At 49.5% G+C, this 57,671-nt stretch carries 44 protein-coding genes, 1 pseudogene and 1 riboswitch (1 of these 46 only partly in view); of the genes and pseudogenes, 11 read left to right on the top strand and 34 right to left on the bottom strand.

The features are described from left to right. Positions 1–356 precede the first annotated feature (356 nt). The 10 genes and pseudogenes from J2Z70_RS22700 to hemA all read right to left on the bottom strand — a co-directional run. Positions 357–1,082 (bottom strand): annotated as a pseudogene (locus tag J2Z70_RS22700) (RluA family pseudouridine synthase); the annotation flags it as partial. 125 nt (positions 1,083–1,207) lie between these two features. After that, positions 1,208–2,509 (bottom strand): glutamate-1-semialdehyde 2,1-aminomutase, encoded by a 1,302-nt coding sequence (hemL, locus tag J2Z70_RS22695; RefSeq protein WP_209876975.1) that lies wholly within the window; start codon positions 2,507–2,509, stop codon positions 1,208–1,210. An 18-nt stretch (positions 2,510–2,527) separates the two neighbouring features. Continuing rightward, positions 2,528–3,526 carry a porphobilinogen synthase gene (hemB, locus tag J2Z70_RS22690; protein WP_036725935.1) on the bottom strand — a complete coding sequence of 333 codons (999 nt, stop codon included), beginning with the start codon at positions 3,524–3,526 and terminating at the stop codon, positions 2,528–2,530. Positions 3,527–3,668: 142 nt separating this feature from the next. Further along, positions 3,669–5,216, bottom strand: a complete 1,548-nt coding sequence (gene cobA, locus J2Z70_RS22685) for a uroporphyrinogen-III C-methyltransferase (RefSeq protein WP_209876972.1) — start codon at positions 5,214–5,216, stop codon at positions 3,669–3,671. A gap of 90 nt (positions 5,217–5,306) precedes the next feature. After that, positions 5,307–6,251, bottom strand: coding sequence for a hydroxymethylbilane synthase (gene hemC / locus J2Z70_RS22680; RefSeq protein ID WP_036725936.1), 945 nt, complete (start codon positions 6,249–6,251; stop codon positions 5,307–5,309). A 262-nt stretch (positions 6,252–6,513) separates the two neighbouring features. Then, a complete protein-coding gene (locus tag J2Z70_RS22675) occupies positions 6,514–7,065 on the bottom strand; it encodes a hypothetical protein (protein ID WP_209876970.1) in 552 nt (183 codons plus the stop codon). Between the two features lie 28 nt (positions 7,066–7,093). Next, positions 7,094–7,819 carry a precorrin-2 dehydrogenase/sirohydrochlorin ferrochelatase family protein gene (locus J2Z70_RS22670; RefSeq protein WP_245368452.1) on the bottom strand — a complete coding sequence of 242 codons (726 nt, stop codon included), beginning with the start codon at positions 7,817–7,819 and terminating at the stop codon, positions 7,094–7,096. Positions 7,820–7,824: 5 nt separating this feature from the next. Further along, positions 7,825–7,956, bottom strand: coding sequence for a hypothetical protein (locus J2Z70_RS33725; RefSeq protein ID WP_281068255.1), 132 nt, complete (start codon positions 7,954–7,956; stop codon positions 7,825–7,827). Position 7,957: 1 nt separating this feature from the next. Continuing rightward, positions 7,958–8,785 (bottom strand): cytochrome c biogenesis protein CcsA, encoded by an 828-nt coding sequence (gene ccsA / locus J2Z70_RS22665; RefSeq protein WP_209877043.1) that lies wholly within the window; start codon positions 8,783–8,785, stop codon positions 7,958–7,960. A 5-nt stretch (positions 8,786–8,790) separates the two neighbouring features. Then, the gene (gene hemA / locus J2Z70_RS22660) at positions 8,791–10,182 is read right to left on the bottom strand and encodes a glutamyl-tRNA reductase (protein ID WP_209876968.1); all 1,392 of its coding nucleotides are present in this window, start codon (positions 10,180–10,182) and stop codon (positions 8,791–8,793) included. A gap of 331 nt (positions 10,183–10,513) precedes the next feature. Then, positions 10,514–10,616, top strand: a riboswitch (purine riboswitch). Positions 10,617–10,740: 124 nt separating this feature from the next. Here hemA and J2Z70_RS22655 point away from each other — a divergent pair. Genes J2Z70_RS22655 through hpt form a run of 3 tightly spaced genes read left to right on the top strand, consistent with a single transcriptional unit; the run spans position 10,741 to position 13,406 of the window. Next, a complete protein-coding gene (locus J2Z70_RS22655) occupies positions 10,741–11,301 on the top strand; it encodes a phosphoribosyltransferase (RefSeq protein WP_209876966.1) in 561 nt (186 codons plus the stop codon). Between the two features lie 32 nt (positions 11,302–11,333). Further along, positions 11,334–12,848, top strand: a complete 1,515-nt coding sequence (locus tag J2Z70_RS22650; RefSeq protein ID WP_209876964.1) for an IMP dehydrogenase — start codon at positions 11,334–11,336, stop codon at positions 12,846–12,848. A gap of 30 nt (positions 12,849–12,878) precedes the next feature. Then, on the top strand, positions 12,879–13,406 hold the full coding sequence (hpt, locus tag J2Z70_RS22645; protein WP_209876961.1) for a hypoxanthine phosphoribosyltransferase: 528 nt from the start codon (positions 12,879–12,881) through the stop codon (positions 13,404–13,406). An 81-nt stretch (positions 13,407–13,487) separates the two neighbouring features. Here the strand turns inward: hpt and J2Z70_RS22640 are convergent, their stop codons facing one another. From J2Z70_RS22640 to J2Z70_RS22620, 5 genes are all read right to left on the bottom strand, one after another. Then, positions 13,488–13,754, bottom strand: a complete 267-nt coding sequence (locus J2Z70_RS22640) for a hypothetical protein (protein WP_209876959.1) — start codon at positions 13,752–13,754, stop codon at positions 13,488–13,490. Positions 13,755–13,880: 126 nt separating this feature from the next. Next, positions 13,881–14,216 carry a DUF3139 domain-containing protein gene (locus J2Z70_RS22635; protein ID WP_209876957.1) on the bottom strand — a complete coding sequence of 112 codons (336 nt, stop codon included), beginning with the start codon at positions 14,214–14,216 and terminating at the stop codon, positions 13,881–13,883. Positions 14,217–14,405: 189 nt separating this feature from the next. After that, positions 14,406–15,185, bottom strand: coding sequence for an SDR family NAD(P)-dependent oxidoreductase (locus J2Z70_RS22630; RefSeq protein ID WP_209876955.1), 780 nt, complete (start codon positions 15,183–15,185; stop codon positions 14,406–14,408). A gap of 116 nt (positions 15,186–15,301) precedes the next feature. After that, the gene (locus tag J2Z70_RS22625; protein ID WP_076079414.1) at positions 15,302–15,619 is read right to left on the bottom strand and encodes a hypothetical protein; all 318 of its coding nucleotides are present in this window, start codon (positions 15,617–15,619) and stop codon (positions 15,302–15,304) included. Between the two features lie 603 nt (positions 15,620–16,222). Further along, a complete protein-coding gene (locus J2Z70_RS22620; RefSeq protein ID WP_209876953.1) occupies positions 16,223–17,413 on the bottom strand; it encodes a beta propeller repeat protein in 1,191 nt (396 codons plus the stop codon). Positions 17,414–17,619: 206 nt separating this feature from the next. Here J2Z70_RS22620 and J2Z70_RS22615 point away from each other — a divergent pair, with 206 nt between their 5' ends. Next, entirely contained in the window at positions 17,620–17,799 is a 180-nt protein-coding gene (locus J2Z70_RS22615; RefSeq protein WP_036697495.1) for a hypothetical protein, read from the top strand. Positions 17,800–17,871: 72 nt separating this feature from the next. On the opposite strand, the gene J2Z70_RS22610 is transcribed toward J2Z70_RS22615, so the two are convergent. The 5 genes from J2Z70_RS22610 to J2Z70_RS22590 form a co-directional block, all read right to left on the bottom strand. Further along, on the bottom strand, positions 17,872–18,750 hold the full coding sequence (locus J2Z70_RS22610; RefSeq protein WP_342593046.1) for a sugar phosphate isomerase/epimerase family protein: 879 nt from the start codon (positions 18,748–18,750) through the stop codon (positions 17,872–17,874). 56 nt (positions 18,751–18,806) lie between these two features. Next, positions 18,807–19,829, bottom strand: a complete 1,023-nt coding sequence (locus J2Z70_RS22605; RefSeq protein ID WP_209876948.1) for a LacI family DNA-binding transcriptional regulator — start codon at positions 19,827–19,829, stop codon at positions 18,807–18,809. 66 nt (positions 19,830–19,895) lie between these two features. Next, complete coding sequence (locus J2Z70_RS22600) at positions 19,896–21,467, bottom strand: DUF3502 domain-containing protein (protein ID WP_209876946.1); 1,572 nt, start codon at positions 21,465–21,467, stop codon at positions 19,896–19,898. A 79-nt stretch (positions 21,468–21,546) separates the two neighbouring features. Then, the gene (locus tag J2Z70_RS22595) at positions 21,547–22,443 is read right to left on the bottom strand and encodes a carbohydrate ABC transporter permease (RefSeq protein WP_209876944.1); all 897 of its coding nucleotides are present in this window, start codon (positions 22,441–22,443) and stop codon (positions 21,547–21,549) included. 27 nt (positions 22,444–22,470) lie between these two features. Next, positions 22,471–23,406, bottom strand: coding sequence for an ABC transporter permease (locus tag J2Z70_RS22590; RefSeq protein WP_036725975.1), 936 nt, complete (start codon positions 23,404–23,406; stop codon positions 22,471–22,473). 426 nt (positions 23,407–23,832) lie between these two features. Between J2Z70_RS22590 and J2Z70_RS22585 the strand changes: the two genes are divergently transcribed. Both J2Z70_RS22585 and bglX read left to right on the top strand, forming a co-directional pair. After that, positions 23,833–27,165, top strand: coding sequence for a GH36-type glycosyl hydrolase domain-containing protein (locus J2Z70_RS22585; protein ID WP_209876942.1), 3,333 nt, complete (start codon positions 23,833–23,835; stop codon positions 27,163–27,165). A 29-nt stretch (positions 27,166–27,194) separates the two neighbouring features. Beyond that, entirely contained in the window at positions 27,195–29,360 is a 2,166-nt protein-coding gene (gene bglX / locus J2Z70_RS22580; RefSeq protein WP_209876940.1) for a beta-glucosidase BglX, read from the top strand. A gap of 89 nt (positions 29,361–29,449) precedes the next feature. Here the strand turns inward: bglX and J2Z70_RS22575 are convergent, their stop codons facing one another. Beyond that, the gene (locus J2Z70_RS22575; RefSeq protein ID WP_209876938.1) at positions 29,450–30,220 is read right to left on the bottom strand and encodes a DeoR/GlpR family DNA-binding transcription regulator; all 771 of its coding nucleotides are present in this window, start codon (positions 30,218–30,220) and stop codon (positions 29,450–29,452) included. A gap of 27 nt (positions 30,221–30,247) precedes the next feature. Then, positions 30,248–30,457, bottom strand: a complete 210-nt coding sequence (locus tag J2Z70_RS22570) for a hypothetical protein (protein ID WP_209876936.1) — start codon at positions 30,455–30,457, stop codon at positions 30,248–30,250. Between the two features lie 221 nt (positions 30,458–30,678). On the opposite strand from J2Z70_RS22570, the gene J2Z70_RS22565 reads away from it, so the two are divergent. The 4 genes from J2Z70_RS22565 to J2Z70_RS22550 all read left to right on the top strand — a co-directional run bounded on the left by J2Z70_RS22565 (position 30,679) and on the right by J2Z70_RS22550 (position 37,928). Next, positions 30,679–31,770 (top strand): IS110 family RNA-guided transposase, encoded by a 1,092-nt coding sequence (locus J2Z70_RS22565; protein WP_209876934.1) that lies wholly within the window; start codon positions 30,679–30,681, stop codon positions 31,768–31,770. 1,066 nt (positions 31,771–32,836) lie between these two features. Further along, on the top strand, positions 32,837–33,805 hold the full coding sequence (locus J2Z70_RS22560) for a metallophosphoesterase family protein (RefSeq protein WP_209876932.1): 969 nt from the start codon (positions 32,837–32,839) through the stop codon (positions 33,803–33,805). Between the two features lie 25 nt (positions 33,806–33,830). Then, positions 33,831–34,703 (top strand): DMT family transporter, encoded by an 873-nt coding sequence (locus J2Z70_RS22555; protein WP_209876930.1) that lies wholly within the window; start codon positions 33,831–33,833, stop codon positions 34,701–34,703. Between the two features lie 54 nt (positions 34,704–34,757). Continuing rightward, positions 34,758–37,928, top strand: a complete 3,171-nt coding sequence (locus J2Z70_RS22550; RefSeq protein ID WP_245368451.1) for a hybrid sensor histidine kinase/response regulator — start codon at positions 34,758–34,760, stop codon at positions 37,926–37,928. A gap of 95 nt (positions 37,929–38,023) precedes the next feature. On the opposite strand, the gene J2Z70_RS22545 is transcribed toward J2Z70_RS22550, so the two are convergent. The 5 genes from J2Z70_RS22545 to J2Z70_RS22525 form a co-directional block, all read right to left on the bottom strand. After that, entirely contained in the window at positions 38,024–43,294 is a 5,271-nt protein-coding gene (locus tag J2Z70_RS22545; protein ID WP_209876928.1) for an S-layer homology domain-containing protein, read from the bottom strand. Between the two features lie 262 nt (positions 43,295–43,556). Beyond that, a complete protein-coding gene (locus J2Z70_RS22540) occupies positions 43,557–45,341 on the bottom strand; it encodes an aminopeptidase P family protein (RefSeq protein ID WP_209876926.1) in 1,785 nt (594 codons plus the stop codon). Positions 45,342–45,418: 77 nt separating this feature from the next. Next, positions 45,419–45,571 (bottom strand): hypothetical protein, encoded by a 153-nt coding sequence (locus J2Z70_RS22535; protein ID WP_155991469.1) that lies wholly within the window; start codon positions 45,569–45,571, stop codon positions 45,419–45,421. 354 nt (positions 45,572–45,925) lie between these two features. Then, a complete protein-coding gene (locus J2Z70_RS22530) occupies positions 45,926–47,329 on the bottom strand; it encodes a helix-turn-helix domain-containing protein (RefSeq protein ID WP_209877032.1) in 1,404 nt (467 codons plus the stop codon). 165 nt (positions 47,330–47,494) lie between these two features. After that, entirely contained in the window at positions 47,495–48,421 is a 927-nt protein-coding gene (locus J2Z70_RS22525) for a helix-turn-helix transcriptional regulator (protein WP_209876924.1), read from the bottom strand. Between the two features lie 174 nt (positions 48,422–48,595). Between J2Z70_RS22525 and J2Z70_RS22520 the strand changes: the two genes are divergently transcribed. Further along, entirely contained in the window at positions 48,596–49,291 is a 696-nt protein-coding gene (locus tag J2Z70_RS22520) for a nuclear transport factor 2 family protein (RefSeq protein WP_209876922.1), read from the top strand. A gap of 222 nt (positions 49,292–49,513) precedes the next feature. On the opposite strand, the gene J2Z70_RS22515 is transcribed toward J2Z70_RS22520, so the two are convergent. From J2Z70_RS22515 to J2Z70_RS22485, 7 genes are all read right to left on the bottom strand, one after another. After that, complete coding sequence (locus J2Z70_RS22515) at positions 49,514–50,077, bottom strand: YdcF family protein (RefSeq protein WP_209876920.1); 564 nt, start codon at positions 50,075–50,077, stop codon at positions 49,514–49,516. Positions 50,078–50,334: 257 nt separating this feature from the next. Continuing rightward, a complete protein-coding gene (locus J2Z70_RS22510) occupies positions 50,335–51,816 on the bottom strand; it encodes a lipopolysaccharide biosynthesis protein (protein WP_209876919.1) in 1,482 nt (493 codons plus the stop codon). 38 nt (positions 51,817–51,854) lie between these two features. Then, on the bottom strand, positions 51,855–53,366 hold the full coding sequence (locus tag J2Z70_RS22505) for a ParB N-terminal domain-containing protein (protein ID WP_209876917.1): 1,512 nt from the start codon (positions 53,364–53,366) through the stop codon (positions 51,855–51,857). A gap of 113 nt (positions 53,367–53,479) precedes the next feature. Then, on the bottom strand, positions 53,480–54,436 hold the full coding sequence (locus J2Z70_RS22500; RefSeq protein ID WP_209876916.1) for a glycosyltransferase: 957 nt from the start codon (positions 54,434–54,436) through the stop codon (positions 53,480–53,482). A gap of 3 nt (positions 54,437–54,439) precedes the next feature. Beyond that, on the bottom strand, positions 54,440–55,336 hold the full coding sequence (locus J2Z70_RS22495; RefSeq protein ID WP_209876915.1) for a glycosyltransferase family 2 protein: 897 nt from the start codon (positions 55,334–55,336) through the stop codon (positions 54,440–54,442). A 1,168-nt stretch (positions 55,337–56,504) separates the two neighbouring features. Beyond that, positions 56,505–57,236, bottom strand: coding sequence for a glycosyltransferase family 32 protein (locus J2Z70_RS22490; protein ID WP_209876914.1), 732 nt, complete (start codon positions 57,234–57,236; stop codon positions 56,505–56,507). Continuing rightward, positions 57,229–57,671 carry the 3' portion of a glycosyltransferase gene (locus tag J2Z70_RS22485; protein ID WP_209876913.1) on the bottom strand. It continues 397 nt past the right edge of the window, so the window shows 443 of its 840 coding nt (coding positions 398–840); the start codon falls outside the window, past its right edge — the gene reads right to left on this strand; it ends in the stop codon at positions 57,229–57,231. Before J2Z70_RS22485 ends, J2Z70_RS22490 begins: the two co-directional genes overlap by 8 nt.

The raw sequence follows: 57,671 nt of genomic DNA, 5'->3' as shown, positions 1-57,671 counted from the left end.
GCCGATTAGGTAATGGCCTACTCCTGATCTACGCCGCCGATTTGCTCGCGCAGGCGGCGCAGATCCTCCGGCCAGGGATCAGATACCTCGATCTTACTTCGGGTCCAGGGGTGGGCGAAAATCAGCTTCTCGCCATGCAGTGCCTGGCGGTCGGAACTCTCCTGCTTCGCCTTGACTCCCGGCTTCAAAGGAGGAGCTGGCGGCTGCTTGCCTTGGACTTGCAAGCCAGGGGAAAGGCCTGCCTTCTCCTGCTCTTCGAACCAGGCCGTAATGGCAGATTTCACCTGACCAGGCTCCGAACGAAGGGGCTGCTTCTCCTTAAGACTGTGGCCGGAAGGAATACCCGCAGTATGCCAGGCCGATCCTCCATAGAGGTCGTCCCCGAAGAGCGGATGCCCCGCATGGCTGAGGTGGACACGAATCTGATGCGTCCGGCCCGTCTCCAGCTGCAGCTTCACTACGGTTCCGCCGGGCAGGGCTTCGCGTCCCACAATCCGTGTTACCGCCTCCTGCCCTCCCGGGGATACCCGCCTGCGCGCCGCATGATGGCGGTCACGGCCGATCGGGGCATCGATCACCGTAAGCTCCGGCGGCACTATGCCTTCAACAATCGCGGCATACAGGCGGGATACGTTCTTCTCACGCATATCCTCATCCAGCACAAGCTGGGCGTATTCGTTCTTCGCATACAGCACAGGTCCGGTAGTATCCTTGTCCAGCCGGTGGATATGGCGGACGGCAATCCCTCCGCCGGAGGCCGCATAATGCGCGGCTACGAGATGATCCAGCGTCACTTCCGTGCTGCTTCCGTCCGGATGAACCGCCAGACCCGCAGGCTTGTGGACCACAAGGCAGAAGTCGTCCTCGAACAGCACCTCAGCCGTAGCCTCCTGCCATACCGGCTCTATTCCGGCTTCCCGGTGAGGGAATAGGGCCAGCCGCAGCCGGTCGCCCCGCCACTGGATGCCGTTCTCGCGGCGCAGCCGGGCGTGCAGCTTCCCTGGCATCCCGGCTACGCTCAGCAGCCAGGCATCGATGGCGGCCTGCTTGTCGGCAGCCGCTGTAATGACCCGGCCAGGCATGGCTTCCAGCCATTCGCCGCGCCGGGTCCACTTGCCGCCGCCCGCGAAGGAGCCGCTGGCGCCATCACTTCCGTCTTGGGTCTCGCCGCCGCCATGCTGGCCGGACAGCTCCTCCGGTCCAGCCGTCATAGCGATTTCAGAGCCTGATAATGGCCCGCAATCGTATCGTCAATATCCTGCTCGCTGTGCGCAGCAGATACGAACATTCCCTCGAACTGGGACGGCGGAACGCTGATGCCCTGATCCAGCATTTTACCGAAATAACGCTTGAACAACTCCAGGTTACTGGTCTTGGCCGTCTCGAAGTTAATGACCGGCTCCTCCGTGAAGAACGGACATACCATCGAGCCCACGCGGTTAATCGTCAGCGGAACTCCCGTCTCCTGCGCATTGCGCTTAAGTCCGGCTTCCAGTCTCGCGCCAAGCGACTCCAGACGGGTGTAGACCTCAGGGGTCAGCAGCGCAAGCGTGCTGTAGCCCGCCGCCATCGCCAGCGGATTCCCGCTGAGTGTGCCCGCCTGATAGATCGGGCCGGACGGGGCGATCTGCTCCATAATCTCTCTTTTGCCGCCGTAAGCCCCTACAGGCAGACCGCCACCGATCACCTTGCCGAAGCAGGTCAGATCCGGGTCCATCCCGAACAGCCCCTGCGCACATCCCCGGTCCACACGGAAGCCGGTCATCACCTCGTCAAAAATCAGCAAAGCCCCGTACCCTGTAGTCACCTTGCGGAGACCTTCCAGGAATCCCGGAAGCGGAGGCACAACGCCCATATTTCCGGCGATCGGCTCAACGATGATAGCGGCAATCTCGTTGCCGTAGCGCTCAAACGCGATTTTGACCCCGTCCAGGTCATTATAAGGTACCGTGATCGTATTCATGGCCACACCTTCCGGCACGCCCGGACTATCCGGCAGCCCCAAGGTCGCCACCCCGGAACCGGCCTTAATCAGCAGGCTGTCGGCATGGCCGTGATAGGAGCCTTCGAATTTGAGGATTTTGCTGCGTCCGGTATAGCCGCGGGCCAGTCTGATCGCGCTCATGGTCGCTTCCGTTCCCGAATTCACCATGCGGACAATGTCCACCGAGGCTACGCGTTCTACCACGGTTTTGGCCATAGCGGTCTCAAGCAGGGTCGGCGCGCCGAAGCTTGTCCCTCTGGCCGCAGTCTCCTGCAGCGCCTTCACCACCTCAGGATGGGCATGTCCCATAATCAGCGGTCCCCACGAGCAGACGTAGTCAATGAAGCTGTTGCCGTCAATATCGTAGATCCGTGAGCCTTCGCCCCTCTCGACATAGACCGGGGTCAATCCTACGGATTTGAATGCCCGGACCGGGCTGTTCACCCCGCCGGGAATATATTGTTTTGCCTCTTCAAAAGCCATGCGGGAAGCCTCTTCCCGGCGGTTCAATGGCATATTGCCCATGCTTGTTCCCTCCTGATCCTAGCCGCGCAGCCAGCGGGCTGCGTCCTTGGCGAAATAGGTAATAATTATATCTGCTCCGGCGCGCTTCATGCCGGTCAACATCTCCAGCACAACCGCCTGCTCATCGATCCAACCCTGCTGCGCAGCCGCCTTGACCATCGAGTACTCACCGCTGACGTTGTAGGCTACAAGCGGCAGATCGAATTGGTCGCGGATGGTGCGGATTACATCCAGATAAGCCAGCGCAGGCTTCACCATCAGCATGTCCGCACCTTCCAGTACATCGGAATCCGCTTCGCGAACGGCTTCCCGCAGGTTGGCCGGGTCCATCTGATACGTCTTGCGGTTGCCGAACTGGGGAGCGGAATCCGCTGCTTCGCGGAACGGACCGTAGAAGGCGGAGGCGTATTTTACCGAATAGGACATAATCGGCACCTGCTCGAAGCCATTCGCATCGAGTCCGGCACGGATCGCCTGCACGAATCCGTCCATCATGTTGGACGGCGCGATAATATCCGCCCCTGCCCGGGCCTGCGAGACCGCCGTGCGGGTCAGCAGCTCAAGCGAAGCATCGTTGATTACATCCCCGTGCACCACACCGTCCACCGTATGGGTATGCACCATGCCGCAGTGGCCATGGTCGGTGAATTCACACAGGCAGGTATCGGCGACGACCAGCAGGTCGGGATACCATTTTTTGATCAGACGCGTGGCTTCCTGCACAATACCATCGTCTGCGAAGCCGGACGAGCCAACCGCATCCTTCGTCTCGGGAATACCGAACAGCAGGACCGCCGGAATGCCGAGGGAAGCAATCTCATCCACCTCCGCCTTCAGCGTATCCAGCGAGAAATGATAGACGCCGGGCATGGAGCTGATTTCATTCTTTACACCTGTTCCATAGGTTACAAAAATCGGCTGGATGAAATCCAGCACATTCAGAACGGTCTCGCGCACCATGCCGCGAATACCGGCCGACCCGCGCAAACGGCGGTGTCTGGTTATTGGAAAGCTCATTTGTTGTATCCTCCTGTTCAGTAAGTATATAATCACATCTATTCGTCTTAAGCAGTATTGAGATGTTAAAGTTATCGCTGCCAGTAGGCCAGACCCGATTGCAATGCTCAAAGACAATGCTGACAGATCCGGCAGGAACAGGCTATCTCAGCCTCGTCGATTCATTCCAGCGGCATAGCTCCTGCACCAGTCCTTCGATGGTGGCTTCTTCCGGGAGCAGTCCCGGAGTGAGGCCCGCTTCGACTGCGGTCTGCTCGGTAACCGGGCCGATGCAGGCAATCTTGACACCCGCCAGCAGAGTAAGCGGATCTTCCAGGCCCATCCGCTTGAGTATGCCGAGGAAATTGCGCACCGTGGACGAGCTGGTGAAGGTTACCGCATGGATGCGCTTCTCCTCCAGCAGCTTCACCAGCTCAATATCATCCTCCCCGGTGACAATCGTCTCATACGTATCCACCTCGGTCACTTCCAGCCCCAGCTCCCTCAGCTTCGCCGGCAGCCACTCACGCGCCAGGTCGCCGCGCGGCAGCAGCACCTTCTGCCCGGACTTAAGCTCGGGGCCGAAGGCTTCGATCAGCCCTTCCGCCTGAAAGCGTCCGGGCAGCTCCTCGGCGATCAGCCCGCGCTCTGCGAGCGCCGCAGCCGTCCCCGGTCCCACAGCGCACAGCCGCGCTTCGTGCAGGCTGCGGATATCCAGCTTCTGCTGCGTCAGATGACGCATGAAGAAGTCTACGCCGTTCGGACTGGTGAAGAACACCCAGTCGTACGCCGCAAGCCCGCCAAGAGCCGCAGCGATCTCCGCCTGCTTGCCCGCATCCCGCTGCATCACCGTCTCAATGACCGGGAACTCATACGGCTCGCCGCCCAGCTCCTCGATCCGGTCTACCAGCTCACTTGCCTGTGCGCGCGCCCGCGTCACTACAATCCGCTTGCCGAACAGCGGCAGCGCCTCCACCCACATCAGGTGCTCCCGCTGGAGCACAACATCACCGACCACAATAACCGCCGGCGGCTGAAAATCCGCTGCCGTAACCTTCGCCTCAATATCGGCCAGCGTGCCGGTCAGCGTCTCCTGATCCGCACGGGTCCCCCAGCGCACCAGCGCCACCGGGGTTTCCGGCGGACGGCCATGCTTCATCAGCTGGGCGCTGATGTAGCCGATTTTGGCGACACCCATCAGGAATACCAGCGTGCCTGTCGCATTCGTTACTTTATCCCATTGAATGGAATGATCCAGCTTATCCGGGCTCTCATGGCCGGTAATAATCGACAGGGAAGACGATGCCTCCCGGTGGGTCACCGGAATACCGGCATACGCCGGGACGCTGATGGCCGAGGTAATGCCCGGCACAATCTCATAGTAGATGCCATTCCTGCGCAGCAGCTCCGCTTCTTCACCCACCCGGCCAAAAATCACGGGGTCCCCGCCCTTCAGACGCACCACCGTTTTGCCCTCCAATGCGAGATCTACCAGCAGCTGATTAATATCCTCCTGCTTCATCGTATGGCGGTCCGAAAGCTTGCCTACGTATATTTTCTCACCGCCGGGCTTCATCCATTTCAGCAGCCTTGGACTGGCCAGCCTGTCATAGACCAGCACATCGGCCTTCCGGATACACTCCAGCCCCTTGACTGTAATCAGCTTCGCATCCCCCGGACCTGCACCTACCAGATATACCTTCCCCGCCATCTCCGTCATCCCCTTATCCCTCTACACATGCGATTCTGGCTTGCATAAGCTTCTCCCCAACGCACACTATTCCCTGTCTACCCTTACCCCTTATTCCCTTACATCCGCCAAAATCTTCTCCGCACCTCTGGCCACCAGCTTACGCGCGACCTCCGAACCCAGCTCCACCGGATCATTGCCGGTGCAGGTCTCCTTCAGAATGACTGTGCCGTCCGGTGTTCCGACCATTCCGGTTAACGTTATGGACGGACCCGCAGCTTCGCCTTCCGGCTCAAGGATCGCGTAAGCGCCGATCGGCACCTGACAGCCGCCGTTCAGGGCGCCCAGGAAGGTCCGCTCCGCTGTCACCGTGAGTGCCGTGCGCTCATCATTATACAGCGCCAGCAGCTTGCGCAGTTCCTCATCGTCCTCACGGCACTCAATACCGAGTGCTCCTTGGCCTACAGCGGGCAGGCAGACCTCAGGCGGCAAATATGCCGTAATCCGGTCCTGCCAGCCCATCCGCGACAGCCCCGCTGCTGCCAGCAGAATTGCGTCATATTCGCCGCTCTCCAGCTTCTTCAGCCGCGAATCAATATTGCCGCGTACCGGCTCAATAAGCAGATCCGGCCGGAGTGCAGCCAGTTGGCTGGAGCGCCGCAGACTGCTTGTGCCAACGCGCGCGCCTTGCGGCAGACCCTCCAGGCCCACTCCGCTATTAGAGATCAGAACGTCGCGCGGATCTTCACGCTTCGGCACCGCACCATTCATCAAGCCTTCCGGCAATTCGGAGGGCATATCCTTCATGCTATGTACTGCCATATCAATATCCTTTGCCAGCATCGCCTGTTCAATTTCCTTGACGAACAGACCTTTGCCGCCCACTTTGGACAGGGTCACATCGAGAATCCGGTCACCCTTGGTCACAATCTTATGCACCTCAAAAGTAAAATCAAACCCATGCTCTCCGCTAAGCCGCTCCAGATCGGCAATCACATGCCCCGTCTGCGTTAAAGCCAGCGCACTTTGTCTGCTGCCCACGATAATCTTCCGCATGCCCACTCCCCCTGTTCAAGTCACCTCTACCCGCCATACTCCCATGCTTGCTGAATTCAGTCGATTTCCGCTAAAAATGAGGGGCAGTTCTGCCCTTCATTTGGCCGCTCCAGCCACTTTGGCTGAAATGAAGGGCACTTTTGCCCTTCATTTGGCCGTTCCAGCCACTTTGGCTGAAATGAGGGGCACTTTTGCCCTTCATTTGGCTGTTCCAGCCACTTTGGCTGAAATGAAGGGCACTTTTGCCCTTCTTTTGGTCGCTTCAGCCACTTTGGCTGAAATGAGGGGCACTTTTGCCCTTCATTTGGCCGTTCCAACTAATTTGGCTGAAATGAGGGGCACTTTTGCCCTTCATTTGGCCGTTCCAGTTACTTTGGCTGAAATGAGGGGCACTTTTGCCCTTCATTTGGCCGTTCCAGTTACTTTGGCTGAAATGAGGGGCACTTTTGCCCTTCATTTGGTCGCTCCAGCCACTTTGGCTGAAATGAGGGGCACTTTTGCCCTTCATTTGGCCGTTCCAGTTACTTTGGCTGAAATGAAGGGCACTTTTGCCCTTCATTTGGCCGTTCCAACTAATTTGGCTGAAATGAAGGGCACTTTTGCCCTTCATTTGGCCGTTCCAACTAATTTGGCTGAAATGAGGGGCACTTTTGCCCTTCATTTGGCCGTTCCAGTTACTTTGGCTGAAATGAGGGGCACTTTTGCCCTTCATTTGGCCGTTCCAGTTACTTTGGCTGAAATGAGGGGCACTTTTGCCCTTCATTTGGTCGCTCCAGCCACTTTGGCTGAAATGAGGGGCACTTTTGCCCTTCATTTATCGGTCTATGCTGCGTTGATCACCGCTAGATCTCCCGGTTACGCGCCACCCATGACTCGATCTCGTCCCGGGTCCATGGTATAAAGGTGCCCTGCCGAAGCTCATTCAACACATCCAGCTTCCCCAGCCGCCGCAAGAGCCGCGACCGGTTCTCTGCCGCTGGCTCCAACTGCTTAATCGCTGTCCGCAGCTCATGCAGGAAATCCAGATACGGCTCGTATTCCTCGCCGAGCAGCCCCGCAATCTGCTGCGTAATCTCCGCAGCCGCAGACGGTCCCGCCCCGGAGGTCGAGACCGCAACCGTCAAGCGCCCGCGGCGGAGCACGCCGGGCGTAATGAACGTGCCCGCCTCCGCATGGCTGGCAACATTAACGGGCAGCCCCAGCTGCCGGGCTTCCGCGGCAACGGCCTCATTCACCGCCCTGTTATCGCTGGCGGCATAGACCAGAACCGCTCCCTGGAGATCCCCGGGAGCATAGGGGCGGCTGATCCATTGCAGCCGCCCCTCATCAGCCATCGCAGCCAGCGTCCCGCTGAGCGAGGGGCTGATCACCACCAGCTCCGCGCCTGCTTCCAGCAGCGGACCCGCCTTACGTGCAGCCACCGCCCCGCCTCCAACGATCACCACGCGCCGGCCTTCCACATCCAGCATAATCGGCAGATACTTTTTCATCCCGCTCACTCCAGCTCTCCCCAGCGCTTCCAACTCGCTCTCATCCATCGTCCATCCCACTGGCAAGCTACTCTCCATCCCATTTACTCCAGCTCTCCCCAGCACTCCAACTCGCTCTCATCCATCGTCCATCCCACTGGCCAGCTACTCTCCATCCCGCTCACTCCAGCTCTCCCCAGCGCTTCCAACTCGCGCTCATCCATCGTCCATCCCACTTCATTCCCCGCCCCAGCCATGGAACTCCGACCAGGAATTCAGCAGGAAATTAAGAATAATGAAGCCGTACCCGGCAATCGCCCAGCGGGCCATGACTGTACCGCTTCGGCGGCCGGAGAACTTCAGCACAAGGTAGACGATGTAGACGCCCAGGCCCGTAAGTGTAGTCAGGACCTTCGTATCCTGAAAAAGCGGTATCCGTCCTTCCGCGACAATCGACAGTCCCGCCAGAATCAGCGAAGCCAGCAGCAGCGGAACTCCGGCCAGGATCGCCGTGTAGGAATATTTGTCCATCGTCTCCAGGCTGGGCAGCCTGCGGACGCGGTCATCCCACTTCTTATTCTTCAGCTTCGTATGCAGGAATAGATACATTATCGCAAATACCGTCCCCAGTGTCAGTGCGGCAAAGCTCAGATTCGCCAAAATGACATGCATCGCCAGCCACCCGTGCACCGCACTCCAGCTCTGCAGCGTATGATCCTCTGCCGTCAGCCATACCCGGTTCAGCAGAAATACGCTGAAGCCCGCCATGCTGAGCAGCAGCACCGTGAACTCACCGCCGCGTGTATACGTCACGGCAAACGAGGTAACCACCATGCTGAAGGAGAACCAGAACAGGAAATCATAAGGCGTGAAAATTGGCAATCCGCCCTCCTGGGAGAAGCGGATCGCAAGGCCGGTCAGCTGAAGCAGGCCTACGACAGCAAGAAGCCCTGTGCCCAGCCGCTTTCCGCCCGGATTGCGCCGAAGGCAATCCGAGAAAACAAACAGCAGGCTCAGGGCATATAGCAGCAGAGCGGCATCATATATTCCGTTCAGCAGTAGCATGTTGCTCACCCGCCCAGCAGACCGGCTGGGGTAAGCACCGCTCCCGGCCCCCGGATCTCTCCGCCGGAGGACCGTTCAGCAGAGCTGCGCTGATGGGGTTCAACACTTCCACCGGCCGGAGCTGCATCCAGCTGCTCCTGCAGAGCGAAGATTTGAGTGAAATACTCCAGTGCTTCATTGCCCTGCTTGCCGCCGGACATCTCCTTGATCACATTGATCGGATCATGCATCATCTGGTTGACAATGCTCTTGGTCAGCCGGCGGATCACCTTGCGCTGATGCTCATCCAGCTCAGGCAGCTTGTTGAACAGACTATCCATCGTTTCTTCATATATTCCGTTAGACTTGTCCTGCAGTGCACGGATCACTGGTCTGACGCCCAGCGTCTTCAGCCATTGCTGGAAATCCGCCATTTCGCCTTCAATCATAACCTCGATCTTGGCGGCTTCACTGCGGCGCATCTCCAGATTGCTCTCCACAATGCCTTCCAGATCATCGATATCATAGAGGAATACATCCGGCACACTGGCAGCAGCAGGGTCAATATCGCGCGGCACAGCAATGTCGATCATGAACAGCGGCCGTGAAGGGCGGCGCTTCATGCCCTCGGCTACCTGGGCAGCCGTCAGCACATAGCCGTCTGCACCCGTAGAGCTGATCACAATATCCACTTCATCCAGAGACTTCAGCGCCTCTTCAATCGTGCTGGGCTTACCCGAGAATTTCTCGGCGAGCTCGATAGCACGGGACAAGGTACGGTTGGCGACAATCACTTCCGCCGCGCCGCTGCTGTACAGATGCTTCACCGTCAGCTCGCTCATTTTGCCGGCGCCGAGAATGAGCACTCTTTTGCCGGTGAACATGCCGAAGATCCGCTTCCCCAGCTCCACTGCCGCATAGCTGACCGACACCGCGCTCTCGCCAATCGAGGTCTCACTATGCGCACGCTTGCCGAGCGTCACCGCCTGCTTGAACAGCCGGTTGAACCAGGTTCCGGTCACCCCTTCCGCCTGAGCCGTCAGGAAGGCACTGCGCACCTGACCCAGAATCTGCGTCTCGCCAATCACCATTGAATCCAGACCGCAGGTGACACGCATCAGATGGGCAATCGCCTGCTCGTCTTCATATATATACATATGTTGCGTAAATACATCGCTTCTTACTCCGAACCACTGCTCCATGAAGCTGCGGATGAAATATCCGCACATATGAAGGCGGTCCACGACCACATAAATTTCCGTCCGGTTACAGGTGGCGACAACGACCCCTTCCAGAACGCTCTTCGTCTGCAGCAGCTGATGAAGCGCAGCAGGCAGATCCTTCTCGGCAAAAGCGAACTGTTCCCTCACCTCTACGGGAGCCGTACGGTAATTCAGGCCAACGACGACAATATGCATCGCTTGTTCACCATCCTAATCTATATTCATTGGTGTAGGCTCTGTTACTGCTTAGCAGCAAATATTAGTATCAATTTCACAAGATCTCAAATCGCTGTGTTAAGTATATCACATCAAAATACGGCTTTTAACAAAACCTTTGAACTATTTATGAATTGCAGATAATAATTATTATAAACAAGTGCGAAAGTTATGGAATATAACATATTGATGAAATATTGACACACTTTATTGCGGATGATAGCATATAACAAATGATCTGAGTTAAGTTTTATAACATATGTAGCAAAAATAATCTGATTATCCGTATCCAAGTTAGCATCACGTCAGTTATATCTCTTCAAACCTCTCTTGTATAAGCCCGTTAATCCGGAATGGGCGTATCTACAGGCAACCGTAAATTGCCCCAGGCTACAAGAGGCCAGACCCCCTGCTGGATTAATCAGTGTGAGCTCACGGGCGAAACCGTGCTTTTCTCCGCTGATGTATCCTGCTTTGGACTGCGCCTCCTTTAGCCTGGGGTTTTTGACATCCATTATAATAGAAGGAGTGAGGGCAATGAGTCCATCCTACGCAAGCTTAAGTGAATCGATCCGTGAGGCCAAGAATGTGAGGATCTACAAGAACAAGGACACCGCCTATGACTTCAAGCTCTACCCCTTCGGAGAACGCGGTACGTACATTGCCCCCGAGCTGATCCGTGAAATCACTCACAATCTGGCGGATGCTGTAACGGAGCAGTTTCCCGATTTTGATTACATTGTCTCCCCTGAACCCGGCGGTCATACCTGGGGGATGCTGGCTGCCTATAAGCTGATGAAGCCGATGAATATTCTGCGGCTCAGCACGGAGCTGTATGAGAATTATGAGGTTAGTGTCAGACGCGAGACGGCGTATAATGAGAATTATATCTATTTTGACGGCTTCTCTGCCGGTGACCGCGTGCTGCTGCTGGATGATGTGATTAGTTCAGGTGCTACGATCCGCTGCATTGCTGCTCAGTTGTCCGTGATGGGCATAGAGCTCGTCGGTGTGCAGGCGATTCTGGCCAAAGGGGAGCATTACAAGCAGCTGGAAGCGGACATTGGAGTACCCGTCAGATTTTTGTCCCAGGTATGAGTTGTCAAAAAATAGCAGGGGAGTGACAAGCCATGGCTTTTTATTACGAGCAGCCTTCAAGAACCTTCAGTGAGTTCCTGCTGGTACCCAGCCTGACCACCAAAGATTGCATTCCCGCAAATGTGGATCTTAGCACACCGGTAACCAAATTCCGGCGAGGAGAGACCCCGGCACTGACCATGAACCTCCCCGTGACTTCGGCCGTAATGCAGGCGGTATCCGACCATAACATGGCGATTGCCCTGGCCAAAAGCGGCGGCATCTCCTTCATCTATGGCTCGCAGTCTATCGAGCAGCAGGTCGAGATGGTCCGCCGGGTCAAAAAATTCAAGGCCGGCTTCGTCCTCAGCGACTCCAATCTGCGGCCGGAGGATACCCTGCAGGATGTGCTGGCGCTCAAAGCACGCAGCGGCCACTCTACCATTGCCATTACGGACAACGGGGAACCGACTGGCAAGCTGATGGGGATTGTTACCAGCCGCGATTACCGCGAGAACCGGCTGCCTCCGGAATGCCCGATTACGGAGTTCATGACTCCGCTCGCTTCGCTGATCTTCGCGCGGGAAGGTATTACCCTGACCGAAGCGAACGACATGATCTGGGACCATAAGCTGAACTGCCTTCCGATTGTGAATGCCAGCGGCCATCTCGTCCATCTCGTCTTCCGCAAGGATTATGACAGCCACCAGGAGTATCCGCTGGAGCTGCATGACGGCAACAAGCAGCTGATTGTCGGCGCGGGTATCAACTCCAGGGATTACAAGGACCGTGTACCGGCGCTGGTCGAAGCCGGGGCAGATATCCTGTGCATCGATTCCTCTGACGGGTATTCGGAGTGGCAGGCGGAGACCATCCATTATATTAAGGAGACTTTCGGGGAGAGCGTGAAGGTCGGCGCGGGCAATGTTGTTGACAAGGAAGGCTTCCTGTACCTCGTAGAGGCAGGAGCAGATTTCATCAAAGTCGGCATCGGCGGCGGCTCCATCTGCATCACCCGGGAGCAAAAGGGCATCGGCCGGGGCCAGGCCTCCTCTGTCATCGAAGTGGCGGCGGCCCGCCAGGAATATTACGAGCAGACCGGCATCTATGTCCCCATCTGCTCGGACGGCGGGATTGTCCATGATTATCATATTGTGCTGGCGCTGGCGATGGGCGCTGACTTCGTAATGCTTGGGCGCTATTTTGCCAGATTCGATGAGAGCCCCGGACGTAAGCTGCTGGTCGGCGGGAACTTCGTGAAGGAATATTGGGGCGAAGGCTCCAGCCGGGCCCGCAACTGGCAGCGTTATGACTTCGGCAATGCCGATAAGGAGAGCAAGCTGGAGTTCGAGGAAGGCGTGGATTCTTTCATTCCCTATGCGGGACGGCTGAAGGATAACCTCGATCTCAGCATCAGCAAAATCAAGTCCACCATGTGCAATTGCGGCTCGCTGACCATCCCGGAACTACAGCAGAAGGCCAAGATTACCCTGGTCTCCTCGACAACGATCTTTGAAGGAGGCGCACATGATGTTATGCTTAAGGAAAAGGACAGATCATCCTCGTGATCACATCCTAATCCATAAGGAGCGTCAACCATGACCCAAATTACCAAAGTTCTGGTCAGCAAGGACCAACTTCAGCAGCGAGTACAGGAATTGGGCGCTGAAATATCGCGTGACTATGAAGGCAAGGAGCTGGTGCTTATCGGCATTCTTAAGGGCGGGGCCGTCTTCATGTCTGATCTGATGCGTGAGATCACCTTCCCGGTCGGCGTCGACTATATGTCGGTGTCCAGCTACGGGGCAAGCTCCACCTCCTCCGGCGTCATTACGATCAAGAAGGATATCGACATGGATATCCGCGGCAAGCATATCCTGCTGGTCGAGGATCTGATCGACACCGGCCTGACGCTTCAGCATCTGAAGGAGCTGTTCGCCCTGCGCGAGGCGGCAAGCGTGCGGATCTGCACTATCCTCAGCAAGCCTTCCCGCCGTCTCGTCGATGTTCCCATTGACTACAGCGGGATTGACATCCCGGACGAATTCGTCGTCGGCTATGGCCTGGATTACGCCGAGCAGTACCGCAATCTGCCGGAGGTCTGGATCATCAAGACTGGCGAATAGACTCTTGCGCACAATGACAACACCCGCAGCAGGAGATCATCTCTCCATTTCTGCGGGTGTTGTCTTGTTTCTTATTTATAGCTAGAAGCTGCGGCTGTCCTGAATATGAATATAATTAACGCCTTGCGCAGTCAGTTTAGAACCGCTCGTATTCGCGACGCGGACTGCCTTCTTGCCTTTCCCGCTAACAGAGAAGCTGATATTGCTCGCCAGCTTGTTCTCTGCAATCTGCTCCAGCGCGCTGTGGTAGCCTCCGATGGTCACGCCCTCCAGGTTCTCCAGCACCGGTTCCTTGCCCTCTTCAATCGTCTTGAGAATCTGATAAATTAACGACTTGCTTCCGTCCATCCCGTTCGCCTCCTGCTTATTGTTAGCGTTTACAATACCAGCTGTGCGTATACAAATATTTTCCAACTGTATATATATTCTCTAATTCGACAGTGTATGCTGATTACCTCTTCCCGCCAAGCTCATTCAGTAAAAAGTTTCATCCATATGATTTCCGTACAGGCTGGAAGCGCCAACAAGTCTAAATGCCCCCTCCGCCTTGGCATATGTGTAATTCACACCACCAGGTTCATCTGTAAAACGTACTTCTGCCTCATACTCGCCTGACTTGAAGCTGTAGATTCCACGAATTTCTTGAATATTTGTTGCCGGGTAGGACCTGGTATCTATCAAGTATTCTCTCACTTCACTTGCGATCTGGCTTCTTTTATAAGGTAACCCCGTTAGCGACAAATAGATTCCACCTGCAACTATAGCGAGCACTACGCCAGCAATGATTGTAGTCCGGTTCATAAGCCTCATGCGGATAACCTCCATTCAAAAAATAGGGTTTTAGCTCAGAGTGGGGATAACATATTTTTACATGTGCCAGTTCATTTTACCATACTGGGTGAATGCCAGCATATTGCATTCGATTTTTCGCATACATTCTTCTCTCCGGCCTGAACGCAAAAAAGCACCCCTCGAGGTGCTTCCTGCCACTGTCCATCCTTATGCATTCTGCCGGTATACCGGCGCGCCCAGCGGCGAGCTGCCTGCACCGCCGTCCACGGCGATATCTGCACCTTGGATATACGAAGAATCATCGGAGGCCAGGAACAAGGCGACCTTAGCGATCTCTTCGGGTACACCCGCGCGGCCCAGAGGAATCGACAGTGCCATGCCTGCCTCGACCTGCTTCCAGTTATCCATCGCCGACTCTCCCCAGATCGGAGTGCGCGTTACGCCAGGCGCGATGTTGTTGACGCGGATGCCCAGCGGAGACAGCTCGGAGGCCAGCACCTTCGTCATGCTGCTGACTGCTCCTTTGCTGGCGGCATAGGCGGAATTGCCGGGTCTTCCGGCCTTGGCTAACACGGAGCCGGTCAGAATGACGGAGGCTCCGGCCTTCAGATGAGGCAGTGCAGCCTGGACGGTGAAGAAGGTACCGGTCACATTGATCCGGAGCACTTCCTCGAAGGTGGCAAGCTCTGTGCTGCCCAGCGGTGTATAGCCCGCGATTCCTGCATTCGCATAGACCACATCCAGTCTGCCGAAGGCCTCTATTGCTGCATTCACAGCCTTCACCGCACTCTGCGGATCAGTCGCATCCGCCTGGACAGCAACTGCATGCTCCGCACCCAGCTCTTCTACCGCCGCATGCAGGGATACCGGATTACGGCCGGTTATGACCACTCTTGCGCCCTCTGCCACAAATAGCCTGGCACTAGCCAGCCCAATCCCGCTATTCCCCCCAGTAATCAATGCAACCTTCCCGTCAAGCTTCCCCATCGTTACCACTCCTCATCTGTTTTATTTGAGACCGTTCGTTCTACTATAGTCAAAAAAATAATCTGCCTCGTACCAGCATTTTAGCATATTCGAGAACGATCAGTAAAGTATTATTTTTACCGGACGTTCTCAAATAGCATCAGCCTTGCAAAAAGCAGAAAATATCCCCCAATCCACAGCAGTGCCCCTATCATGATGAAGATTCCTATGTACCCCGCCCAGCCTGGCGGCTTCCTTGTGTACTTCAACAGAAGAAGCGACGCAACAACCAAAACCGCAGAGGGGATGCCTAATATCTGCAGCAGCATTATATTTACGACATCCAGGATAAACCCTTGGCTGAACCCCGGGCTCGTCTGTAACAGAAAAAGGGCCAATCCTACGATATTCACCACTACAGCACTGATCCAGAGTATTCTAACGGGTCTAACCATACTTCACCCCCTATGCTATCCCATTACCCGCTAATCACAAGTATTACACCAAAGCAAACGTTATTCTCCACAATACCTGTCCTTCTGCTGCACCACAATAGAAACGATTTTCGCATACATTCAGGCCGGGTGCCTGCTTACGAGCACATCGTATGCTGTTTTTCGCATACATTCAGGCCGGGCCTGCTTGCGAGCACCGAATGTAATCGAAAAACCGATTACAACGGGACGGCGAGCGGCGCGGGGGCCGAATGTAATCGAAAAACCGATTACAATGGGACAGCGAGCGGCGCGGGGGCCGAATGTAATCGAAAAACCGATTACAATGGGACGGCGAGCGGCGCGGGGGCCGAATGTAATCGAAAAACCGATTACAATGGGACGGCGAGCGGCGCGTAGACCGAATGTAATCGAAAAACCGATTACAATGGGACGGCGAGCGGCGCGTGGGCCGATTGCTCCTATTACAACAATCAAGACGGGTCCGCCCCCATAGGGAGAAGACCCGTCTTTGTCACTCATCTTTGTCCTTCATCTTTGTCATTCATCTTTATCATTCATCTTTGTCATTCATCTTCGCCATTCGTCATTATCTTACGCAACCTACCGCCCTGCCGTCTCAAAAGAAAACCGCGCTGTCCACGTAGCACCTGCATCCTTCGTCACGTAGAGGGTGGAGCTATTCATATCCTTCACAGCCATCCAGCCCTGATTGGCATCGGTGAACGAGATCGTTCCTTCGAAGCCGGGAACGGTCTGCTGATTCTTCCAGCTCTGTCCGTTGTTTTTGGTGAGCCCGATGCCCACTTGCTCCGCTGCCGGCTGGTACCCAGCCAGGAAGGCTGCCGATTTGCCGATCAGCACCATATTGCCGGGGGTGCCCGAAGCGGGGCCCTTCTTCGCTACAGCTACGCCGCTGCCGGGAGCCGGACCGCCGCCTGCGGTCTCCTGGGCAATCACCCGGGTCCAGCTGCCGCCGGAGTTAGAGCTGCCGTAGAGGGAATAGGAGGTCTGCGACATGCCGACGCCGCCGTACAGCAGCGCATACACCTGACTGCCCTTGGCGTAGATCTGTCCGTAATTCGCCTCAGGGGTGGAGGCGCTAAGTACCTGCTTCCAGGCTGCTCCGCCGTTAGTTGTCTTCATTACCCGATAGCTGCTCCCGGGAACAACTACCACAGCCCAGCCGTTATTCCTGCTGGTGAATTCTGCTCCGCGTGTGTTGGAAGGCGTCTTGATCAGACTCCAGCTCTCCCCGCCATCCTTCGTATAATATGTAGATGCGCGGTTGTAGCCAAAGCCCTGGTTGCTGTCCAAGAACTCTATCCGTTCAAAGGTTACTGCCTGGTTCGACAGCCTTGTCCAGGTAGAGCCGCCGTCTGCCGTTCTTAACAGATATTTAGCCTGTCCGTCCTTAACAGCGGCAAGCGCCCAGCCGTGAACATTATCCGGGAAATCAATCTGCTGGAAGCTCCACTGTCCTTCATAGATCTTTTGGAAATGGCAACCGCCGTCCGAGGTTCCAATCAGGAACCCGTTCCCGGCTGCCCGCCCCGTATCTGAGCTTAGGAACTCTACATCCGAGAAGGCCAGCGGCTGTGTTTCCGCTCCCTGGTGTGCCTTCTGCAGATCCTTAAGAAGACCATGGTCTCCGGTGCTGCATCCCTGCGGCGGAGTTGGGGCCGGTGCTGCTGCCTGAACCGGGGAAGCCGCCGCTCCCCAGCCTGACAGGGTAAGCAGACCTGCGGTAAGAAGAGTTACGGTTATCTGCTGTAATCTGGTCGTTCTATTCATCGGTAACACCTCCTAGAATATATATACCCTCTGAGCAGAGCATTACTCTGACAGTACATGAACATGTTACTCCATCTGAGGCCAACTATGTAGGTGTGAAATGGTACAAAACTGTAACCAATTTCGCTGTTAAAATCTCCTATTCGTGTTTAATAATAAGTAAAGAGATTTACAAGCATACTGCATTCAAGGAGGAAGTGAAGAGTATGATTAAACAGGATATTCAGCATGCACTTCTCTCCAATCTATGCCAGCGCGTGCATTTGATCAGCGGAGAAACGTACACCGGAGTATGCCAAATCGATCATTCCGCAGATGCACTGCATATTGAAACGAATAAAGGGACCTTCACCGTCCCCTATTGGACGATCAAGCGATTTATATAATCCCAATTAATCACCAAAAAGACCTCACGGCCACATCCGCAGATGTGAACCATGAGGTCTTTCTTTTTATACTCATACAACCGGATTTGGGATCATACTGCCGCCCCGGCAATGCTTCAAGTAATTCAACGCATGGACCTGGCCGGTCATCTCCAGCTCGTCCCGGTAGACCGGATCATGCCAGCCTTCAATATCAATCGTGCCCTGATAGCCGCCCTGCCGGAGAATGGTAATAATATCCGTCCAGTTCGAATCCCCGAAGCCCGGTGTCCGGTCCCATACATAAGGCTTCGGACCATGAATTCCGTACTCCTTGATGATATCCCAGGCGATAGTGACATCCTTGCCGTGCACATGGAAGATCTTATCCACCCATTTGCGCAGCTGCGGGATCGGATCGATCAGCGCGGTGAGCTGGTGGGCAGGCTCCCATTCCAGCCCGAGATTGTCTGCCGTAACGGCGTTGAACATTTTCTCCCAAGCTGTAGGGTTATGCGCGATATTCCAGTCGCCCTTCTGCCAGCTCCCGCCCATCGCACAGTTCTCAAAAGCAATCCGCAGACCCTTGTCTGCCGCCCGCTTCGACAATTCGCCGAATACCTCAGCGAATCTCGGAAGCGACTCGTCAATCGACGAGCCGGGCAGCCGTCCGGTGAAGCCGCCGATAATGTCCGTCCCGAACAAGTGAGCGTGCTCAATCAGCTGCTCCCAGCCCGCAAGGGTATCCCCGCTCTCGGGGTTGCCGCCAAGCGGATTACCATAGATGCCGACAGCAGAAATGACGAAGTGATGCTCCGCCGCCAGCTCCCGAATCCGGGCCGCCGCCTCCACCAGATCGGTATCGCCAATCGTCTGCCAGAAATTCAGTTGAAAGGATTCGAAGCCATGCTCCACAATCTGCGGAATGACCTGGACGGCTTCGCCGCCACGGACCAAAGTGCCTATTCTCAAAGATTCTTGCATCCTTAATATCAACTCCAGTTAGTTTTATAGTCAGCGCCCTGCTGTTACCTGCCCTTGATCATCTTGCAAGAACCCCGTTTGAGCAATACCGCATCATAGACAATATGCTGATGGGCTGAATGTTTGGTGATCAGGTCGAACAGAACCCCCACACTCGACAACGCCATTTCAGTGCCCGGCTGGCTGATCGTATCCAGCGCAGGATGATAATATTCGGCCATCTCAATGCCGTCAAAACCAATGATGGAAATATCATCGGGGATAGATAAGCCTGCGGTAAGCACAGCCTTGGCCGCACCGATCGCAATCGTATCGGAGGCCGCAAAGATAGCGGTTACGGTTCTGTCGCGGTTCAGCAGTCTGCGTGCAGCGTTGAAGCCCGAGCTTGGGCTGTATTCACAATCCTCTACGAATCCCGGATTATAAGGTATGTTATGTTCTTCCAGCGCCATCTTGTAGCCAAGAAGGCGGCGGCTGCCTGTGGTGTCTTCCAGTAAAGGGGATTTGGCGAGAAAGCCGATGTTTCGATGTCCAAGTGAAAGTAAATAAGAGGTTGCCTTATAGGCTTCCTTGGATTCATCGATCGTTACGCTTGAGAAGATAGACGGGTCCACTTCCTGTGAGGTGGTGATGGTCGTGAGTACGAATGGAACCGTTAACTGCTTGAATTTCTCTTCGGAGTGATTATAGGTACCTCCCATGAAAATGATACCGCTAAGATTCTTCTCCTTCACCAGCTGAATGGCGGCGTTGATCTCATCGGTGCCGTCCTCTACTTGATGGATGAGAAACGGATAGCCGCGCAGATTGACCTGACGTTCAATTTCCTTGATCATAATGGAGAAGAACGGGTTAGTAATCCCTTTTACCATAAGTGCAATATTCTTGGATTGGGTTGTCTTTAGATTTCGGGCATTGGAATTGGGAATATAGTTATATTCCTTGACGACACTCAGTACCTTCTCCCGGGTGGCATCGCTCACCAGACCCTTGTTATTGATCACTCTGGACACTGTTGAGATGCCGACACCGGATATCCTGGCGATATCCTTAATGTTTACGTCCACTCTACTCCCCCATTTACAGGTAAGGGAGCTATATAGATATAGCTCCCCTGTAACCTATACATTCTTTTAGTTAACAGGTGTAAATTCTGCCAATTGTTTCTCTACTTCGGCAATGACCTTGTCAACTCCTGCTTTTTTCAGCTGATCGCGGTATTCTGCTACAGCCGTTTTTGCATCTTTGTTTGTTTTACCGAGCATGAGCTGAATACCAAGCTGTGCATTCACATTCGAGATCGAAGCAATCTCAGTAGTTACATTAGCCGGGTCGAAGCTGAAGCCGTTGTACGGATCATCAATCGCTTCTTTATCCCATGCCGTGAACAGGTCTTTACGGATCGGGTTCTCGGTATCCGTCGGAATCACAAACTTATCGTTTCTGAGCGACCAAGCGGAGAAGCCGCCGCCGTCTGTTTTCTCATTGAAGCCTGGAGGCTGTTTCTTCACGCCGTCTTCAATGATATATTGCTTGCCTTCAATACCGTACTGCATCAGATCGTAGTAGCTCTTATCTGTCATGAACTTCTCAATGACCATCAGAGAGCGCTCTGGATTATTGGAATTGGCACTGATAACCGTTGAGTTATCTACACCCATTTTACGTTTGATTTTCTTGTTAGCTTCAGCAAAAGTATAGAAAGCTGTAGGAGCGTCAGGCAGCGCCTTGATATCTCCGCCATACTGGCCGATCCAGTCTTGGGCATGAGTCAGATAACCGGCAGAGTTCGCGGCTCTGAAGTTGTCTTTGCTGCCAAGGGAAGCGGACAGAACGTCTTTGCCCCAGTAGCCCTTGTCGCCCCACTCACGCATTTTCACAGCCCAATCCTCGAATTCCTGGGTGAAGGCCGGATGGAATACAGTCTTGTAATCCTCTGGGCTCTTAGTGACCAGGTTCAATTCATTGAGAGAGATACCAGGTGCGTTCAGCCACATGCCTGTAGTATCAACGAGCATTCTGTACATGTTCTGTGCATCCTCAGCCTTACCGTTGATTGGAGGGAAGGATTCGTTCTTCACCACGTTATCCATGTACTTCTCCATATCGGCAATCGTCTTGATGTCGGTCATGCCATATTTCTTCAGCAGATCGGTACGGTAAGCATAACCGGCAGGCGTATATTCACTGAACAGACTCGGTACGCCGTAGATTTTGCCATCCACCTTGGTGTTCTGCCAGGAGGATTCTGGAATCTCAGCCTTCAGCTTAGGCGCTACCTTGTCCAGCATGTCGGTAATGTCGGTCAGCGCACCTTCAGTAGCCAATGTATAGTAGGACACAGCAGCACCCGGAGAAGCATGCGACAGATCGAACGATTCGCCGGAAGCGAACAGCAGCGGATACTTGGTTGCTACGTCTCCCCAGTCAATATATTTGATTTCAAGCGTAGTATTCAGATCGGCCTTAAGCTTTTTGTTAATCTCCGCTAGAATCTCCTTATTTTTAACCCCTTCACTGCCCCAGAGGTAGTACACCAGCTTCGCTTCCTTAGAAGTGTCTACGCCTCCGGAATTAGTGGAAGAGGATGGAGTATTCGACGAGCCTGTATTTCCATTTGCATTATTGCTTGACGAACAAGCAGATAGCACTCCAGTAAGCATGAGGACAGCAGCTAGAGAAGAAGCAATCTTTTTACCTTTCATTCGGTAAGCCTCCCTTTTCTTTTCTATATTATTGATCTTGCATCTATAACAAACACCCTTCAATTGAAGCAGGCGTCCATTAACCCTTAACAGCACCGATGGTAAGACCGGTTACGAAGTAACGCTGAATGAATGGATACAGGAGAATGATCGGGCCTGTGGCCAGCACGGCTGTAGCCATTTTGATCGATTGGGTCGGCAGATCGGCCGTATTAATGACCGCCCCTGAGTTGATGAGACTGCCCATATTCGCCTGATTGATCATGCGCTGCAGGAAGTACTGGAGCGGGAATTTGCTCTGAGTGTCCATGTACAGCATTCCGTTGTACCACTCATTCCAGAAGCCCAGTGCCGAGAACAGTCCGATCGTTGCCAGTGACGGAACCGCCAGCGGCATGAAGATCCGCCAGTAGATACGGAAATCGCCTGCGCCGTCAATTGTTGCTGATTCATACAGGGAATCCGGGATCGCCTTCATGAAGTTACGCATCAGGAAGATCGACCACGCCCCTACCACAGCCGGCAGAATCATGGCGAACAGGCTGTCCTTGAGGTGCAGATGCTTAACCATCAGGATGTAAGTCGGAATCAGTCCTCCGCTGAACAAGGTGGTGAAATAGATCAGGAAGGAGAAGAAGTTACGGTATTTGAAATCCTTGCGGTTCAGGACAAATCCGGCCATGGACATCATGAACAGCCCGAGCACCGTACCGACGACCGTGATAAAGATCGTTACCTGATAAGCATCCACCAGCTTGGAGGAGTTACTGAGCAACAATTCATAGGCCTTGAAAGATACCTCATTCGGTATCAGCTTGTACCCCTCGCGGATAATCTCCTGCTCATTCATGAAGGAGGAAGAGATCATCAGCGCAAAAGGAAACACACAGAACAAGGCAAATATGGAGATGCAAATGTAGCTGATCACCTTAATGACAGTGCTGCCTGAATCCTGTTTAATAGTACTGCTTGCCATATTAACACCCCTGTTTCTTATCTTGTCTTAGAACAACGCGCTATCCGGCTCTACCTTGCGAACAATAAAGTTAACGACAAGCACCAGAACCAGACCGAATAAGGATTGGTAGAAGCCTACAGCAGCACCCATGGAGAAGTTAAATTGCCCCACCAGGGAACGGAAGACATAAGTATCTATAATATCCGTCTGCGGATACAGCACGGAGTTTGTTCCAATCAAATTGTAGAAGAGGTCGAAGGAGCCTTTGAGAATTCCGCCCATACCGAACAGGAGGAGCAGAATGAAGGTTGGCTTCAGAATCGGCAGAGTCATATAACGGATACGCTGCCAGGTAGTGGCGCCGTCCATATAGGCTGCTTCATAAAGATCATGGTTGATCCCCGTTATAGCTGCCAGATAGACAATCATACCGTAACCGGTACTTGCCCAGATCTTGAATGCTACAATGATGTATTTCCAGATTCCAGCGTCGGAGTAGAACTCAATCTTGTCTAAGCCCGTACTGGTAAGCATCGTATTGATAAACCCGGAGTTGAAATTGAACAGGTTATACGCGAACACACCGACGATAACCATCGAGATGAAGTTCGGAAGCAGAATAACCGACTGGGAGATCTTCTTGAACCATTTGCCTGCAATCTCCGACAGCATGATGGCAAATACAATCTGTATGATGTTACCCAGTGCAAGGAACACCAGATTGTAGAGCAAAGTATTCTTGGTGATATTCCAGAGGTCTCCGTTCTGAATCAGGAACTCGAAGTTCTTGAGTCCGATAAAGTCACTGCCAAAGATCCCTTTGTTGAGCTTGTAATCTACGAATGCAACGTAAGCGCCAGGCATTACCGCATAATGAAACACAGCAAAATACACAATGACAGGCAGCAGCATGAGATACAGCACTTTGTTCTTCAATAATTCCCGGACAACATTTCCGCCCGATTGTACAAATCTTGCCAATGAACCCACCTCCAAATTAAACATTGCATTCCACTGCAACTAATTAAGCATTCTACTGTAACTAATTAACCCTTTTCGACCATATAGAAACGTTTCCATTATTTCTTTGTGTTTCCCCTTGCTCAGAGCATACTCCTTCCTTGTATACGCTGTCAAACATTTTTTATTTTTAAATAACAAGTAATAAAATTACATTTCGCTGTACATAATAGATGAAAAGCCGTTTTTTTTATAGATAATTGACTTTTTTCAGTCAAAAGTCTAAACTCGAAATGTATCGCCTATGGAAACGTTTCTATTTATTCTTTACATGGACATGTCAGCCCTTTTTTGTGACATCTGATGATGAATTCCCCCGTTCTGATCGATTTCATGTCCTAACTTAAGCACTGGAAAGCGAGGCTCGATATGATATTCAAACAACAAATGAACATGATTACCTTAACCCGGGATGACCTGTCGTATACATTCCTGCCTACAGGAGATATTTTTGAATTCACGCAGGGCTCCACTCTTATTAATCTGTTCCAGGGTAATCCGGCAGACGGCTCTTCCAATAATATCTATCTGCGCGTATATACGGAGCAAGGAATCCAGAGCTATCCGCTGCTGGGTATTAAGTCGGGCTCCAAGCTGTCCCGTACCGATGACAAACTGATTTTTGAAGGTTCTATAGAAGCAATCAGCTACCGTGTTACCTTCGCACCGGCCAAGGACGGCATCTGGTTCTGGCAGCTCCAGCTCTCCGGCAACGGTGAGACTGTAGATGTAGTGTATGGCCAGGATGTCGGCATTGCAGACAAAGGCGGCATTCTCGCTAATGAGCTGTATATGAGCCAATATCTGGATCACAGCATCTGGGAAGGCCCGCAGGGCTACGCCGTCTGCTCGCGCCAGAACCAGCCGCAGGGAACTAACTTCCCGTATCTCCAGCAGGGTGTAGTCGGTTCACGGACTGTAGGCTATTCCACCGATGGTATGCAATTCTTCGGCATTTCCTATAAAGGGAGCTATGTGCCGGAGGCGCTGAACGGCAATCTGCAGAACCGTAATTATCAATACGAGCTGGCTTATACCGCACTCCAGACCGAGACTATGGTCCTGTCGGCTCCAGTTGAATTCGCCTTCTACGGCCTGTTCCGTCCGAATCATCCGGCTGCTGTAACCGGGCTTGAATTCCAGGCTGAGCTGCAGGCAGCTTATGCAGAGATCGACTGGAGCAGCAAGGAAGCCGTGCCAAGCCGGGATGTTCCTGTGCTGAGTGACGACATCGGCAAGCCTTATGTCTCCCCACAGTGGTCACAGGCCGAGATTGATGCCACCTTCCCTAACCGGAAGCTTGAGGAGATGGAGAACGGCCAGCTGCTCTCTTTCTTCACAGACGGGCATGTCCATGTGGTTCTGCAGCCTAAGGAGCTGCTGGTGGAACGTCCGCATGGCCATATTATCACCTCGCTGCTGGGCGACAAGCAGGTAGACAACAACCTGATCTCCTCCACTAACTATATGTACGGTCTTTTCAACGGTCAGACCGTGGTTGGAAATACCTCTTTCCATAAAGGGCTCTCTACGCCGCGCGGCCTGCTGAACATTCAGCGCAATAGCGGTCAGCGGATCTATGTCCGTATGGACGGGGTTTACCGGATTCTTACACTGCCTGCGGCTTACGAGATGGGCGTTAATTTTGCGAAATGGCATTATCAGCTGGAAGACGATGTACTGACCGTTACTTCGATCGCAGCAGCAAGCCAGCCGGATGTCGCGCTTCAGGTACAGTCGAAGCTGGGCAAATCCTATGATTATCTGATCACGAACCAGCTGGTCATGGGCGAGCATGAATTCCAGCATCCGGTACGGGTGGAAGAGAAGGACGGCATCCTGCAGCTTCTTCCTGATGAAGCATTACTTCAGAAGCTTCCTTATCCGGGCCTGCATTTCGATATCCAGCTGCCGGGAACCGCATATACCTACAGCGATGACCGGATGTTCTTTGCCGACAGACAACCGCGCAACGGCACTCTGCTCACCTTGTCGGTAACGCAGTCCTCCGGCTTCCAGCTTGTGATTCAGGGCAGACTTACAGCAGCAGAGGCTCTTCCGCTGACGGCCCCTTACACACTGGAGAAGGAGCAGGCACAGTATAACGAATTCTATGCTTCGTTCACTTCCGGCTTCCAGCTTGAGCTGGATGGCGCGGAGCAGGCGCGGATTGACATTCTGAATGAGACCGCATGGTGGTACACCCATAATGCGATGACCCACTTCATCATGCCGCATGGCCTTGAACAGCCGGGCGGAGCTGCCTGGGGTACACGCGATGTCTGCCAGGGGCCAATGGAATACTTCCTGATGACCCAGCACTATGAGCTGGCCCGCAATGTTCTGCTGAAGATCTACTCGCATCAGCTGTGGGAGAGCAAGGAATGGCCGCAATGGTTCATGTTCGACCAGCATCCGGTTCAGGCCCATGAATGGCATGGCGACGTCGTGCTCTGGCCGCTGAAATGCATCAGCGATTACATCACAGCTACTGGAGACTACGCGATTCTTGACGAGAAAATCGGCTATCACCATCTGGCAGACGCTCAGCCAAGCCAGCAGACCGAGACAGTCCTCGAACATGTGAAGGCTGCTGTAGAGACCATCCGTGAACGCTTCGTACCGGGCACAGCTCTGATCAACTATGCCGGCGGCGACTGGGATGACACCCTGCAGCCTGCCAATGAAGCGCTCAAGACCAAGCTGGTCAGCGCATGGACGGTCGCGCTTGCCTTCCAGGTAATCCGCAATCTGTCCCAGGTGACTTCTGCCGATCCTGAATTCTCCGCCAGCCTGTCAGCTATGGCCGAAGAGATGAAGGAATCGTTCCGTACCCTCCTGATCAAAGACGGCGTGATCGCCGGCTTCGCTTACTTCCAGGAGGACGGCAGCATTGATTATATGCTTCATCCGCTGGATACAGAGACCGGCATTCATTACCGGTTACTACCTATGACCCGCAGTATTATTGCGGAGCTGGTTACTCCGGAGCAGGCGGCAGAGAACCTGCGCCTGATCGACGAGCACCTGAACTGCCCGGATGGCGTGCGCCTGATGGACCGTCCTGCCCGCTATGAAGGGGGCGTAAGCACCATCTTCCGCCGTGCGGAGCAAGCAGCCAGCGTCGGCCGTGAGATCAGCCTGCAATATGTACATGCCCATATCCGCTATATTGAAGCTTCCGCCAAGCTGGGCGAAGCGAAGCGTGCCTGGGATGGCCTGTTCCAGATCAACCCGATCAACATCCGGCAGAGTGTGCCTAATGCCCAGCTGCGCCAGAGTAACATGTACTTCAGCAGCTCGGACGGCGACTTCCCTGACCGTTACAGCTATCAGGAGAACTTCGACCAGCTGCGTGACGGCAGCGTAGAAGTGAAGGGCGGCTGGCGGCTGTACTCCAGCGGTCCTGGGATCTATCTTAATCAGCTGATCTCAGCCGTTCTGGGTATCCGCTTCAGTGAAGAAGAGCTGATTATCGATCCGGTCCTTCCGGCCAGCCTTGACGGCCTGCGCTTCACTTATGAGTGCTTCGGCAAGAAGATGACCTTCGTCTATCACATCAGCGCAGGTGAGGCCCGCACCCCGGAAGTGCAGGCAGCAGGCGTTGCTGTTACCGGCCAGGTTCTACCGAATCCATACCGCCCGGGCGCGGTAAGCATTGCCAAGAATCACCTGCTGAGCCTGCCCGGCGATGAGCTGCATATCTATGTAACACAATAACTTTCAGTACGCTTACGAAGGAGTTAGCCATGACTAAACCGTTTATCCAGGATCTCGTGAACGATATGACACTAGACGAGAAGTTAGCCCAGCTTACCCAGCTTGGTCCATACTATTGGGGTCTGGATGATACCGTGGATTTGACGGGTCCATTCAAAGAGCTTAATATCGAGCCGCAGGTAATCAAAAGCATCGGAAGCGTTCTGAACGGAATCGGCGCACGGAATGTCATTGAGCTGCAGACCCGGCATCTGGAATCCAGCCGTTTGAAGATCCCGCTGATCTTCATGGCCGATGTCATTCACGGCTACCGGACCATTCTGCCGATTCCGCTTGCCATGGGCTGTTCTTTCGATCTTGATGCCTGTGAGCAGTTCGCTGAAGTAGCTGCGCGGGAGAGCGCTGCCGCCGGCATTCACCTCACCTTCTCTCCGATGACCGACCTCGTACGCGATCCGCGCTGGGGCCGGGTCATGGAGACCTCCGGTGAGGACCCTTACCTGAACGCCCGGGTGACTGAGAGCATGGTCCGGGGCTACCAGGGCAAGGACCTGAAGGAGCCGGGGCGGATCGCTGCCTGCGTGAAGCATTTCGCCGGCTACGGCGCGCCTGAAGGCGGCCGTGAATATAACACGGTGGACATGTCCACCGGAGTACTCCGTGAGTTCTATCTGCCAGCCTACAAGGCGGCAGTAGATGCTGGTGTCGCTATGGTGATGGCTGCGTTCAATACCATTGACCGCATTCCGTCCAGCGGCAACAGCAAGCTCCTGCGCGGTATTCTCCGCGAGGAATGGGGCTTCGATGGCGTAACCATCGCCGACTTCAACTCCGTGAACGAGCTGGTGCCCCACGGCGCAGCGCAAGACGGACGTGAAGCTGCCCTGAAGAGCCTAGTAGCGGGACTTGATATCGAGATGATGTCCACCCACTATCTGAACCACGCTGCCTCGCTGGTCCAGGAAGGTCTGCTCGACCTCCGCCTCATCGACGAAGCGGTTACGCGGGTACTGGAGCTTAAGGATGCCCTCGGCCTGTTCGACAATCCGTTCAAGGATGCCGACCCTGTAGCTGACGAAGCCGATAAGCCAAGTCCTGAGCACCTTCAGGCGGCACGCGAGATGGGCGCCCGCTCGATCGTTCTGCTGAAGAACGAAGGCGGAGTCCTGCCGCTGAAGCGCGGCATGAAGATCGGCCTCGCCGGTCCCTTCGCTACCTCGATCAATGTTCTTGGCGGCTGGGCCGGTACCGAGAAAGACCCTGCGGTCTCCCTCTACACGGGCATCACCGGCAAAATCCCGGCAGCGGACCTGCTCACAGCCATGACCGGCGAGCTGGGAAGCATGCTGGAGGGTGTATTCGATGTAGAGGATGCTTCCGAAGCGGCTTACGAGCAGTTGAAAGACTGCGATGTGATTCTTGCCGCAGTGGGCGAGAATCAGCAGGATACCGGGGAAGGCGGCAGTAAGGCCAGCCTGCGGCTGTCCGCCAATCAGGAGAAGCTGATCCACCGCCTCAAGGCAACCGGCAAGCCGGTGGTCACCATTGTGTTCAGCGGCCGCCCGCTGGAGCTTGCACCAGTGCTTGAATCAAGTGACGCGCTGGTACAGGCCTGGTTCCTCGGCACCGAGTCGGGGAATTCCATTGCAGATGTGCTGTTCGGCGATTATAATCCGTCCGGACGACTCTCCATGAGCTTCCCTTACTCCGTGGGACAGATTCCGGTGTACTATAACGCTTATCAGACAGGACGCCCTTATGATCCCCAGTATCCGAATGTGCGTTATGTAACCCGGTATCTGGACATTCCGAATGATCCGCTGTTCTGCTTCGGCTACGGCCTGAGCTATTCTACATTCGCCTACAGCGGCTTTACGGTAGAAGCTGCGGCAGACGGCAAGGCGCTTGCCTCCATCCAGGTGGAGAACACCTCGGAGGTTACCGGCAAGGAGACCGTTCAGCTCTATATCCGCGATGTTACCGCAAGTGTGGTCCGTCCCGGCAAAGAGCTGAAGGGCTTCAAGCAGATTACCCTTGCCCCGCATGAGAAGCAGACGGTGTCCTTCGAGATCACCAGAGACATGCTCATGTTCTACGGCCAGGATGATCAGCTCGTGTTCGAGCCTGGAGACTTCGATATTATGATCGGTGCAAGCTCCAGCGACCATAGCACGCAGCGGATCTGGATCGGCTGACCCTATTAACTAATAGAACTAACAAATAGCGCCAATCCTCCACTTCACAAGTGTATGGATTGGCGCTATTTATATTGAACAGCTCTGCGTTACGCCCCGGTCAGCAGCTCGATATCCAGCCGGGCAAAGGTATCCTTCCATTCCGAAGAGCAGCCGCTGTCGGTCAGCACCATGGAGATATGCTCAAGCGGAGCGATCTGGGCAAATGTAGTGATGCCGAATTTGGAATGATCCGCGACCAGAATGGATTCCTCGGCCCGTTCCATCATTTTGCGGGAGATCAGGGCTTCCTCCAGGTGGTAGTCGGTGATCCCCTCCGAGAGTGAGATCCCTCCAGCAGAGATGAACGCCTTATTCACCTTGAACTGCCCCAGCAGATCATGGGCGGTGCCTCCTACTGCCGCCTGATACCCCGCATTCACCTCACCCCCGGCAAAAATAACCCTCCCCACAAACTGCTCCAGCGCACAATTCAGCACGGGAACCGAGTTCGTAATCACCGTCACCTGTGTACGGTCCTTAAGCGCGCGCATAATCTCAAGGGTCGTTGTCCCGTTGTCGAGAATCACCGTCTCACCGTCTTGAATGAGCGAGGCTGCCAGCTTGCCGATAGCCTGCTTGCCCGGCAGATGCATCTGGGCGCGCTTCATGAACGTAGGCTCGTGATTCTCCGAGCGGATTCGCACCGCTCCCCCGTACACCTTGCGCAGCCGCCCTTCCTTCTCCAGCCGGTCAAGATCGCGCCGGATCGTCTCCGTCGTCACCCCGAACCGTTCCGCGAGAAAATGCACCTGCACCTTCCCCGCAAGCTCCAGCTGGGACAGAATCGTGTGCTTGCGTTCTTCATAGGTCAGCGACATCTATGCTTCCTCCAATCGTTGTAGATTTTATATAGATTGTACTTTTATTTTTTCTATGATGGGATTGGCCGTGACACCAGAGAATAGTTGCCCCTCCAGCCGCTGTTGTCCCAGATTCCCTTGATTCAGCCACTTTTCGCGGGAGAAATCCGGTGACGGCTGCTGCACGAAGGTAATCCGGCCCGATGTATGCGAAAAACAGCATACATTCTGCTTACGCGAAGGTATCAGGACCAATGTATGCGAAAAACAGCATACATTCTGCTTGCGCGAAGGTAATAGAGACTATAAGGTCTACTGGGTCCGTTAAGCCGCAAAAAGTGGCGTTTTCGCGGGGATAAGATCTCTCCGGTCCGTTAGATTTTGGGTTTTATTCTGATGCTCTACTAGTTCGTAGGCCCGATGTATGCGAAAAACAGCATAGCATTCTGCTTACGCGAAGGTATCAGGACCAATGTATGCGAAAAACAGCATACATTCTGCTGTTTTGGGGGATTATCGAACATACGAAAGAACGCATTCTAAAGCTGTTACAGCAGTTGCAAGGTTCTGGGGAATCTAGAGTGGAAATCGACGTGTGTTATGAAGCCGGTCCCACCGGGTACATGCTTCATCGTTGGCTCCTCGAAGCCGGCTTGGCCTGCACCATTGTTGCGCCTTCCCTTATCCCACAGCGCGCTGGAGATCGGATTAAAACCGACAAGCGGGATGCTCTTCGTTTAGCACAACTCTTTCGGGCTGGCGAACTAACAGGGATCTACATCCCCTCCCCTGAGGAGGAGGCTCTCCGGGATCTCGTTCGAGCTCGCGAAGACGCCAAAGAAGATATGAACCGTCACAAGCAGCGCATGGGCAAGTTTCTGCTGCGTTTGCAGCTTTTCCCGCCAAGTAAGGTGAAGGCCTGGACCTTCGCCCACGAAGAGTGGCTGGACACCCTCCGCTTTGAGAGTTCCTGTCACCGGATGGTCTTTCAGGAATACCGGGAGAGCATTCGGGAAACTGCTGAACGCCTCCGGCGTTACGAAAAAGAGATCGAGCTTCTCTCCCACACTCATGTGCAGGCACCGCTTATTGAAGCGCTTCAGGCACTCAGAGGCGTCGCAACACTCACGGCTACCACGCTGGTCTCAGAGATGGTCAGTGTGACGCGCTTTGCCAGTGCCCCCTCCTTCATGAGCTACTGTGGCTTGGTGCCCAGCGAACACTCCAGCGGCGTGAGCCGCAGCCAAGGAAAGCTGACCAAGGCAGGGAATGCGCATTTGCGGCGGGTATTGATCGAAGCAGCCCATCATTACCGGCATTCCCCGGGTGTACGCCGCAAACTACGGGAGCGAATTAGCGGCCTGCCACCAGAGGTACAACGGATGGCCTTTGAGGCACAGAATCGGCTGCACCGCAAATACATGACCATGCTAGGAAAAGGGAAGCACAAATCAAAGATCGTAGCCGCTATCGCCCGGGAGCTTGCGGGCTTCGTATGGGCCATTGCCTGCGTGCTGGAAAAGAAGGACGACCAGAATCTAGTGCTGGATTCCTCAATTGGCGGATAATCCACCCTGTACGTGTTCGGCAAGATCACAGGTTACGCTACTGAAAAAGTTTCACTCCACAAGAAAGGGGATGAAAACCGGGAAGCTAGAGCATGACTTACCTTGGAGGCAAAATCGAGCAAGGTGAAGAGAAACGCCGCGGGTGCTCTTTGTGCCCGTTTGCTTGCAAACGACGGACGAAAATAGTTAGCGGCAGGCTCTTCAGATGGATAGATACCATGTGTAAACCCACGAATATCAGGATGCCAACCAGCGAATGATTTTTGCCTCCAAGTTAAGAACATGCTCCTCCCTATATGTTGAGAAGGATGGTTACACTGCGTCAACTCTTGGGAAAAAGGGAACCTTCTCTAAAAGACGTCAATCAATTGGTTTGTTTAAGTGCGCCAAAACCGGAATTGCGACTACGGCGCTTGACTGTTTCGTTCATATCAAGAGCACCACAGTCCGGTACGCTAAGCCAAACGCCCCTGAAGAACAAGGCCCTCTTGGAAAAAAGATGTAATTTGAAGGGGTATTGCGTCTGCTCCACTATTTTAAAATACGATAAGGTACTAGTTAGTAAACTCAAATGTATGTTGTTTATCTCTAGTTGGAATGTTGTTTCTAGTGCATTGATGTTGTTTTCACCAGTATATGAATCTGAATTCCACTTGTCAATGCGGACCCCTTACCACAGAATAATCCTTGGTAGGCATGCAGGTGTGACACACATTGTACTTTATACAGCAGATTACTCCAAAATCTTCCGAAAAATAGCCTCTGTTGCACTTTGTACACTAGAATTCTGCTAAGAAGAGGTTTTGAAGCTATATTAGTGAAATCTAATGTATGAACTACAGCAGAATGAGCTTTTGCCTAATCTCGTGCTATTTCTATTGCAGAGAATACAACCAGCACGAAATGAAGCTTGACAGAATAACTATCTGAGCCTAAAATCAACATGAAACAACATAAAGAAACACGAATCAACAACACATTGAATCAACAAACACCGCACTATTACATCACCACACGCCTTACCGCTTAACCCATAATCGGATTGACAAGAGAGGGGATTTCCCGCATGAACAGTAAATTATCATTTCGGCCAGACGGTACCTTCACCATCGTACAGTTCACCGACCTCCACTGGATGGATGGAAGAGCAGAGGATCAGCAGACCCGGGAGCTGATGGAGCTGGTGCTGAAGGCGGAGCAGCCGGACCTGGTTATTTTCACAGGGGATACGATCTATACGGGCCCGGTCCGTGAAGGCGAGCTTCCTTGCCAGGACCCCAAGCAGGCCTTCCGCGATGCCGTGGCTGCTGTAGTGAATTCCGGTGTGCCTTGGGCGTTCGTATTCGGCAACCATGACACGGAGAATGGAGTGACCTACAGCGAGCTGATGGAGATTGCGCAGGAGTCCCCGCAGTGTCTGGCTGAAGCTGGTCCGGCGGAGCTTGCCGGTTCAAGCAATTACGTTCTGGAGATTGAAGGCGCGGGCAATCATGCGGGAGCCATTCTCTATATGCTGGATACGGGCGCTTACTCCCCGTTGGAGCAGATTCCCGGGTATAGCTGGGTCCGGCGTAACCAGATGGATTGGCTGGCAGAGCAGTCTGCGCGGCTGAATCCCGGAGAAGGTCAGGCCAAGCGGCCGGCGCTGGCATTCTTCCATATCCCGCTGCCCGAATATGACGAGATGTGGAATACCCAGACCTGCTACGGACACAAGTATGAACGGGTCTGCGCCCCAGTTCTGAATTCAGGGTTATTCGCTACTCTCATAGAGATGGGCGATGTGGCAGGCACCTTTTGCGGACATGACCATATCAATGATTTCACCGGTACGCTGCATGGCATCCGCCTCAGCTATGGCCGGGCAACCGGCTATAATACTTACGGGCACGACAACCTCAAGCGGGGCGCGCGCGTCATCCGTCTAGAGCAGGACCATCCGTCCTTCGATACCTGGCTCCGGCTGGCAGACGGCTCCCGGTGCACTGAACAGCCTGCCCATACACCTCTCTCTGCTGCCGATTCACAACACTAACTACTTCCTGAGGGGTTGACTATCCATGCTGCTGCCAATTCTTTTGGTGCTGGCTTCCGGAATGTGCCACGCGGTGTGGAGCATGTTCACCAAAAGAAGCCTGAATAAAAGCATCTTCCTGTGGTCGATCATGATGGTCTCCACAGTGCTGCTGCTGCCGGTCCTGCTTATCGAGCTGTGGACACAGCCGCTGGCCGCCGGTGCTTACGCCCTGCTGCTGCTGTCTGTGGCGCTGCAGGCCTTATATTCCTGGCTTTTATCCATAACCTATGAGATGGGCGACCTGTCCCAGATCTACCCGGTGATGCGGGGAACGAGCACACTGCTGATCCCGTTGATCGGCGTTATTTTTCTGAAGGAATCCTTATCTGTCTATGGCTGGATCGGGATTTGCTGCATGCTCGGCGGCTTCGCTATCCTCAGCGGAATAGGCTCCAGAAGAAGCCTCCCGGCTTCATCCGGCTCCGGCACCACCCTCGGCTACTATACTCCGATGCTCATGGCCCTCTGCGTGGGATTATGCACTACCTGCTACGTGTTCGTCGATAAGCTGAACCTTCAGCATATGTCGCCGCTGGCGCTGCTTGAGGTGACCAATATCGGCTTCGTGGCCGGACTGACCCCCGCGGTCCTGAGATCGCGGAAGCTGCTTGAAGAGTGGCGCCGCAACAAGTTCACCATCCTGCTGGGCAGCGTGCTGAATCCTGGCTCCTATCTGCTGTTCCTGTTCGCACTTCAGCAAGCACCGCTCGCCCACATCAGCCCGCTGCGGGAGATCGGAACGATATTCGCTACGCTCCTCGGTGTGCTGCTCTTGAAGGAGCGGCAGGGCCTGCGGCGGATGATATGCTCGGTCGTCATTTTCTGCGGAATTCTGCTGATTGGCATCTGGGGGTAAGCAGGAGAACTATCACAGATGTCGAATTGAAACCGTATGATGAACATAACCTCGATGAGTACACACCTAATGAAGGCGCGAGCCAGATTCAACCCTAAGCATGCTCTATTGCTGCTTCTCTACCTAACCATTCTGATCAGTCTGCGCTATCTGTGGTTCAATGCCAATACGGCGTCTGAGCATCCCGAGGCACAGCAAGGTGTGCTGGATATGCGGGGCTGGGACTTCGTGAATTCCCCGTCCATCCAGCTGGATGGAGAATGGGAGTTCTATCCCGGCCAGCTACTGGGCTATGAGGATTCCGCCGCACTTGCTGCGGCCACACCGCATGTTGTCCAGGTTCCCGGTGATTGGAGCAGCGGCTTCCCGGAAGGGGAGCAATCCTCTCTGGGCTATGGTACATACAAGCTGCGTATCCTTATAGATCCGTCACAGACCGAGCCTTACGGCTTCTGGATTCAGCGGATTCAGGCCACCTCCAGCATCGATATTAACGAGCAGAGAGAGACCAGCTTCGGGAAGCTGTCCACGGATAGCGGGGACTATATCCCTAAGGCGGTCTCTTACACCGCAGCCTACGAGAATCCGGGAAGACAGGAGATTGTTCTCCTCGTCCGGGCAGCCAACTACGACCATCCGCTGGAGGGCGGGATTGTGAGGTCGATCCGTTTCGGCTCCCAAGCAGCGGTGGATAGCGAGCGGATGTATTCACTCGGCTTCCAGCTGGTAGCGTTCATGATCATGCTGCTGCATGCGCTGTATGCGGGGATTTTATTCTTTTTTAACCGGAAGCAGCGGGCGTTCCTGCTCTTCTTCCTCCTGCTGATGGCAGTAGCAACTACCATTGTAGCCGATAACGATACGATTCTCCTGCTCTGGTTCCCCATTAACTATACCTGGGCACTGAAGCTCAAAATGCTGGCCTACCCTGCGTTGTCCCTGTTCATGCTACTGCTGACGCGCAGCTTCTCTGCCTACGAGCGCCCCGGCCGTCTGTTCAAAATCTATCTGCTGGGTCTCCTGGTCTACACCGCCTATGTTCTGATCTTACCGGCACATTACGTGGTCTATGCCAGACTGTTCTTCTCCGTCCTCTACCTGCTTCCGGTAGTCGGAGTCATCTATTCTATTGGCCGGATGGTGATGCGGCAGGAGCAGGATTCCTTCTTCCTGCTGTTTGCTGCCGCCGCTATCGGCTCCAGCGTCATTGGCGGGGCCATGGAATCCAATGCCAAGGGAAGTATCCTATATTATCCTATAGATGTCATTGCCGCAATTATTGGCTTCTCCTCCTACTGGTTCAAGCGGTACTTCCGCAATGCAGAGGAGAACCGGCTGCTCAACCAGCAACTGAAGGAGAGCGACCAGAAGAAGGACGAATTCCTGGCGAATACCTCCCATGAGCTGCGGACACCGCTGCACGGCATTATCAGCATTGCCCAGACTGTAGCCTCCAAGGAACAACAGGTGCTGGACGAACAGAGCTCTAAGGATCTGGAGCTGCTCATTACGATCAGCCACAGGATGTCCCTGATGCTTAACGATCTGCTCGATGTGACCCGTCTGCAGGAGAAGCGGATTGTGCTGCAGCGTGAGCCTCTGGCCATGGGTTCACTGGTCTCGGGCGTACTGGGGATGTTCGAATTCATGATCGAGGGCAAACGCCTGCAGCTGCGTAATGAGCTGCCTGCTTCATTGCCCCCGGTCTGGGGTGATGAGAAGCGGATTGTGCAGATTCTGTATAACCTGCTGCACAATGCCATCAAATACACGCAGGCCGGAACAGTCACCGTCTCCGCCGTTAACGACGGCAAGCTTGCTTGGATTAGTGTAGCCGATACCGGGGCAGGGATCGACAAGGAGACGCAGGCGCGGATCTTCTCGCCCTATGAACAGGGCAGCAAAGGCATCATTGACGGAGGCGGCATCGGTCTGGGCTTAAGCATCAGCAAGCAGCTGACGGAGCTGCACGGAGGAGACCTTACACTAGACTCTGAGCCGGGAAAAGGGTCCGTGTTCACCTTCACTCTTCCGCTGGCCTCCTCTGCTGGGGCCCGGGAGAGGACGGGTCAGGATACAGATGCCGCAAGGCAGCCGGACAACCCGGATCTGAAGGGACTGCTGCTTGAGGAGAACCGGCTGCTATTACAACAGTCCGATATCCGCAATCTCACAGTCCCTATAGAGTTAACGGCTCCGCCGCAGATACAGGACGCCTCTCAGTCGGCCAAGTCTCTGATCCTGGCTGTCGATGATGATCCGGTCAATCTGAAGGTGCTCTCCAGCATGCTCTCGGCAGAGCATTATCAATTGGTCACCGCCACCAGCGCCGGGGAAGCCTTGGAGCTGCTTGGCACCGAGCCGTGGGATCTGCTGATCGCCGATGTGATGATGCCGTATATGTCCGGCTATGAATTAACACGGATCGTCCGGCAGCGCTTCTCCCTCTCGGAGCTGCCGATCCTGCTGCTCACCGCCCGCAACCAGCCGGCGGACATCTATACCGGCTTCTTGGCCGGGGCCAACGATTATGTCGCCAAGCCGGTGGACGCGCTGGAGCTGAAGTACCGGGTACGCTCGCTGACCGGACTGAAGCAGTCCATCAACCAGAGCCTGCGGATGGAGGCAGCTTACCTGCAGGCACAGATTCAGCCGCACTTCCTGTTCAACACGCTGAACGCACTGATGGCGCTGAGTGAATTCGACCAGCCGAAGATGCGCGATCTCGGAGAAGCCTTCTCCTCCTACCTGCGCATCAGCTTCGATTATATGAACTCGCAGCAGCTCGTCGGATTATCCCATGAGCTGGAGCTGGTAGAATCCTATCTCTTCATTGAGAAGGCCCGCTTCGAGGAACGTCTGCAGATCGAATGGGAGGTTGATCCCGGCATCGAGCTGCTGCTTCCTCCGCTCACCCTACAGCCGCTGGTGGAGAACGCCGTCAGACACGGCCTGCTAAGCCGCAAAGCCGGAGGCAAGCTCCAGATCCGCATTCACCGCCAGAAGGGATACACCTCCTTCGAAGTGGAGGACAACGGCAAGGGCATGAGCGGGGAACAGGTGGCCCGTCTGCTCGACGACACCTTCCGGGCCCACCGCGGCATCGGCCTGCTGAACACCAATCGCCGCCTGACTCAGCTCTACGGCGAAGGCCTCGTCATCCGCAGCCAGCCCGAAGTTGGCACTACGGTATCCTTTGTGATTCCTGAGCGGAGGCGGGAGTGATCCTGTAGTTATACAGCTCAGACTTTTGACCACAACACAAAGCAGCGATTCTCCAATACCGGGAGAACCGCTGCTTTTTTGAGTTTAGATATCATTCAGTATTTCAACTGATATAACCGGTAGATCAAGGCCGCAGCCTCTGCTTTACTGGCGGTCTGGGCAGGACGGAAGCTCTGATCCCCGAAGCCTTCGAACAGATGCATACTCTTGGTCAATGCCACACTGGATGCCGCCCATTTCGATATTTTGGCTCCATCTGTGAAGGAGGCAATCAATGCTTCCGGCTGGGCAACAGCCGATTTGCCGTTATACGTTGTAAGTGCCCGTGCAAGCATCGTTGCGATCTCCTCACGGGTGATGGTTGCCTCAGGGTCAAAAGCTGCCGGTGATTTGCCGTTAATGATCCCGGCTGCATAAGCCGCAGCAATCTCATCCGCATAAGGATTCGTTGTCTTGATATCCTTAAACGGCAAGACCACTCCCTCACCATTCAGTCCGTAAGCTCTGGCGATCATTGCCGCGAACTGCTCGCGGGTAATCTTGTCAGATGGAGCAAATGCTCCGCCTTCGTCAAGAATTCCCTTGGTCAACAGGTAATTGATCTCTTTCACTGCCCAGTGACTGGCAGGCACATCTGTGAATGCAGCAGCTCCAAGCATCACAGTGTACTTGCTGAAGTGTCCTCTCGGCGCAGTTACAGTTTGAGTAACAGGATCATATTTACCCCCAACCGCTTCCCAGGTAAGACTCTCCTCATTCAGGACGTACACGGTCAGATTCTCCAGATTCGCCTCCGAATATTTCGAAATATCAATGGCTGACACATCAAAGGTCACATCGATCGGCTTAGCGAAGCTCTTCACCGGCTGGCCGCCAACAGAAGCACTGAATTCCATCACTGGGATGTTAGCCAGCGGTTCTGCCTGACGGGGTTTGTTAATCACAGCATTCTGTACAACTTCTGCTGCCAGATTAATCTTCTGGCCTGCCTCAACCTTACCGAAGGTATCCGGCTCAATGGTAAATGCCGTCTGATCCATTTGAATCTTCAATCCGGCAATATCATTCTCCCGCACCAGGGTAAGAATCTCGGAGGGAAGCGTGGTGTTGAGCTTATGAATCCCTTTATCCACCGGAGGTACCTTCACCGTCAGGCTCAGCTTCAGGTCAGCAGCTGTTCCGGCCCCAAGCTTGCTTGTCAGCTCTCCAGCGACTGATGCTAATGCCTGCTTGGCCGTTTCAATCTGTGCGCTGATGAATCCCGAATCCAGCTTTGAAGAGACGGCATTTCCTTCTACAGTTACATTTTCTTTGGCAATTGTAACTTCGCCAGCCTTGTTAAGCGCGGCCTGGCTGGAATGAATAACAGCATCCTTCAGCTTCTGAACCTCTTCAGCCTTGATGCCCTGCGCGTTATTCAGCACCGCAGCCGCATTATTAATAAGGGCCTGGGCAACCTCTACTGCCTTGCTGGAGCTATCCAGCTTGTTCAGTAAATAAGGCGCACTTCCTATCAATTGAGTAATTGAACTCACAATCTTCTGTTTCTCTGCGGAATCCTGAATAGTTCCCAGCAGCTGTGCTGCTGTATCCATGGCCAGAGACAGACTCTTACCGTTCTGTTCAGCCTGTGCAGGCGTGTTAGCCGATTTGAGTGACTCGGCAATGCTGGACAGCGCATTCTGGGCCGCCGAAGCCTTCTCTGCCGCAGAGCCGGAAGTATTCTTCAGCAAGTCCTGCAGCTTGTCATTCTGCTGCTGAACATTCGCGTCATTCCCTGTTGCCGCAGCCGGAGCCGGAGCAGCCGGTGTTGCTGCTGGTCCAGGTGCTCCCGGCCCGCTTCCTCCTGGTGCCGGTGCAGGATTTGGATTCGTACCGGTGTTGCCGCCGCTACCACCATTATCGCTTCCCGGCGGGTTCGGGGCCGGATTAACCACAGTACCTCCAGACGACTCCAGGATTACTTTTTTGTCCAGGGTATAGGTCTGTCCATCAATAGTCATCGAAGCTTTGATCACATAAGTACCGTCCGTCAAAAATTTGTTATCTGCATAATTATAAGAGACCGCCATTAGCGGGTAGCCTTGTATCGTCTCTGTAGAGAGCACTTTCCCCGCTTCGTCCTGAAGCTCATAGGTAGCCTTGTCCGGGGACAGACTCTTGCTGCCTCTGCTTGATCCGCCATTGGCAACCAGAATTTGCGGCTTCTTGATTTGTCCGATGGAGTTGCCTGCCGTATCGACCAGTCCAATCTCAAGCAAGGTCGTACCTGCGGGCCGGATTAATTTTCCATTCTGCAACCCTACAATATCCAGCCCTTTCAAGGCCGGTGGCGCAATCTGGGTTAGTGTGCCTGCTTGCAGCGTTCCAGGTGCGAAATGAATATCGTACTGGTATTCGATGGCACCCTTGATTTGGTCTACAGATACTACTACATCGCCAGGGGTAACTTGTACCTGATTGGCATTGAACGCATAGCCCTGGAGTGTCGATTGGCCCGCAGTCGTATATTTAACCGCATAGATGGTCCCCGATTCAGGCGCCACCAGCGTAGCCAGCGCGGACGCACTATCATCCATCGACAAGCTATTGTCTCCTGCACCGATTACCACCTGATCACGGTATACAAAAGTGTCCGACCGGGTATGTGCCAGCATGCTATAGGTTCCTTGAGTTGCGTAGAAATAATTCTCATCTGCAGGATTACTGTCGATAACATAAGGGATATAATCCGCCCCTGCCAAGTCCCGCCGCACCACATACAACTCATCTGTCGGCTGATCTAATAGAACCTTGCTGACTTCCTGAAGCTCTTGTCTTGCATCCAGCACCAGCGAATAATCCTTGCCGGGTTCTGTGTTAATGGAGCCATACATGTAGTAACCATATTTGGACTCAACTCCATTATGGCTTCTGTTGTAGCGTATGAAATCAACATCTACGGCAGAAGGAGAATCTACTACCAGGAATCCCTGTGATCCGGGAGTGCGAATGTAAGAAGAGGCGGTAGCAGAAGTTCCGTCGCTTCTTTTCACTATAGCCTGGATATTCGCATTATCGAGCGGAATCCCGCCCGCATAGTTCCCGCCTTCCGCCTTATCGAGACCCCGTACACGGATGACAGCCTGCGATTGCGGATCAATGATCGCTACGTACACACTTTTAGCTAAATAATCAGTCTTCTTAAAATACAGCTCACCTATATAAGAAGCCTTGTCAGCCGGAATGGTGAACGTTCCCTGCTCATCGGTGGTGCCAAGCACCTCCTCATAACGGCGGATCTGCACTCCTGCCACCGGTTGCCCCTGGGCACCCGTATCATGCTGGCGTACAGTAATCGTTACCTTCTGCGCCTGGTCAACGGTCAGGTATGGCTTGTCTACCAGATCCACCAGCTTGCCGTCATTGCCTCTAATCTCAATATCCAATTCGTTCTTCGGCAGAACCTTCAGCTCAGCCTCACTCAGCAACTCCCCCTGAACATAACCATTATTTATCCAGGTATTTGGGAATAATTGAACCTTATACGTGCCTGATTTGGCAGGCTTCCAATTCCGCATGTTGATTCGCTGCGGATTGCCTTCCTGCTCCTCAGTAGACCAATACAGAGAGTCATCCGAGATCACTGCACCGCTCTCATCTGTGATGACCAGCTTATAATTACTGCTGAGATCAAGACGATTCTCGTACTCATCTGTCACCTTCACCAGAACATCTACATTCTCGCCCAGAACTACCTGATTGCGGAGTTCAGCCTCGTCATAATAATTGGAACCCGGAACCCGGAAGCTGATTCCGGCCTTATAAGTACTGCCTCCACGGATGGTATACTCATTATCTGACGGAGTGAAGTATGAACTCAATACAAGTTCATTCGGATTGCTGTTAGAATCCGCACCGCCAAAAGTAGTGTTTGCCGTCAAGCGGTGAATTTCTTCACCCTTAGGTACATACAGATGATCGCCTACAGCAAGATTCATACTGATCTGGTTATAGTTATATCTTTCGTTCAGATAAGAGATGTTTATTTTACCACGTCCCATCCCCATAGCCGGTATCTGAAGTTGCAGCTTGCTGAAATCCCGGGAATGTCCATCATAGAATATTTCATGTTTTGCTTCGGTTGGCGTGATTTTATTGCGGAATAAGATATTGACGCCGGTATCACGATTTCTAGCAAGCGAAGTGAATTCATATTCCTTATTCTTCTCAAGATAGATACTTTGCCCGAAAAAGAGCTTAGCACCTCTTGCATCGCCAATCTGCTTGTACCTGGTATTATCAATGAGAGAATAGTTCTCTACATATACAGGCTCACCATCCAAGGAGGCACGGAAGCTGATCCGGCTGTAGTCACTGGCATCCTTGATGATTTCTTTGTGTAGCCCGTCTTCCGTTGCGTACAATGAAGAGGCAGGAATCTGGAACACGTAAGCTTCACGGTCCTCAGTGGCTATATAAGCTTTATAGTCTCCAGGCACCTCTCCCGTTCTGAATACCAGCACCGTATATCCCGGCACCGCAAACTGATTCACCATTCCACTGAGTCCGGAGTTGGTCAGGAACGGCTGGGTGAACAGCTTCCCCTTGGCATCCAGATAACGGACAGCCACCATATATGTACCCGCTTGCTCCCGGTCAGTTACATAGATAGGCTTAGCCTCATACTGTTCGCTTCCCTGCTTAAGCAATACGAACATTACCGGACTATTCATAGATAATTGATGATTATCCCTAAGCTGAATCTGTCCGTTCGCATCCGTGGTATAGTTGTAAGACTGATAATTCATCCATACCGCCACAGATCCATTCACAAGCGGAACACCATTATTCAGGATGGTAAGCCTTACATTCTTATCATCGCTGCGGATCTCCGATTGTGTAGCACTTTCATATGTATTGGAATCCTTAGTCATACGTTCTACAGAGATATCAATCCCCGTAGCTGAAGGCACCCGGATGCTCTGCGGGGGTGTCACCACCAGCCCCTGCTCGCCCGTATATTCGGCATGGAGAGAATATTCCTCACCGGCAGCCAGCCCTTCAAAAGAAAGATAATTGTACTCCATAGAAGTATACACTGCATCCAGCACAGTCAGCTTGGCTTCACTTCTCGCCTTCACCTTACTGGCTATCTGGGCATCTTCTTTCATAAGTACGAACTTAACCTCATTTAGAACCTTAAGATCGCTATAAGTCACATCTACTACACTATTGACCGTAATCCTTTGTGTCCCGTCCGGGAGCCTGTCGTTAGAGACTACCCCTGCTCTGAACGGGGCGGCTGATACCTCAAGCACACTTAATAACGATAATAATACGACCATAACCATGGATACTGCCGTTCTTAATTTCTTCGAATACATATTCCATCTCCTTCTCCCCAGTTCAATCAACACATTTTAACTTATAGTTAGATTATTACTCCCTCCCCAGTTAATCCTATTCAGAAGACTCACAACAAGGATGTTACATTTTTTTCGCGAAAATGTCTATTACTTCCTTAACAGGGTCCCGGAAAGTTAACTTTACGCCGGGTTTTTGTCATATTTTGTCTGAAAAAAATTCCAAAAACATATAAAAAAGACGAAGACCCCAAGGTCCCCGCCGTTTCAATTCTACTATTCCTCACAACACCAAAGCCCCCGTCTCCCGCTTCAGCCACAGCCGGTGCTCCTCATCCAGCAGCGGAGCCAGCTTATCGTACACCTCAGCATGATAATGGTTCACCCACTCCAGCTCCTCGCTGCTTAGCATAGACGGCTCAATCGCCCGGAGGTCTATCGGTAAATAACAGAGGTCTTCAAATTTCAGGAATCTTCCGAACTCCGTAGTCACATCCTCCGTAATCAGCAGCGTGTTCTCCGTACGGATACCATGACGGCCTTCCTTATAGACTCCCGGCTCTACCGTAATAATCATCCCAGGCTCCAGGCGGACCTCATTCGGCTTGAAGCTGAACCGCTGCGGCTCTTCATGCACATTGGAGTAATAGCCCACACCATGTCCGGTTCCACACTTGTAATCGAGGCCATGGTCCCACATCGGCTTGCGGGCGAGAATATCGAGCGTAGATCCGGTGGAGCCATAGAGGAACTTGGCCGTAGAGAGCGCAATCACAGACTTCAGCACCAGTGTAAAATCTCTCTTCTCCTCATCCGTCAGCGCGCCAAGCACCAGCGTGCGGGTAATGTCAGTCGTCCCGTTCAGGAAGTGTGAACCCGAGTCGAGCAGATACAATCCCTTAGCTTCCAACAGCACCAGATGGTCGGCGGACGGCGAGTAGTGCATCATCGCAGCATTCGCGCCGTAGGCAGAGATACTGGAAAAGCTCAGCTCAGCGAATAACGGCTGCTGCCGGCGCAGCTCCAGCCCCTTCTGGTCTGCTTCCACCTCTGTCACCGGACGCACAGGGACGGTCTCCTGCAGCCATTTGAACAATCCTACAAGGGCAACGGCATCCTTCAAATAGACATCACGGATATTACGGATCTCCACCTCGTTCTTAATCGACTTAAGGGCCACCACAAGACCCGGCGCTTCCATAATAGAAGCGGATTCCGGGATGGCAGCCGCCAGGCTATATCCGGTTTTATTCGGATCGTATAGCACGGAAGCCGCTTCCGGGAGCGTCTGCAGGAACGGCAGGATGTCATCATACTCCTTGATCTCCACGCCATCCCGGGCCAGCGTCTCCTTATCTTCCGGGGTGGCCTTATGTCCTCCGGCGAACAAGATTGCATGATGTACCCCTACTGCGGCAAAAGCAGTCACATACGGATTGAACGGAATATCCCGTCCCCGGATGTTGAACAACCAGCAGAGATCATCCAGCGCAGCCAGCACATAATAATCAGCCCCCTTACGCTTCATCGCCTGCCGGACCTGCTCCAGCTTATCTACCCGGCTGAGTCCCGCATACTGTTCATCATGCAGCATTAGCGGCTCGGCCGGAATGGCCGGCCGGTCCGTCCAGATCGCCCCTACCGGGTCGAGGTCTGTAATCGCCTGAATCCCTTTCTCCGCGAGCTTGGCCTGCAAGCCCTTCATAGCGGATACGGACAGCGTTCTGCCGTCTACCGCCATACATGCGCCTTGCGGCAATTGCTCTGCCAGCCATTCATCCCATTGCGGGACGCCCGGTTCAGCCATACGGAACAGACGGATGCCCGAGCCCTCCAGCTCCCGCTCCGCCTGAATGTAGTACCTGCCATCCGTCCACAAGCCAGCATCCGTTAGCGTGATCACAGCCGTTCCGGCGGAACCGGTGAACCCGGTAATCCAGCGGCGGCTTTTCCAGTGCTCCCCCTCATATTCACTGATGTGCGCATCCCCGCTTAACACCACACAGGCCGCTATCCCGCGCTCCGCCATCCATTCTCTTAGCTTATGTACTTTCTCCTTAGGCAACATATCCGCAACTCCTTCTCTTTATCTAGTCTACTGAATTATCATACACCTGCATTTCCTATAAAAAAAGATGAAGACCCTCAGGTCTCCATCGTCTCATTATCCTCTTTCCGTACCAGCTTCCGCCGCTGCTTCCCCTTCTTCACCCACAGCCGGTCCTGGTCATCCCGGTAGAATCTGATCCCGAACAAGCGTAACGGTGTCCACACTTCCCTAAAATAATAATTAGGCATGGTCCATTTCTCCCAGACTATAAATAGATTTGCTCCTAATTATAGACCGGGATACCTGGTTTGTTTGTCGCATTGTGGAAGGAGAGCCTTAAGGTTACCGCCTATTTCCCAAAATCGCCTTATCTGCGGAACCAGCGCATGATCTGCTCCAGCGAACCCTTCGCTTCAAATCAAAAACGCTCCCGATATACCGGGAACGTTATTTGGTCTGCGTACTTACTTGATATCATATCATTGCTGCCCGGCAAGCATTAACCGCCATAACCGTGACCCATAGTTTGAATTAGAGCTTGAGTGCTGCTGTTTGCTACGGGCTCAGTAGTACCAACAGGTATAATAATTAAAATAGCCAGACTACAGGAAGCTAGAAGCTTGATAAATTTTCTTTTCATGTAAATCCTGCACCTCTCTAATTAGAAGTTTGTATTGCTCTTTCTCTTCTTCATCTGCCAGATGCCGATGCTGCTCGAATAGATCGACACATTTGAGGATATTACTCTCGTTATTTATTCTAGCGGATGATTCCAAACTTTGCAGAATGAAAACAATCCCTTCTTTTCGCTTATTATGTAAATAATAGAATGCCATTTCAGCAAGAAATCGCGAGTACTGGTTGGTTATGATTTGTTGGTTATGATTAATCCCATACTCTGCAAGATTTGTCCGGTAAGGAATATAGGAAGCAAAACGCTCCAGAATATAATCAACATTCCAATCGTAGCGGTTAGCAGACAAGATAATATTGTATAACGCTATAAATATCTCATCTGGTCGAGCGGATATATATTCAACATAGTCAGAGAGCGCCTCATATTGTCCTCCCATGACCCGATAGAGCAGTCTATTCGCGGTACCCCACTCCTGGAACTGAGCTACAATCCGCTTCGCTTCTTCATTGTCCTCCTGTATCCAGCTTCCATCCATATAGAGGGACACCCAATCTAATGCCGAATTGTAGTCTCCTAATTCTTCACACACAGTTGAACGGATAAGCTGAGCATACAGAATATAGAAGTACAGAGGTTCCTCGGTTTTTTTCTCGTTACTCTCTCTGCGGTCCGACTGGCGCTGAAGATTATAACGAAGAGTCGCTAATTGCAGCATCTTCTTCGCGAGTTCATCCACCTTATGCCACCGATTCATTGAACCGTAGACATGACCCAAATGATTCAACCCGTCCAATTGATCCGCTTCATCCAGCCGGTCCAGGTAACCTTCGAAGAGATGCGCAGCCTGTAAATTCCGCGCCTGGTCATCACCAATGGCGATACGGAACAGACGGTATTGGCATAACGCGAGTCTCTCGGAATTCTGATACTTCTCACTGACACTCACATTCTTATACAGCAATTCAGCAGCTTGCCACAGCCCCTCTTGAAACAGTCCTTCAGCCACTTCGAACAGCATGGGGGCATAGACCAGATTCTCCAGCAGATTCTGAACCACCTGTTCAACGCAATCCAGACGGCCCAGCTCAGCGGAGCGCACAAGAAAAGGCCGGAGACGCCGCCAGGTGGGTGACGAGAAATAGAAACATTCATCCACGTATAAGCTATAAAAATGATCCTCCGGCAGATCCATCGCCTTGGTGATTCGCTCCAGATGGTTCATAGCAATGGGCTGGTGACCACTGAGTATCCTGCTGAGCGTTCCTGAATTAATTCCGGATTGTCCCGAGAATTGATTAATAGGCATTCCCTTCTGCGACAAATACAACGCTAATTGATCGCGAATCATCGTTCTAGTAGTAGGGACCACGCAAACACCACCTAACTGGAATCCAATATAATTTCTTTTATAGTTGTAATAATATGTCACATTATACCAATGGTCAATAACGCAGACTGCTGCAGATTAGTCTAATCCGTGAACTACAGGCAACCCATTTGCCATGATGGCAAAAAAATAGAGACTCTAGTAGTCTCATAAGGTAAGTCCACCCTTTCGATTCAAATTCCCCATCATCACCTCTATCTTGCTCATAACAGCATCCCGTAGACTTTGAGGCTCCATCGCTTCAATAATCGGACCATAAGAGAGAAAGTAATTTGAAAGCCAATCTCCTTCGGGCATCGATGCGATAACAGTAAAAGATCCATCTTCATGTTTTGTTATTTCTTTTTCACTAAAGTCATCATATATTCTATACGCTCCAGCCGAAGAGATTTTTAACCGAATATCAATAAATTTCTGAAATTGATTATCTGTCACTTCAGCCGCAGATTCCACTGATGTCTCTTGCTCAAAAACCTCTTCAGTGATTTCAATATTAGCGATACGGGATATTTTGAATGTTCTGTATGTTCTTTTATCATAGCAATACGCTTTCAAATACCATGCCTTATCCTTAAAAACCAACTTAATTGGCTCAACCCTGCGCAAGCTTTTCACACCTGAGGTATTAAAATATTCGAATATAATAATATGTTTGCTTATAATTGCCATTTTTAGTGTATGGAAATTTTCTTTGTTTCGTTCATTACTTCCCCAGGGTGAGAAGTCCAATTCAATCCAATTAACATCACTCTTTTTGAAAAGGCTGCTTAATCGTAAAAGAATAGTCTCAATTTCCGGATACCGCGCTGCTGATAGATTCTGCAAGGCGAGCAGTATTTCATCCTGTTCTTTTTCAGAAAGTAATGACTTATTGAGTATAAATTTGTCAAGTATGACGATTCCGCCGCCTCTGCCTTGATTCGTATAGATAGGTATGCCAGCGCTGCTTAATGTCTCAATATCGCGATATATTGTTCTAACCGATACTTCAAAACGGTCAGCAAGCTCTTTCCCCGTAGTTTCTTTTTTCTCAAGTAAGTAATAAACAATGCCGAAAAGTCTGCTGATCTGCATTAATGCACCTCAATTCAAGTACAGTATATCGTTCTAAACACGACACCAGTGTGTCATATTTACATATTTATTAACACAAAACCAGACGGACTGTTGTCAGGTTTTGTCCTTTATATTAAGAAGTGTACAATCAACTGCGGCGTTGTCCGCACATTATAAAGGAGAATGATGATTATGATAAACAAAATTCAATTACCCCAACCGGTTGAGGAACATTTTCATGCGACAAATACAGATGATCCCGCGGCCTTCCTTTCGATCTTTGCCGAGGATGCCGTTGTTTTTGACGCCGGCAAAGAATATCACGGGAAAACCGCTATCAAAGAGTGGAGCGACCACGACTATTTCGAAGTAGGCTTAAGACTAGAAATCATAAATGTCGTTCAGAATGCCAAGCAGATCGTTGTTACCGCAAAATCAGACGGAAATTACGACAAAACCGGACTACCGGACCCCCTCTATCTTGATTTTCATTTTACTGTGGAAGGGGATAAAATTACACGCCTGCACAATGTTCTTTCCTCTAACAGTAGGGCAATTCCTTTGCCGCAGCCTATTGCAGCCTATTATCATGCCTCAGATATCTTTGACGGTGACCTTCTCGCTAACTGCTTTGCAGAGGATGCCATATTAGTTGACAATGGAGAAGAATTTCATGGTCCCGAAGTTATCAGCAAGTTCATTGTGAAGGCAAACAGAGACGCTGCGGGTTGGACTGAAATCACCAATTGTGCGGAGAAAAATGACGAAACGGTTGTCACCGCCACCATTTCAGGTAATTTCAAAGGCAGTCCAATTCCACTGGATTTCCGCTTCACGCTTAATAACGGGAAAATCAAAGCCTTGAATATCGTAGTGTCAGGTGTATAAAGATGATGGTGGAGAATTTAATTAAGGTAAATCAAGAAAAAGAGCAGGTTATCGAAAAGATAACCTGCTCTTTTTTGCATAGTAACTTGACATTCCAAATGAATTTACGTACACACAGTAGTCTCATAAGGTCTCTGTCGTCCCGATATCACATTTGCGAAGCCGCTGCCTCCGCCCCCGCTGTTTCCCACGCTTTCCCAACTGCCTGTCCTGGTCCTCCCGTTACCTGCGGAACCAGCGCTTAATCTGCTCCAGCGAACCCTTCGCTTCCGGGCCATTATAGCCGAAGGCATTGCCAATCATCTTAATATATTCGTTAAAAGTCGTCTCCCGGCTATACCGGTCACTCCACCACGCCTTCGCGTTATAACCCGAGTCCGCCCCGATATAAGTCAGCTCAATCCCCGACTTCTTATACACATGATCAAATATAAACTCCACCCGCCGCATATGAAAATCCGACGACACCACAATCGCCGACTTAAAACCCTTCTCCTGCATGATCGGGAGCGTAAGCTGCGCGTTCTGGTAGGTGCTCTCGGCAGCATCTTCTGTCAGAATAGCGGATTCCGGGATGCCCAAGGAGAGAGCGGTTTCTCGCATGTCACCGGCGGGGCCGGTAGTTTCTTTGGAGTTGGAGAGCAGGAGCTGCGGCGCATAGCCTTCTTTATACAGCTTAACCCCTTGCTCCACCCGCCCTCCGCCACCGCTAAGGATGATGATGACGTCTGCTTGCTTCGTGCCTTCAGTTAATGTGAGAAACGAACCGGTGCTAAACAAGATCATAAGTAACAAAAGCAATGACAGGCTCAGTATTATTCTCTTTTTTATCTTTTTTTGATTTTTTCTTATTATCCCATTAGTCATATAGAATTTCGGTCATTTTTCCATCTATTTTAAGTTTCTGGTACATTATAAATTCAATACCTCCGTAAGGAATAACTCTAGTTAGGTAAAGACCTGAATAAAGCGATACAAACAGTGAGATAAGTCTGTCTTATTCAAAACCTTTAGGTTGATTTCGTAACAATATTATATATCCCTTATCTGTTTTTAAAGAGTGATACATATTTTCTCAGTACCAAAAACTCCTCTTTTTTATAGTTCACGATTAAAAAGGCTGAACTCATAAATATAGATCCACATAATATTTTCAATAAAATTCCCAGTAGTGATATAGGAATGTCTTTTAACAGAATGAGTGATAACAAAGAAGTTACTATAGTAATAATGAAATACTTTGTTTGTCTAATCCAATAATCACTGACCTTTCTACCAAATTTGGATTTGAATAAAACATTTGGTTCATACCATACCACAGTAAAAATTCTACTAATTGCTGTCGAAACCAATATACCGGACAGCCCCCAGTATACCCCAAGTATAACTGATAAAACCAAGTTCAAGAGGGATGCAACTAGCATTATATATTTAATTTCGTTAAATAAACCCATTGTCTCCCTATACATCCAGACCGGGTTAATAATATTTTGAATATAGAAATTAATCACAATCACTATAACGACATTGGTTCCTAATATATAATTATCTCCAACCCACACTGTTATAAAATCATTAAAAACCAAAAGAAAACAAATTGAGCAACAGGCTGCTATCCAGTGAAAAACCAATAATAAAACATTGAATAATTTATATGATTTTTGCATTTCACCATCTGCGTTAAAATTTCCAATACTTGAGAATAATGCTTGAATCAATACGCCAATAAAGGTTGTTATTGCTGTAACAAGCAAACTGTAGTTTGAATAATATCCCACATAAACAGTTCCAATGATAATTGAGATTAAAATGTTGTCAGTGTTGTTCATAATCACAACACCTATTTTATAAAGAAACGTCGATTTTAAATTATTCTTAATTTCTTTTTTACCGAATTCCTCATGTCTTATCTTTTCTTTTATTTTTATAAAAGGATATAAATTATTCGCTTTAACACTAATAAATATATTATTTAATATAGTACTAGCAATCATAATGAATAAGTAAAGTATGTAACTTTTAGTAAACAACAAAATTACAATTTGCAAAATTTCTTTTACTATAATGACTGCCGTTTGTAAACCTTTAACTATATATATCTTTTGATCAGCATTTATCAAAATTGCTTTGTAAACCGAGAAATAAGAAGCTACAGAATTCATCAAGAATAAAACATAGTATAGGATGAGATTACTATTCGAGATATCGCTGTTAACAATAATATTCAAAAACGGAATCAAAAGTAACCCTATAATTAAAACAGCCAGGGCAACTATTCTATATATTTTTTTGTAATAATTAAGCAATACCCGAATAGTGAATCTATCATTATTAGAGAGTGGTTTATAAAGACTATATATCATAACATTACCTATTCCAAGCTCTGCCAACGATAATACTGTAAGAATATTGTTATAGAGCCCATTTACTCCTAAAAACTCAGCTCCAAGAAACTTTATAAACACACTTCTTCCTATAAAAGACATAATCAAAATAATCAATTGACTTCCAATTCCGAAAATCATATTCCTAATCGAGTTAACACTTCTTGATGTTGTAGTACTCACCATTTACCAACTCTATTCATTATAGAATGGTAAAATTTTTTAAAGAGCTCAAATAAACCAATTGCTTTCAATATTTTTTTTATTTTAAATTTGATAAAAGATTTGATGTTTCTATGTTTCTTCGCAACCAAATGTTTGAATTTATAAAAATTCATTTTTCTATGTTTCTTTCCTGACAATACAACATCAATTAATCTAACATCATTTCTATCTTTTATTTCATCTCTGTTTTTTTTAAATTCCCGTAACTTCTTTAATGTAATAAATTTCACATCATTGTAAGAAAAAAAATTATTAGGATTCAAAACAAGATCATCAATGCTCGTTTCGTATAATTTAATATATTTATGATGATTATTTATATCATTAGATTCAATTTGTTTAAATTCGCTTGCAATTGTCATAAAGTCTATATCTGCTGCATCTCTTAAACCATATAGTGCTAAAGAAGCGCTTGAATCAACTAAAAATTCTTCAAGTGACAAGTTATAATTAATTATAGTATCTTTAAATGAAGAAATTTTGTTACAAAACTCCAAATAACAAAGAGGATTTCCATTATTTAAAAAATCAATTGAATTTTCATTTAATAAAAGATTACATATTTGAACTGTTTCAAAATCATTATCAGTTATATGAATGCTATGATTCTCAACATTAAAAACTTTACGGATATCTGACTTTAACTCAAGTATCTTTTCTAATCCGTCCTTACATTCTAAAATATATACTGATATATATCCATGTTTATTAAAACAAGCTTCAACTTTACTATGAATTCCTGAGTAACGATTTTTCAAATTCCCTGTCCATTGTTGTGACGAATAAATTTGAATCATAAAATTTTGTAAACCTTCATAACTTAATTTAACTTTTTTCTTATAAATCAAAGTTGCATATTTTCCAATTAGCTCTTCGATTACATTGTTGTCCATTTCATTATACACAACTGGCCATATACATGAAAAATATATATTTTTTTTGATTTTACAATATTCAGTAACTAAATAATCAATATACTCATTATCTAATAATCTGTTTTCAAAAAATGACGTGCCATAACTCACTGATAAATCATTAAATCGAATTACTGGTACCTTTTGCTTAAAGTAAGCAGCAATTGCAATACGATGTGCTCCATCAAGAATTGTATTATTCTTCCCCACAGGTATGACAGATTTGTCAGGATTAATACCTTGTTTCTTAATATCATCAATTAGTGAATCAAATGTATCCAGATAATCTTCAATTGAGTTCTTAGCTTCGTTTCCAGGTTCTATATATGTTCCATCTGAGAAAGCCTCTATATGAGCACTATAAAGTTTCTTTATGTATGTTAAATCATATCCTTTTTCTCTAAATTCTATATATTTTATTTTTGCAATTAAATCTATTCTTTCTGAAACTATTAAATCAGAAGCATCTATTTCTTCAATTTCGTATTCTTTATTTAAATCGATATTATGACTTTCACAAAAATAATCTGTTAAAATATGATTGATCCTCATTTTTTTCCGAGAATGAAAAAACACAAAATTGCTGTTATCATACCTCGTTTCCCTCCTAGTATTTAATTCACTTCATTTTTCCCCAAGACTTAGTTAATCGTTTTTTAATCTTACTAACTAAATCTAAGTTTTATACTTCTATATAGCGAGATGTTTAATATAAATACAATTATCTCTAATTTCGTTTTAAATAAATAAGAATTTCTTATTAGAAATTTTTTGTCTATTTGAGAAGAATAAATCTTTTTATCGTATTCGCCAAATGTACACGTATTAATATACAATCTTACTAAATAATCTTTTAGCACTCTCTTATTTACTCTATTAATATTAAGCTTATTGTATTCGAGTTCTAGTTCTACACACGTTTTTATAACATCAGCGACATGTTTTCTTTTATCCCCCGTTTGTGTAATTGAGTTATCACGAATAAGATAATTATAAAATGAGTAATTAAGATAGCCCACTCTCTCCGCTGCTAACAATAATTTTGGCGTCCAGTTTTCATCTTCATGTAATAAGCCCCTTGTGAAATATATATTATTATTTTGTATCAAATCTCTTCGATACATCCTAGTCCAAACTGCCACAGAAAATTTTTTATACTTTATACAATCAACAAGATATTGTTCACCTGTCATTACTTTATTGTTAGATGTACCACCTATCATTATATACTTAGAAGAATTCGCATCTTTTATCCTATAAGCATTCCCACACACAACATCCAATCTGTTTTCATTTGCATATGCAAGCAACTTCTCTACAGCATCAAGTTCAATAAAATCATCACTATCAACAAAAAGTACAAACTCACCCTGTGCAATTTTTAGCCCACTGTTCCTTGCATCAGATAGACCGCCATTTTTCTTATGAACTACCTTCACTCTATTATCTCGCTTAGAGTATTCATCACATATATCTCCACAATTATCAGGTGATCCATCGTCAACAAGAATAATTTCAATATTTTTGTATGTTTGATTTACAAGACTTTTTAGGCAACGCACTAGATATTGTTCAACATTATAAATAGGAACAATAATTGATACGACAAGCTTATTACTCATATTTCACCTCTTTACAAAACCTCTTAATAATTTAATTAGCACTCCAATTTTAGTTAGGACAAATAATCTTCCTGTTGAGATTTTTATATTATCGGACATAACTTTATAAGGGATTTTAATTAGTCTTCCACGATATCCATATGCCATAATTGCACGTATCTTTACCTTATGAATTTTAGTGAATTCAATAAGCTCTTTTATATATAATGTGTAACCTCTAAAATTACTACAGAACAATTCATCAATTTTTTTGGTTAAACCATCCTCTCTATACTCGCATACATAATTTATTTCATTGAAGTATTTTATTAAAAAACCATCATTGGCAATTCTATTCCATACAACTGCTTCAGTAATAAATTTCTCACCTTCTATTTCAGGAAATCTATATTCCCTCATGATTTCTGTTCTATAAACTTCTGATTTATCTCCAGAAATATTAAATTTTTGTGTATCTAGAGCTGTGCAACTCAAATTATTCCCATTAAAAGTTCTACCTACCATCTTGCTTGATGTATAACCTTTTAAACCTGATACACCAGCAAATTTCTTTTTTTCTTCCGAAATAGATTCTATCCATGTATTAATACTTTGAATACTGATATTAGTTAAATAATCATCGGAATCTACAATAAAGAAGTACTGCCCTTTAGCTAAATCCAATCCTTTATTAATAGCTCGATGTTTTCCACCATTAGAAAATCTATAATAACGTATATTGAATTTTTCCTCTTTTTTTGATATTTCTTCAAGATATTCAAATGTTCCGTCTGTAGATCCATCATCTATAACTAACCATTCAAAATCATAACAACTTTGAATAGTTAATGACTGGTATAATCTACGCAATGTACTTTTTCTGTTATAAGTTGGTGTAAAAATTGTGATTTCTATCATCATTTACTCCTCATATCATATATCTAGTTTAAAATATCAAACCAGAAAAAATCATGTACTTTAAAAGTATCCAGAAATGATTCCATAAATTTGATTTAAATACATTCCAATCGATAATACTAAAATAATAACTTTAAATATTCTTTTTAATCTATATTCTATAAACTCACTTTTGAAAAAATCATAAAACATAGGCATACATATCAGAACAATAAAAAATATATTTCTTTGAAAAAACACATCGTGAAAAACTGATCCAAAAGAAAATAGTAATACTAGTTCCAAAAAAACATAATTTTTAAAATTATTACTGTAAATTATTTTATCTTTTTTCTTTATTATACAAAACATAGCGTATATCACAGAAATCATTATAAATCTAGCTATAGTTAATCTTAAGCTTATAGTCCTGTCTTCCTCAGTATAAAAAGTTAACATTCTAGCTGCGGACAATGTAAAGCTCGTATTAATTTTTTGTAAAAAAAATGAAATTTCAAAAGAAAAGAATGTCCAAAATATAATAATAAATCTAAAGGGTCTAATAATTCGGTAGACCTTATCTATGACTAGTAATCTCAATGCCAGAAACATAACGGATGAGGTATGTATTAATAACGGGAAGACATATAAAATTTTGTACAGCGATTTTCTATTAAAATAAAATTCATTAATTAAAATAACTCCAAAAATAGTAATAGATAGATAATATCTCACCCCAGAAATGGATTCAATTAATGGAATAAACGCAAAGTAAAATACTATGAAGAATCGGAATAGATAATTCTCTATGTTGTATAATTTGATAAATTTATATATTAATCCAAACAACAAACCATAACGAATCAAAGTCACAGTGAATGGTAAGAGTTGATTGTATGGAGTTTTTGCAACTAAATTAAACAAGAATACGTTAATCAATTCTTGGGAATTATAGAATGAAGAACCAGTATAACGCATAATATTTAGTATCTCGTAATACCTATACAAATCAGTAAATACTGTTGGTTCATAATTATATGCAAAAACGGAAAGAGAAAAAACTGTAATATAAATGGTTAGTCGAAGGACATTTCTTTCTATTTTTAGTCTAAAAAAAAATAAACTTAAAAAAACGAATCCTATCCATGCTATTGCAAAAGAATTAAGTCCATGCATCAAATAATTCAGCACACTACATTCCTCTTTTTATTATAGTTTTGATCTTATTTATCTCTGATTTACCAATCAAATTTCGAATTTTCACTTTTAACTTCCCACTTGGAGATAACCATGAGCCGTTGTAATGATGAATACTGTATGAGTTGGTTGTAATTTTTTTTTCCTTTTGTTTATTTGAATCACCATAGTCACTTGGGCAAAAGTATTCCTTTGGATATATATGCAAATCATTTTTCAGTATTTGATATTTATTATTTAAAACTAGCCCATAGTCCTCAATGGTCATATTTGTAATATTAACTACATTAGGTGTCAGGTTAAGAGTTCTGTTACTATTAATAAATAAGGCATCATTATAATATTCTAATTGGTCTTTAATCCAAGGATGACCCTGGACAGCCCCTATCAGACCAGTTGGAATATATTCGGCACTTTCAAACCCACTAAAAGCACTAACCTCTAAAAAGCGATCAAGTGGTCTAAGTATCTCCATATCTGTATCTAAATAAATCCCTCCATGATTGTAAAGGACATGTAATCTTACATAATCAGAAACAAAAGCCCATTTTTTATTCTCATATGCTTCTTTAACAAATTGATTTATCTCTATGTTGAAATTATCTTCATTCCATTCAATGATTTCAAAATCACTCATATATTTCTCCCAACTTTTTATACATTTCATAATCAATTCTGATTTTTGCCCTTTTCCCATCCATACATAGTGTAGTTTTCTTTCAATCATGATTTACTCCTTTACTCCTTAAAAATTTTAAATATAGTATTTTCACTATTTTATTAGGAATCAAAATACGTGTTACTAATCTTAATACATTGTTATATAAATATTCGAATATATTTATCAAATCATTCTTTAACATATAATTAAATAAACGCTTTTGAGTAATAAAATATTTCACTCCACTTCTTCGAGTATATGTTTCATTCGTTATTCTCATTTTCACCAAAGGTTCATTAATATTTTGAAAAATGAATCCTTGTTGCATCATTCTTATCCAAAGATAATAGTCCTCGTTTAGCCACCAATCTTTATAACCTCCAGCTTTCAATACGTCAGCTTTTCTAAACATAACACTCGGATGGTTTATTGGGTTTCTAAATTTCATTTGATCTTTAATTTCTTTATTATCAATTTTAACTTCTTTATATGCTACTATAT

It is taken from the genome of Paenibacillus silagei (assembly GCF_017874735.1).
GTDB classification, from domain to species: Bacteria; Bacillota; Bacilli; order Paenibacillales; family Paenibacillaceae; genus Paenibacillus_AQ; species Paenibacillus_AQ silagei.
This window is presented reverse-complemented; position numbering and strand designations above follow the sequence as displayed.

What these genes read in the sequence shown, in the direction of transcription:
- J2Z70_RS22505 (WP_209876917.1), bottom strand. Translation starts at nt 53,366, where the DNA reads ATGAGGATCAATCATATTTTAACAGATTATTTTTGTGAAAGTCATAAT.
- J2Z70_RS22515 (WP_209876920.1), bottom strand. Translation starts at nt 50,077, where the DNA reads ATGATCTTGTTTAGCACCGGTTCGTTTCTCACATTAACTGAAGGCACG.
- J2Z70_RS22500 (WP_209876916.1), bottom strand. Translation starts at nt 54,436, where the DNA reads ATGAGTAATAAGCTTGTCGTATCAATTATTGTTCCTATTTATAATGTT.
- hemA (WP_209876968.1), bottom strand. Translation starts at nt 10,182, where the DNA reads ATGCATATTGTCGTCGTTGGCCTGAATTACCGTACGGCTCCCGTAGAG.
- J2Z70_RS22510 (WP_209876919.1), bottom strand. Translation starts at nt 51,816, where the DNA reads ATGATTTTCGGAATTGGAAGTCAATTGATTATTTTGATTATGTCTTTT.
- J2Z70_RS22565 (WP_209876934.1), top strand. Translation starts at nt 30,679, where the DNA reads ATGCGAAAAACAGCATACATTCTGCTGTTTTGGGGGATTATCGAACAT.
- ccsA (WP_209877043.1), bottom strand. Translation starts at nt 8,785, where the DNA reads ATGCTACTGCTGAACGGAATATATGATGCCGCTCTGCTGCTATATGCC.
- J2Z70_RS22520 (WP_209876922.1), top strand. Translation starts at nt 48,596, where the DNA reads ATGATAAACAAAATTCAATTACCCCAACCGGTTGAGGAACATTTTCAT.
- J2Z70_RS22540 (WP_209876926.1), bottom strand. Translation starts at nt 45,341, where the DNA reads ATGTTGCCTAAGGAGAAAGTACATAAGCTAAGAGAATGGATGGCGGAG.
- J2Z70_RS22550 (WP_245368451.1), top strand. Translation starts at nt 34,758, where the DNA reads ATGAGTACACACCTAATGAAGGCGCGAGCCAGATTCAACCCTAAGCAT.
- cobA (WP_209876972.1), bottom strand. Translation starts at nt 5,216, where the DNA reads ATGGCGGGGAAGGTATATCTGGTAGGTGCAGGTCCGGGGGATGCGAAG.
- J2Z70_RS22640 (WP_209876959.1), bottom strand. Translation starts at nt 13,754, where the DNA reads ATGGACGGAAGCAAGTCGTTAATTTATCAGATTCTCAAGACGATTGAA.
- J2Z70_RS22655 (WP_209876966.1), top strand. Translation starts at nt 10,741, where the DNA reads ATGAGTCCATCCTACGCAAGCTTAAGTGAATCGATCCGTGAGGCCAAG.
- J2Z70_RS22615 (WP_036697495.1), top strand. Translation starts at nt 17,620, where the DNA reads ATGATTAAACAGGATATTCAGCATGCACTTCTCTCCAATCTATGCCAG.
- J2Z70_RS22635 (WP_209876957.1), bottom strand. Translation starts at nt 14,216, where the DNA reads ATGAGGCTTATGAACCGGACTACAATCATTGCTGGCGTAGTGCTCGCT.
- bglX (WP_209876940.1), top strand. Translation starts at nt 27,195, where the DNA reads ATGACTAAACCGTTTATCCAGGATCTCGTGAACGATATGACACTAGAC.
- hemL (WP_209876975.1), bottom strand. Translation starts at nt 2,509, where the DNA reads ATGGGCAATATGCCATTGAACCGCCGGGAAGAGGCTTCCCGCATGGCT.
- J2Z70_RS22630 (WP_209876955.1), bottom strand. Translation starts at nt 15,185, where the DNA reads ATGGGGAAGCTTGACGGGAAGGTTGCATTGATTACTGGGGGGAATAGC.
- J2Z70_RS22555 (WP_209876930.1), top strand. Translation starts at nt 33,831, where the DNA reads ATGCTGCTGCCAATTCTTTTGGTGCTGGCTTCCGGAATGTGCCACGCG.
- J2Z70_RS22535 (WP_155991469.1), bottom strand. Translation starts at nt 45,571, where the DNA reads ATGCCTAATTATTATTTTAGGGAAGTGTGGACACCGTTACGCTTGTTC.
- J2Z70_RS22585 (WP_209876942.1), top strand. Translation starts at nt 23,833, where the DNA reads ATGAACATGATTACCTTAACCCGGGATGACCTGTCGTATACATTCCTG.
- J2Z70_RS22575 (WP_209876938.1), bottom strand. Translation starts at nt 30,220, where the DNA reads ATGTCGCTGACCTATGAAGAACGCAAGCACACGATTCTGTCCCAGCTG.
- J2Z70_RS22670 (WP_245368452.1), bottom strand. Translation starts at nt 7,819, where the DNA reads ATGGAGAGTAGCTTGCCAGTGGGATGGACGATGGATGAGAGCGAGTTG.
- J2Z70_RS22600 (WP_209876946.1), bottom strand. Translation starts at nt 21,467, where the DNA reads ATGAAAGGTAAAAAGATTGCTTCTTCTCTAGCTGCTGTCCTCATGCTT.
- J2Z70_RS22545 (WP_209876928.1), bottom strand. Translation starts at nt 43,294, where the DNA reads ATGTATTCGAAGAAATTAAGAACGGCAGTATCCATGGTTATGGTCGTA.
- J2Z70_RS22620 (WP_209876953.1), bottom strand. Translation starts at nt 17,413, where the DNA reads ATGAATAGAACGACCAGATTACAGCAGATAACCGTAACTCTTCTTACC.
- J2Z70_RS22560 (WP_209876932.1), top strand. Translation starts at nt 32,837, where the DNA reads ATGAACAGTAAATTATCATTTCGGCCAGACGGTACCTTCACCATCGTA.
- J2Z70_RS22650 (WP_209876964.1), top strand. Translation starts at nt 11,334, where the DNA reads ATGGCTTTTTATTACGAGCAGCCTTCAAGAACCTTCAGTGAGTTCCTG.
- J2Z70_RS22625 (WP_076079414.1), bottom strand. Translation starts at nt 15,619, where the DNA reads ATGGTTAGACCCGTTAGAATACTCTGGATCAGTGCTGTAGTGGTGAAT.
- J2Z70_RS22675 (WP_209876970.1), bottom strand. Translation starts at nt 7,065, where the DNA reads ATGAAGGGCAAAAGTGCCCCTCATTTCAGCCAAAGTGGCTGGAGCGAC.
- J2Z70_RS22595 (WP_209876944.1), bottom strand. Translation starts at nt 22,443, where the DNA reads ATGGCAAGCAGTACTATTAAACAGGATTCAGGCAGCACTGTCATTAAG.
- J2Z70_RS22490 (WP_209876914.1), bottom strand. Translation starts at nt 57,236, where the DNA reads ATGATTGAAAGAAAACTACACTATGTATGGATGGGAAAAGGGCAAAAA.
- J2Z70_RS22525 (WP_209876924.1), bottom strand. Translation starts at nt 48,421, where the DNA reads ATGCAGATCAGCAGACTTTTCGGCATTGTTTATTACTTACTTGAGAAA.
- hemB (WP_036725935.1), bottom strand. Translation starts at nt 3,526, where the DNA reads ATGAGCTTTCCAATAACCAGACACCGCCGTTTGCGCGGGTCGGCCGGT.
- hpt (WP_209876961.1), top strand. Translation starts at nt 12,879, where the DNA reads ATGACCCAAATTACCAAAGTTCTGGTCAGCAAGGACCAACTTCAGCAG.
- hemC (WP_036725936.1), bottom strand. Translation starts at nt 6,251, where the DNA reads ATGCGGAAGATTATCGTGGGCAGCAGACAAAGTGCGCTGGCTTTAACG.
- J2Z70_RS22495 (WP_209876915.1), bottom strand. Translation starts at nt 55,336, where the DNA reads ATGATGATAGAAATCACAATTTTTACACCAACTTATAACAGAAAAAGT.